Origin of the sequence: Phytoactinopolyspora halotolerans (assembly GCF_010550675.1) — a bacterium.
GTDB classification, from domain to species: domain Bacteria; phylum Actinomycetota; class Actinomycetes; order Jiangellales; family Jiangellaceae; genus Phytoactinopolyspora; species Phytoactinopolyspora halotolerans.
The window spans coordinates 1-50,778 of record NZ_JAAGOA010000033.1; the positions used below are offsets into that span (position 1 = coordinate 1).

The window sequence follows — 50,778 nt, forward strand, 5'->3', positions numbered from 1 at the left end:
GGGTGCAGCGTTTCACCAGCCCCACCGGACGCCAACACACCGTCAAACTACCCGGACTCGCACCCCCAGCACCCGAACCCGACCCACCACCCACCGACACACCACCCGAACCCGACGACCCGCCGTTCTAGGGTACGGAGTTGGAGGTTGGCTAGCCGGCGATCGTGACGTCGCCGAACATGACCGCGCGCGTCATCGGCCGGGCGAGGAAGTCGTGCGGGAAACCGAGTTCGATCGCACTGGCCTTCTCCAGCCGTACCCGCTGGTCGTGGTTGAAGTGCACGTCCAGCGCACCTAGGTTGTCCTCGAACTGGGCCAACGTGCGTGCCCCGATGATCGGCGCGGTCACGGCGGGGTGCAGCATGGTCCACGCCAGCGCGACCTGAGACGGTGTGTGGCCCATCTCGCCCGCGACGTCCTTGACCACGTCGGCGATCGAGAGGCCGCGCTCAGTCAGTGCTCCGTTGGCGGCCGCGACGTTCTTACGGGTTCCTTCGGCACCGGCCGAACCCGATCCGGTATCCAGATCGGTCCGGGTGTACTTGCCGGTCAGCACGCCACTTGCCAGCGGCGACCACGGGATGACGCCGAGCCCCATCTCCCGCGCCATCGGGATCAGGTCGCGCTCGACCGTCCGTTCGATCAGGCTGTACTCGATCTGCAAGGCCACCAGGGGCGACCAGCCGCGAAGGTCCGCGATGGTCTGCATCCGCGACACCTGCCAGGCCGGAGCATCCGAGATCCCGGCGTACACCACCTTTCCTGCCGCGACCAGATCGTCCATGGCGCGCAGGATCTCCTCGACCGGGGTCATACCGTCCCAGGCGTGCAGGTACAGCAGATCGATGTAGTCGGTGCCGAGGCGACGCAGGCTCGCCTCCACCGAGCGGACCATGTTCTTGCGATGGTTGCCGCCGGCGTTCGGGTCCCGTTCCCGCATGGCACAGGTGTACTTGGTCGCGATCACCAAACGCTCGCGCTTGTCGGCGGCGAACTCACCCAGCAGTTGCTCGGACGTGCCGTTCGTGTAGACGTTGGCCGTATCGATGAAGTTGCCGCCGCGATCGACGTAGGCGTCGAAGATCCGGCGCGATTCGTCCTTGTCGGCTCCCCACCCCCAGTCGGTGCCGAACGTCATGGTCCCCAGTGCCAACGGCGACACACGCAGGCCGGAACGGCCCAGCAGCCGATAGGTATCCAGGGAAACGGATTGCGTCACGGTGTTCTCCTCATCGTCTGCAGCGGCGTCCGCTACTCCCGGCGGGTCCGCCGCCGCTGCCGGACGACCCGCTCGACTCGAGGATCGCCAGTCGGCCACCCGCCGATAAGGGAAGGCTCTTCCTGGGATTGGCAGTCCCACGACGTGGCCGCCGTAGAATCCGGACGTGAGCACCACCGTCGACCTGAGTCGGGAACTGGCGGCGTTCCTGCGAAGCCGTCGAGAGCGGTTGACGCCGGCGGACACCGTCCTCCCCCGTCACCGGCGCGCCCGTCGTACGCCCGGGCTGCGCCGCGAGGAAGTGGCCGAGCTGGCCGGGGTCAGCGTGGACTACGTGGTCCGCCTGGAGCAGGCTCGCGGCCTGCGGCCCTCACCCGAGGTGTTGGATGCGCTCGCCGACGCTCTGCAGCTCGACGACGACGAGCGCACGTACCTGTTCGACCTGGCACAGCAGCGTCCCGGTCCCCGCCGCCGGCAGCCGCGCCCGCCGGAGCCCGCCGCCGGGCCGTTGGCGCGGATGGCACATGACCTGTCGCCGCTGCCGGCCATGGTGCTCAACCACCGGCTGGACATCGTCGCCTGGAATCCACAGATGCCGCGGCTGATGGGGCTGGACTTCGACGCGATACCCGGGCCGCAGCGGAACGCGATCTGGCTATGCATCCACCACCCCACCATGCGGGACTTCTACGTCGATCGGGAACAGATCATCCGCGAGGGCATCGCGGACCTGCGCGCCGCTTGGGCGTCCCGGCCCGATGACACCGGGCTTGCCGCGCTGATCGAGGAGCTGAGTGCGGACCACCCCGACTTCGCCCGGTTCTGGGACGAGCGTGACGTCCGCGTGAACGCGCACGGCCGCAAACGCGTGCGGCATCCGGTCGCCGGTCTGATCGAGATCGAGTTCGACGTGTTGACGCCCCTGCACGACCACGATCAGCGCCTCGTCGTCTACCGCGCCGCCGACACCGCCTCGCAGGCCGCACTCGCCACCGCCATCAGCAGTCCGGACGGCCAGAACGGCTAAGGCCCGGATCCTCCGCCGCCGCCACCGCCGTCTCCGCCGCCTGCGTCCCCTCCCCCGAGGCCGCCCGCGCCGCCATGGCCGCCGGCATCTCCGAAGCCTCCGAAGCCTCCGACTCCGCCGTCACAGCCGAACGCTCCCCCGGCACCGCCATCGCCGTGCTCGCCGGACATCTGCCCCCCCTGTAAGACCACATGCGGCAGCGAATGCGCCCAGCTCAGCCACATCGGGATGGTCGGCGCCGAGAGCGGGTTCACCGGCGGAGCGGCGGCCGCCTCCCACCGAGACGTGAAGCATGCTCAGCCCGTACAGGGCTACCAGCAACAACGCGTCTCTGCGGCCGGCGCCCGTCCGCTCACCTATGTGCGAGCGCGTGGCGGCCAGCAACGCGTCACCGGCCGGGCTGCGTGCGCCGAGCGACCGACGGGTCGCCCGATGAATGCTGTAGGTGCCGAGCCACACGGCGCCGAAGATCAACCCGGCGACACTCACCCACACGGGCACGTCAGGAACCACCAAGTACGCGGCGGCGACAGCCGATACCGCGATGACGACAGCGGGCACGCCGGACCAGCGCAGCGCCAGGATCAACACCGGCATGGTGAGGAGGAAGAGCGGCACCCCGATGTACAAGGGCAGGCCCGCTTCGACGAGGTCGGCCGTCACCAGCATCACGGAGAACAGCGTCATTGCCGCCAGTGGGAACACTGTGACGCTCTGGACTCCGGCGGCGCCGGTGCGCCAGCGTTCTAGCCGGCGAAGCTGCTTGGCCGGAAGCAGTAGGCCTGCGCCACGCAGCCGAGCCAGGGTGGACCTCGTCCACGTTTCCTCTCTGGCCGTCGCCGCCATCACATCGGCGGGATACCGGAACCCCCGCGAGCCCACCGCCTTGATCGCGGCGGCCACGGCCGCGTTGTCCGCATCGGCGTGGCCACGCGGGTCCGAACCGGCGGTCGCCTCGAGCCGTGCCTGTGTGAGATAGCGTCGGCCGCGTCGTCGTACCCGAAACAGTCCATCCAGGTAGAGCTTGGCCAGAACCACCTCGCCGAGCCGGCGCTTGCCGCCGGCCAGCAGGGCCATCTCGTACGGATCCCATACGTCAGGGTCTGCGACGCGGGAGACGTCCTGCGTGGCGGGGGCGGCTGAACGCAGGCGTCGCGCCTTGTGCCCTGTGACGACGTAGACCGCCGCGAACAAGGCGAACAGGACACCAAGGATTGCAGACACGACGACAACCATCGACGTGCTCACATCCGTCTACGCATGGTGAAGATCAACAACAACGGCAACCCTAACCTGCCATCTGCAGTCACTTCGAGAGCCTCGCCCCAGACGCCCACGCTCAATGGCCCGGCGAACGGTGCGCGCCGGACCGAATCATTGACACTACTATGCCATTTGTGTCATGGTCTCGGCATTCCACAAGTGGCATAGGCGAGGCGGTGCGGCTGTGGCGGCGAAGCTCGAGATGATCCTGCTGGGCGTGCTCCTGCGCAAACCCAGCACCGGCTACGACCTGAAGAAGTTCATGGACTCGCATGGCCGGTTCATGCGGTCGAACACGCAGATGAGCCAGGTCTACGCATCGCTCGGGAAGATGGAGGACCGCGGCTGGGTCGACCACGCCGTCGAACCCCGCGCCGGCGCCCAGGATGCCAAGCTGTACAGCGTGACGCCCGAAGGTGAGACAGTCTTCCTTGATTGGCTCACCGGCCCCTACGCCATCACCAGCCGCTTTCAAGACTCCGACCTGTTCACCCGGCTCAGCTTCGCCGGCTTCATGAGCACCGACGACGTGCTCCGGCTCCTGGACGCCGAGATCGAGGCTCGCCAGGCGCAGGTCGCCCGGTACCGCAACCGGGATCGCAGCACACCCGTCGCTACGTCGTTGCCGTTCGACGCCGAGCTGTCGGACCTGGTCGCCGAGTGGTCGCACCGCACCGGTGCCGCCGCCGTCGATGCGCACATCGCCGCCTGTATCGAACTGCGCCGCGAGCTCGCGGCGCGCACCGCACACACTCAGGGAGCGACCCGATGAGAGCGATCGTGTTGATGTTCGACAGCCTCAACCGGCACATGCTGCCGCCGTACGGGGAGACGTTCGTCGACGCGCCGAACTTCGCCCGCCTGGCGGAACGGGCGGTCACATTCGACAACTTCTACGCCGGGTCGATGCCGTGCATTCCGGCGCGCCGGGAGATGCACACCGGGAGGTACAACTTCCTGCACCGCAGCTGGGGCCCGTTGGAGCCGTTCGACGACTCGGCACCGCAACTGCTGGGCGAGGCGGGCGTGCACACCCACCTGGTGTCGGACCACCCGCATTACTGGGAGGACGGCGGCGCGACGTATCACACGCGGTTCACCACCTGGGAGTTCATGCGCGGGCAGGAAGGCGACCCGTGGAAGGGCGTCGTCGAACCCGGGACCAGCGCACCCGGCATCCACCGGATGCGCCGGCAGGACCAGATCAACCGCCGCTACATGCGCACCGAAGCGGAACACTCGCAGACCCGCACGGTGGACGCGGGCATGGAATTCCTTCAGACCAACGTCGGCGCGGACCGCTGGATGCTGCAGATCGAGCTGTTCGACCCGCACGAGCCGTTCTTCAGCCACCAGACATACAAAGACCGCTACCCGCACAGCTACGACGGACCGGAGTTCGACTGGCCGGCGTATCGGAAAGTGTACGAGCCGGACGATCAGGTCAAGCATGCGCAGATGGAGTACGCCGCCCTGGTGTCGATGTGCGACCACTCGCTGGGCCGGGTCCTGGACTTCATGGATGCCCATGACATGTGGGACGACACCATGTTGATCGTCAACACCGACCACGGTTTCCTGCTCGGTGAGCACGGGTGGTGGGCCAAGGGTGTGCAGCCGTGGTTCAACGAGCTGGTTCATCTGCCGTTCTTCGCCTGGGACCCGCGCTGCGGTGAGCGCGGCACCCGGCGTGCGGCGTTGACCCAGACCATCGACATCGCCCCGACGATCCTCGCCTTCTTCGGTGTCGATCCGGCGCCGGACATGCAGGGGCAGGATCTGGCCCGGGTGCTCGCCGACGACGGGCCGGTGCGCGACGGCGCCCTGTTCGGAGTCCACGGCGGGCACGTGAACGTCACCGACGGCCGGTACGTGTACATGCGCGCCTCGGACGACGAGCGCAACCTCCCGCTGGAGGAGTACACCCTGATGCCGACCCATATGCGCACGCGGTTCGGAATCGACGAACTCACCGCCTGGGAGCCGGCCGAGCCGTTCGGTTTCACCAAGGGCGTGCGGACCATGCGCATGCCGGCGACGTCGCGCTGGATGAACCCGTGGCGGCACGGCACCCTGCTGTTCGACCTGGAGTCCGACCCGGGACAGGAACGGCCGATCGCCGACGACGACGTCGAGCTGCGCATGTTACGGCTGCTCACCGGCCTGATGCGGGAGAACGACGCCCCGGCCAGCCAATTCCGGCGGCTCGGTATCCCCGCCGACGGCGAGGCGGGACCCGATCATCTGCACGTGCGTTCCCACCGTGCCCGCGCTGACGCCCTGGCGGAGCCGCTCCCCGTACTCAGCGGCCTGGCCGCCCGGGACCTGCTCGAGCGCCCGTTGGCCGAGCTGCTGCAGGATCCGGCCGCGCGGCACGCCGTCGAACGGCATGCCCCGGAGCTGGTGCAGACCGAGTTGATTGCCGTCCCGGCGTCGGCCAGTCTGCTCGACCTCGCCGCACGGGCGGCTATCCCCGCCGGCATGTTGCGCCGGCTGGACTCCGATCTCGCCACGCTGCCGGTTTCCTGACCAAGCTGCGCTACACGGCCGCCCCGAGCCACGTTGCATAGCCATGCAGACTCGTGCATACTTTTGTCTGTGTCTAAGGTGATCACCTCGGTGCCCGTCGGCGAACGGGTCGGCATCGCGTTCTCCGGAGGTCTCGATACGTCTGTGGCAGTCGCGTGGATGCGCGACAAGGGCGCCGTGCCGTGCACGTACACCGCCGACCTCGGACAGTACGACGAAGACGACATCGAGTCGATCCCTGGGCGCGCCAAGCTGTACGGCGCCGAGATCTCCCGGCTGGTGGACTGCCGTGCCGCCTTGGTAGAGGAAGGGCTGGCGGCGCTCACCTGCGGAGCTTTCCACATCCGCTCCGGCGGCCGAGCGTACTTCAACACCACGCCGCTGGGCCGCGCGGTCACCGGCACCCTGCTGGTGCGCGCGATGCTCGCCGACGACGTTCAGATCTGGGGCGACGGCTCGACGTTCAAGGGCAACGACATCGAGCGCTTCTACCGCTACGGCCTGCTGGCCAACCCGAACCTGCGCATCTACAAGCCGTGGCTCGACCCGGCGTTCGTCAGCGAGCTCGGTGGCCGTAAAGAGATGAGCGCGTGGCTGCTCGAACATGGCCTGCCGTACCGGGACAGCGAAGAGAAGGCGTATTCGACCGACGCCAACATCTGGGGCGCCACGCACGAGGCGAAGACCCTGGAGCATCTCGACACCGGCGTCGAAACGGTCCAGCCGATCATGGGCGTGCGATTCTGGGACCCTGCAGTCGAGATCGCGCCGGAAGACGTCACCGTCGGTTTCGAGCGCGGACGCCCGGTGACGATCAACGGGACGGAGTTCGCATCGCCGGTCGACCTGGTCAAGCAGGCCAACGCGATCGGCGGCCGGCACGGCCTGGGTATGTCCGATCAGATCGAGAACCGGATCATCGAGGCCAAGAGCCGAGGTATCTACGAGGCGCCCGGCATGGCCCTGCTGCACGCGGCCTACGAGCGCCTCGTCAACGCGATCCACAACGAGGACACCATCGCGACGTACCACGCCGAAGGCCGGCGTCTGGGCCGGTTGATGTATGAAGGACGCTGGCTCGACCCGCAGGCGCTGATGCTGCGCGAATCGCTACAGCGCTGGGTGGGCACCGCCGTCACCGGTGAGGTCACCCTGCGACTACGCCGCGGCGAGGACTACTCCATCCTGAACACCACCGGCCCGGCGCTCAGCTACCACCCGGACAAGCTGTCGATGGAACGCACCGAGGACTCGGCGTTCGGCCCGTTGGACCGGATCGGCCAGCTGACGATGCGCAATCTCGACATCGCCGACTCGCGTGCCCGCCTCGAACAATACGCCGGGCTCGGCATGGTCGGGCCGACACACGCCGAGCTGATCGGGACTGCGGCAGCCCGGACCGAGCTGTTCGGTGAGCTTCCCCGGGGAGGCGCGGAGGCGATCGCCTCCCGCGGCGAAGTGGACGCGGACCAAGAAGCCCTGGATCGGGCCGCGATGGAGTCCGGCACCGACTAAGCCCGCGGCCTCATCCCCATGATCATGAACACTTACCGTTCACATAGCACGGTGAGTGTTCATGATCATGGGCGGAGCATCTGGTCGAGGCTCGGGACGTCGTCGTAGAGATCGGCCGGCCCGGTGCGGTCGGTCCGCATGATGCGCTCCGCCAGCTCACGGCCGGCGCGCTCGATCCGTTCGGGGAGCGGGTTCTCGGTGTCGCCGTCGCCGGCCCAGTCGTCCGTGGCGGCGAAGACCGTCGTGCTGACGGCGTCCGCATGCAGGTAGGCGAACAGCGGCCGCATCGCGTAGTCCAGCGCCAGCGAGTGCCGCGGCGTCCCACCGGTGGCCCCCAGCAGGACCGGCATGCCGGTCAGCGAGTCCGGCTCCAGCACGTCCATGAAGGACTTGAACAGCCCCGAGTACGACGTGCCGAACACCGGCGTCACCGCGATCAGCCCGCTAGCGTGCGTGACCTTCTCAAGTGCTTCCGGGAGCCCTCCGGCCGGGAAGCCGGTGAGCATCGCGTTCACGACGTCATGCGCGATCTCCCGCACCTCGACCGTCTCCGCCGTCGCGGTGACGCCGTGTGCGTCGAGGGCCGAGAGCGTCGCCTGCCCCAGCCGGTCGGCAAGCATCCGCGTCGACGACGGCTGCCGCAGGCCGGCGGACAGCGCCACGACCGAGACGTCACCGTCACGCATGGATCTCATCCCTCGCTTCGTTCTCGTTTCGGGTCTGCGCGTCCTCGAGCCGTGCCGCCGCCCGCTCAGCATGGCTGGGCGGGTTCGCCGGAACGTGCGCCGGGCGCTTGGTCTCCATCTCCTTGCGCAGCACCGGGACGACCTCCTCGGCGAGCATGTCGATCTGCTCCAGCACGGTCTTCAGGGGCAGCCCGGCGTGGTCGATCAGGAACAGTTGCCGCTGGTAGTCACCGACGTCGTCACGCATCGACGCGTACCGCTCGATCACTTGCTGCGGGCTGCCGACCGTCAGCGGCGTCGTCGCGGTGAACTCCTCCATCGACGGGCCGTGGCCGTAGACCGGGGCATTGTCGAAGTACGGGCGGAACTCGTTCCAGGCGTCTTGCGAGTTCTTCCGCATGAAGACCTGACCGCCCAGCCCGACGATGGCCTGATCCGCCCGCCCGTGGCCATAGTGCTCGAATCGCTGCCGGTAGAAGTTCACCATCTTCTTCGTGTGCGACATCGGCCAGAAGATGTTGTTGTGGAAGAACCCGTCGCCGTAATAGCCGGCCTGCTCCGCGATCTCCGGGCTGCGGATCGACCCGTGCCATACGTACGGCGGAACCCCGTCCAGCGGGCGCGGCGTCGCGGTGAAGCCCTGCAAGGGCGTGCGGAACCGGCCCTCCCAGTCGACGACGTCCTCCTCCCAGAGCCGACGCAGCAGCGCGTAGTTCTCGATGGCCAGCGGGATGCCCTGGCGGATGTCCTGACCGAACCACGGATAGACCGGGCCGGTGTTGCCGCGGCCGAGCATCAGGTCCATCCGCCCGTCGGAGATCACCTGGAGCATGGCGTAGTCCTCGGCGATCTTCACCGGGTCGTTCGTGGTGATCAGCGTGGTCGAGGTGGACAGCACGATATTCTCGGTGGCCGCGGCCAAGTAGCCCAGCAGAGTGGTGGGCGACGACGCGACGAACGGCGGGTTGTGGTGCTCCCCCGTCGCGAACACGTCCAACCCCGCCGCGTCCGCGTGCCGCGCGATCGTGAGCATCGACCGGACCCGCTCCGTGTCGTCGGGTGTTCTCCCGGTGGTCGGGTCGGTGGTCACATCGCTCACCGAAAAGATTCCGAACTGCATCCCTGTTGCCTCCTTGTCGGCTGCCGTCGCCATGGTAAACATCTTCTGCGCAAGAATATTCCTGAGAAGATGTTTACCCGTTGGCCGCCCGCAGCACCCGCATGGTCTCAGCCAGGTACGACAGCCGATCCGGGCCCAGTGGCGCCAGCACACGTTCACGCAGAATCGCCGCACAAGCCTTCCGGCCGGCCTCGGCCAGCTCCAGACCTCGCTCGGTCAAGGCCGCGTATGTGACGCGACGGTCGGTCTCGCACGGAACCCGCTCGATCAGTCCGGATGCCACCAGCCGATCGGCGACCTTGGTGAACCCACCGCTGCTCAGCGCCGCTTCCTTGGCCAGCTTGGTCATCGGCAGCCGGTGATCCGGCGATCGAAGCAGCCGGATGAGGATGTCGAAGGAACTCGGCGCCAGCCCGACCGCGTCGGCGATCTCTCCCATGACCCGATCATGCGTGGCGTGGTAGCCCTCGATCACCAGGCCCCACCAGGTCACCAGCTCATCGTCGTCGCATAGCTCCGCCACCGCCCGCGAGAGCCCGGCGGTGGCGGCCTCGACACGCTCGCTTCCTAGCGCAGTTTTCATGCCGTCCAGCATACGACAAACATTCGCGAGAGAATATCTTCGCCGGAAACAATCTGGTTCGATGGCGGGTCGCGTTCGACGTACTGGTCCGACATGGGGTACCCATCCATCGATAAGCGCTACGACCCATGCCGATCAGGCGGAGCACGTTTCCGGCGTAGATCCGTCGCCGCTCGTCGTCGCTGACATCGAGTTCGTCGATGACGCGGATCACCTCCCGCACGTACAGCGGCCCGCCGTCCGGGTCGAACGGGCAGTCACTGGCGAACAGGACCCGTTTGCGGATGTAGATCGGAGAGGTGCTCGGCGATAGTCGACGACGAGGTTGAACGACGCGTCAGCGGGTGTACTCCAGCGTGACCACGTCGGCGATCTCCAGTGCCGTCGCGCTGATCTCGCCGGCCAGCAGCGCCTGTGCGCGAACGTTCGGACCCGCCGATCACCAGGTATTCCAGTTCTCCGCCCGAACACTCGTCCGCCCCCAGGCCTTCACCATGGCGGTGGCGACGGCGCCTTCGCTGAATTCGACGACGTCGATCTCGTAGCCTTCCTCCCGGATGGCCTCCTCCGTGGATCGATGCGACTGAGAACACCCTATGCGGGATCGATCCCTTCGGTCGCATCACCGGGCAGGACTAGGGCGCCGGTACAGCCTCGCGGTCGGTCGTGAGCACCTCGCGCAACGTGGCGGCGAAGGCCTCCGGCTCACCGGTCATGCCGTACTCACCGCCGAGGAACCCGGCGTGGTTGCTGGGAAAGGTCACCGGTGCGATCCCCAGCCGCTCGGCCACCGCGACCCCGGCGCGGCAGGCCAGCTCGGCGCTGGACTCCGCGCCGGCACCGATGACGATCCGGGTCGACGCGGCGCGCAGCGCGTCGAAGTCGTGCTGGTAGTGCGTGCACGAGACGATGTTCTGACCGAGCAGCGGATCGTCGCGGGAGCCGTCATCCTCTGCCGGCAGCCCGAAGGTAGCCGGATCCGGGAACTCCTGAGCGCAGAAGTCGGCCGGAATCGGGCCCTGGTGGCCGACCAGCACGATGAACTTCGTCATCGCCGGGCCGAGGCCGCTTCGCAGATACGTCTCGTGGATGTCCACGGATGCGGCCAGCGCCTCCTCTCGATCCGGGAGCACCTGGGCGGCCGGCGGCTCATGCGCGACGAGAATGCGTACCTGCTCGGGATGGCGAGCGACCAGAGCCAACGCGTTGACCGCTCCCCCGCTGCTCGCGAAGACGTCGACCGGCCCGACGTCGAGTGCGGAGATCAGCCGGTGCAGGTCGTCGGCGTGCTCGTCGGGGGTGACCTCGGCCGCGTCGTCGGTTCGCCGGCTGCGCGCCGTGCCACGAGGGTCGTAGGTGACCACGGTCCGGTCGGTGAAGTGGCCGGCGAGCGTCCCGAATCCGGAGGCGTCCATCGGCGACCCGACGAGCAGCAGCGCGGGCGCGTCGCCGGCGTCGTTGTGGTTGCCGGCGTCGTTGGCGCGGATGTCGTAGTGCAGCACGGCGCCAGGAACGTCGAGGGTGTGGGTGGTCGGTTCGGTCATGATCGCTCCCAGCCAGTCGTCGTCGGTGGTGTCGTTCGTGTAGACCACGGTCACGCCGGGAACTCATCGGTGACGTCACGGTGAAGGCGCGCACGGCGGTTTCAACGACGCCGATTTCGGATATCCAGACGTGTACCTGTGCATGAGGAGGTCACGTGGACGCTGGTATCGGACTACCCAACGCCTTGCTCGACGTACGAGGGCCGGAGCTGGTCGACTGGGCCCGGAGAGCGGAAAACGCCGGATTCTCCGTGCTCGGCACCATCGGCCGGGTCGTGTATCCCAATCACGAGGAACTGGTCGCGTTGGCCGCCGCAGCCGGGGCGACAACGCGAATCAACCTGATGACGTCCGTGCTGGTCGCACCGCCACGCCAGGCTGTCCTGCTCGCCAAGCAGGCGGCGACGCTCGATGCCGTCTCCGGAGGGCGCTTCCGGCTGGGCCTGGGCATCGGCGGCCGCGACGACGACTGGCAGGTGCTGGGTGTCGAGCCGCGCAACCGCGGTGGCCGATTGGAGACGCTGATCACCGCCTGCCGCTCGGTCTGGGCCGGGGATACACCCGACGGAGCTGAGAGCCCGGTCGGCCCGCCGCCGACCGACCTCCCGATCGTCCTCGGCGGATACTCGGAACCGGCGTGGGAGCGGGCCGGTCGTCTGGCCGATGCTTTCATCGCCGGGCCGATGCCACCGGACGCCGTGGCCCACGCCTACCAGATCGTCAAGGAGAGCGCCGCCACCGCCGGCCGCGCGACGCCGAGGCTCTACGCCGCCCGGTACGTCGCACTCGGGGACGACGCGGCGGCCGAGGCGGACCGCAATGTCGAGAGCTACTACGGCTTCGGCGGGCAGGAATTGGTCGGCACGGTGCGCAATAGTGTGCTGAGCTCGGCGTCGCAACTCCGGGAGACCGCGGACGCCCTTGCCGAGGCCGGCACCGAGGAGGTCTGCTTCTGGCCGGCGTCGGCGCAACCCGACCAGGTGGACCGCGTCGCCGAGGCGGCACTCGGTTGAACTGAAGGCATTGTCACGCCAGCGGCCCCTGGGATAATACGCCGGTGGCTCGTGACAACGACCTCGCCGGTGGATGCCCGCCGAAGCCGCCGAGCGCAATGCGCGGCGGCGCACCATGACGGCAGGGCGTGCCGAGCGGACGGAGGCGCCGCTGCACGGGCGACGCCCGGAGCTCGACGCGCTGCGCGCCCTGGTCGTCCTCGGCCTGGTCTTCTTCCACGCGGCGCTGGTGTTCGACGCCGAGGACGACTTCTACGTGAAGAACGCCGACACCACCGAGGCCGTGACGATCATCGCCGGCTTCGCCGTCGTGTGGGCGATGCCGATGCTGTTCCTCATCTCAGGCCTGGGGGCGTGGTACTCGATCAGCCATCGTGGACCCGGCGGGTTCGTGAAGGAGCGTCTGCTCCGGCTTGGCGTCCCGCTGGCCTTCGCGTTCGTCGCGCTGCTCCCCATCGCGCCGTGGGTCCGGCAACGCGACGAGCCGGGCGGCGTCGACGGCTACCTGGCGTTCTGGCCGCGGTTCTTCGACGTCCACGTGGACCTGGGCGAATTGCCGTTCGTCCTGCAGGGCGACCACTTCGAGTCGGGCCACCTCTGGTTCGTCGTGCTGCTGCTGGTGTTCTCCCTCATGCTGACCGTGTCGGTGAGGTGGCTCCCCCTCGACGTCACCCGACGGATCGGCGATTCGGCCGCCGCATCCGCGGCCCGGCGCACGGGTGTGGTGTTGCTACCCGCGCTCGCGTTCGCTCTGCTCAGCGGCTGGGCTGGAATGGAGGACGACTACGCGGGCTGGAACCGCTGGGCGTACTTGCTGTTCTTCCTCTTCGGCTTTGCGCTCGCCGGTGACGAGCGGTTCCGTGCGGCGATGCGGCGCGACGCCGGGTTGGCTGCCGCGCTGGGCGGCGTGCTGTTCGTCGCCGTGCTGCCCGGAATGCTCCTCGCCGACGAGCCGTTCACCGACATGACGCCGCTGGCCATCAGCACCCGTGCCGCCTTCGGCGCCGCGGGGTGGTGCTGGGTCGTCGCCATCCTCGGCCTGCTCGACCGCCGTCGCACCCGGTCCGTGGCCGCTGCCCCGGACGGGCGACTCGGCGCGCCTCCGTCCGCCACCGGCCTGGGACGCCGTACGTATGCCTACCTCGCCACCGCATTGCTGCCGCTGTACATCCTGCATCAACCGATCGTCGTGGGGGTTGCCTCCGGGCTGGTCCGGATCGAGGCCCCTATCGTCGTCAAGTACATCGTGATCGTCGTGGCCTCTTACACGATCATGCTCGCGGTCTACGAGTTGTTCGTCCGCCGCTGGTGGGTCGCCCGTATCCTGTTCGGGATGCGGCCATGAGCCGCAAAGAGGCACCCGTCGGCCGGTCGGGATGCGGAGCGCCTCGGACAGATGCCCCATCACAGCGATGGTGAACTTTGCGGCCGCTGGACCGCCACTATGCCCTCTGTCTCGCGGCTCCGTCGCCTTGTCGGCGGGTGCCTGATACACAGCCTGCCGCACGGCACAACCGCACCACAGGGTCGACTGGCCTACCGTCGGGGACCGAAAGACCTCAGCCGATCGAACCCGTGAACCGGCCCGCCCGGGCCTTTCACCGGCCGAGGATGTCGCCTAGCGGTAAGTCATTGAATGTCATCAGGACCTCGAGGAACACCTTCCGCTGCGCAGGCGTCAGTTCGGCCAGGAGATCCTCCTCGGCCGCCTGGATGTCTGCCTGGGCCGCACGTCCCTTCTGCCGCCCGGCCTCGGTGATGGACAGCAGATGGACGCGGCGGTCGGCCGGGTCAGGCTCGCGCACGATATAGCCCACGTCCTGCAGCTCGTCCAAGGTGCTGATGATCCGCGTCTTGTCGGCACCGATGCTCTGGGCCAGCGCCGCCTGGCTGCGCGCCGGCTGACCGTCCAAGGCGCACAGGACCGAGTATCCCCACATCGAGATGTCATGCCGCGCGAGGATGGCCCGTTCCGCCGCGATCAGCGCCTGAAGCAGCGGATGCACCAATGCGGCCAGATCGGGGCGGCGTCCTGGCTGGTCCGGCATAGGTGCAAGATACCGCTGGCGCATCCGTACGCTTGCGCATATGATACGCATATGCTTACTAATTCTCGCGACAACGACGCAACGACCAGCCCAGATCTGGTCGAACTCGACGCGCAAGCGGTGCGACTCAGCCTCGCGCTTGCCGAGACGATCAGCCCCGGCGACCTCGACAAGCCCACGCCGTGTGTCGGGTGGACAGTGCACGGGCTCCTGGCACACATGGCAGCGGAGAACGACGGCTTCGCCGCCGCCTATGACGGCGACGCCGATCCGGCGCCCTGGAAGTGGGCGCCACAGGCCGCCGACCCGGTCGCCACCTATCAGCGTTCGGCGGAGCGGGTGCTGACGGCCTTCGCGACCCGCGACCTGCAGCGCATGATGCCGATGGTCACGTTCGGACCGGACGTCACCATCCCGGCCGAGCAGGCGATCAGCATGCACCTGATCGACTACGTGGTGCACTCCTGGGACCTCGCCCGCAGCCTGGAGCAGCCCTTGACGGTCGACGGGCCGCTGCTGGACAAGGCGTGGGAGGTCGCCCGGATGGTGCCGGAGGACGGCGCGGCGCGTACGGATCCCGGCGCACCCTTCGGGCCGCGGGTGTCGTGGCCGGACGAGCCGACCCTCGACGGCCTCGTCGCCTACCTGGGCCGCTCCCCCAGCTGGCCGGCCGCCACAGGCTGAACGGCCGGCCGACATCGCGGCGACCAAAAGTATCGGAAGGTTCTTATCGCTATGGCGACAAAACTGTTCCGACGTTAGGCGCCCGTCCCGCCCCGCGAGCTGGCTTTCGCGCGCAGAACCCACGGCACAGTGATCAGTGCCCACACGGAGGCGACGATGACCGTCTCGACCAGCAGGTACCACGGCCACGGGCCGAACCAGTCAAGAAGCGACGCCGTGTCCGGCTTGGCGTTGAGGAAGCCGTAGTTGGTGTCGACGATCGAGTTGAAGGTGAACACACTGACCGCCCACAACGCCGTCGCGGCGAGCGTCACCCGGTAGCGGCGCCAGTCCGGGGTGATGCCCAGCCCCCAGGTCAGATAGATCGCGGCCACCACGGTCAGCCCGTGCATCGCCCAGAACAGGAAGAACGGCAGCGCAGGGAAGTCTCGGTCCAGGCTGGGTGTGAAGATCGCCTGAGTGGTGAGGGTGAGTCCCCAGTAATACGTCAGGGCGCTCGCCCAGCGGGCGCGGGTCATCAGCGCGTACACCGCCGTCAACCAGGCTAGATCCGACAGCTGGATCGGCAGCGCCCCTTCGATGTTGAACCGTGGCGGCGTCAGGAACCAGATCTGCAGCGGCAAGGTGAGCGCCAGGAAGACGACCGCGAAGGTCATGCTCAGCCGGTCCGCGGCCGAGGTGCCGCGCAGCGCCCGGCCACGACGCAACAGCCACCATCCGACGACCACCAGCACCGCCAGTACAACCAGATGCGAGGCACCGTACGGTGTGAAAACGCCGGACGCTGCCCGTGTCGCTGCGTCGTGCATCGGCGCTCACCCGCCTCAGGTCGGCCGCGCCAGTGTCCTGACAGGGCATTAGACGTCGCGGTCCAGCCGCTCCTCTTAGGGCTCGGTCCGACGCTCCGACTCTTCGTACGGTTCGGAACCCAGCACCGTGTCGTCCGCCTCGTCCATGGGCAACTCGCTGCTGTACTCGCGGCCGGGGAGCCCACCGGTCTTCCCGGCGCGGGTGCCGGCTCTGGAACCAGGCCCCTGTGGACCGGGTTCCACGTCGACCTCGTCGCTGTGCGCCTGTTCGTGGCCGGTCTCGGCACCGTGGGCGTCGTCCGGTCCTGATTGGTTCGTCGGGCGTTCGTTCATGCCTGACGCACTACCCACCACCGCCGGCGGCAAGCGGCTGTGCCGAACGTCGGCGACGCACCAGCACGTACCCACCGACGGTCCCGGCCGCCAGCAGTGCGCCGATGCTCACCAGGATCCACGGTGCGCTGTTCGCCCCGCCGCCGGCCTCCTCGTTCTCGGCGGACGCCGGTGCCGGGTCCTGGTGGATCCGGGGCAGCACCGAGACCTGATGGCCGTGGGAGAAGTACAGGTTGCCGTGGCCGTCCAATGCGACCGCGGCAGCGTGGGTGTCGCTCAGTGTCGTGATGATTCCATCCGGTCCGATCTGCCGGATCGATCCGCCCGCCCCGAGGTACACCGTTCCGGCCTCGTCGACGACGAGATCGCGGACGTGAAGGAACACCTCGGTCGCCGGAACGTCCTCGGTCGGGTCGTCGTAAGCCGAGCTTCCCGATCCAGCGATCGTCGTGATCACGCCGTCGGTCGTGACGGCACGGATCCGGCGCTCGCGACTGTCGAGGATGTAGAGGGTGCCATCGGCTCCGACGTCGATCCTGGACGGCATGTCCAGCTCGGCTTCAGTGGCGGGCCCACCATCGCCGGAGTACCCCTCGGTCCCGGTGCCCGCGACCACCCGCACCATCCCGTCAAGACCGATGTGGAAGACCTGATTGAGCCGCGAATCGGAGACGTACAGACTTCCGTCCGGTGCGACGGCCACATCCTCGGGGCTGCCGAAAGCCATGTACGTGGCGTCGATTCCTGTCTCGGCGTCGTCCTCCTCGTCCGGCGCGATCCCGATGCCTGCGACCGTGGTGATCAGGCCCGCGGGACTCACCTTTCGGACCCTGCCGTCACTGTAGCCCGCCATGAACAGCGTCCCGTCGGGTGCGACGTCGATACCGTGGACCATGCTCAGCTGGGCTTCGGTCGCCGACCGGCCGTCACCCGCCATCGGTCCTGGTCCCCTAGGCGAGCCGCCATGGTCACCGCCGCCGGCGATCGTCACCATGGTGCCGTCCGGTTCGATCGCCCGCACGCTTCTACTGTCGTCATCGAGCACGTAGACCGTTCCGTCCGGCCCGACCGCGAGGTCGTCCGCACGAGACAACCGCGCGTCGGTCGCCGGTCCGCCGTCTCCGGAAGAGCCGTCCGTGCCGGTCCCCGCGACCGGTGTGACGGCATGCGGAGCCGAGTCGGCCCACAGGTCGGGCGCCTCGGCCGAGGTGTCCGGCGCGTCGGAGCCGGCCGCACTCCCGACCAGCGGAATGCGGTGCACTTGGGCCCGGTCACCGTCGCCGACATACAACGCGCCGTCCGGCCCTACCGCCATCCCGGTGGGCTCGTCGACGTACGTGGGCAGGCTGTCGATGGTGCCGTCCGGCGAGATCACCCGGATCACGTGGTGTTCGGTGTCGGACAGATAGATGGTTCCGTCGGCGGTGGTGGTCATGTTGTACGGGAAGCACAGTTCGGCGTCCGCTGCAGGTCCGCCGTCGCCGGTGTAGCCGCACTCCTCGCCACCGGCGATCGTGGTGATCACACCGTCGGTGTCGATCCGACGGATCCGGTGACTGGGGATGTCGTCCTCGCTGGCGTTCAGCCTGGTGAGGTCTGCCACGTAGATGTTGCCCTCGGCGTCGACCTCGACGTCCATCGGACGGGTGAACGACGCCTCCACCGCCGGTCCACCGTCCCCGCTGGACGCCTCCGCCTCACCGGTGCCGGCGATCGTGGTGATGATGCCCTCGGAGTCGACCCGCCGGATATACCCACCGGCGTCCGCGATGTAGATCTCGCCGGCGTCGCCGACGGCGACATCGACGGGGCTCTCAAGCTGAGCGCTCGTGGCCGGACCACCATCCCCGCCGTACTCATACTCGCCCGTTCCGGCAACCACAGCCGGTCCTCCCCCAGGTTCGACGCGCAGAACCTGGCCGACATAGGCGTCGGCGATGTACAGCTCGCCCTCCGGACCGGTGGCGATACCGCTGACAGCAGCCAGCCCGTCCGGTGTGATCTCCACGTCGTTGCTCTCGGCATCCTCGCGCAGCCCGCCGGCCACGGTACTGATCGTGCCGTGCGGGTCCACCCTGCGGATGTACGTGCCTTTCTCGTTGGAAGTCGTGCGAGTGGCGATGTAGAGATTGCCGGCGTCGTCCAGCGCGACGTCGCGCACCTCGCCGAGCTTCGCATCGACAGCCGGGCCGCCGTCACCGGAGTGACCCTCCTCGCGGGTACCCGCTACCGTCTCCAGCGGGCCTGGTTCGGCCGGCGGCTGCGCCGCGACGGGAGAACTGGCAGGAACGGCCGCGACGGCGCCTTGCGTGGCGGTTCCGAAGAGGAGGGCAGCAACCGATGACAAGGTGAAGAGAATGGCTCGTGTCACGGGAGGCGAGTATCGCACCCCGCGGTATCTTCCCGCTTGCGTCCTCGTTCGAAGCGTCCCCGGTCGAAGCGTCCCTGTCGAAGCGTCCCTGTCGAAGCGTCCCCCGGCGAGGAGGGCCCGCCGGAGGGCTCGTTGCGGTACTCCTTCTCATACCCGGTCCGACCCGATGGTGTTCGCGTTTCCAGACGGCCATCACGCATCGAGGGGCGCTGAGAACGACGTCTGGCGGTCATTCGCGGCTCGGGTCGTGATGGGCCACCTTCTTGGCGATACGGCGTCGGCTCATGTCGTCCCGGGCGTCGCTCCGGAGCGATGAATGGCCCTGCTGTCGTGCCCGAGATAGGCGTCGGCGACCGCGGGATCGGCGCTCACCTCATCTGGCGTGCCGGCCGCGAGCTGACCTCCGTGTACCATCGCCACCAACCGATCGCTGATCCCCATGATGAGCGGCATGTCATGCTCGATCACCACCAACGTCAGGTCGAGCTGCGCTTTCAGACTCATCAGCGTTTCGCCCAGCGCCTCGGTCTCCCGCTGTGCGATGCCGCTGGACGGCTCGTCGAGCAGTAGCAATCTCGGCTCGAGCGCCACCATGCAGGCCAGCTCGGCGATGCGGCGGGTACCGGTGGACAGCTGCCGGACCGGCACATCCCGGAAACTCTGCAGCCCCATCAGATGGATCACTTCGTCAGCGCGTGCCGTCTTCCGTCGGTCCGCGCCGGACAGCCCGGCGATCGCCGCCATCGACCGGGTGGGATGCGTCCGTTCCAGCGCCACCATCACACACTCGGCGACGGTCATGGTCGGGAACAGCGCGGCGTCCTGGAACGAGCGGACCAGCCCGAGCTGCGCTCGTCGTTCGGGCCCATCACCGGTCACGTCGTGTCCGCCGAACCGGACGCTCCCCGAATCGGGCCGCACGAACCCGCCGATCAGCTCGAACAGGGTGGTCTTGCCGGCACCGTTCGGCCCGATCAAGCCCACCGTCTCGCCCGGTTGGACGGTCAACGACATCCCGGCCACCGCTTGCACACCGCCGTAGCTCTTGTGGAGATCGCGGACCACCAGCAGCGGCTCCCTTACGGTCGCGACGTCCCGGTCAGCCCGCACGGCGCTCGTCGCGACCCGGAACGTCGCCCGGCCCGGCGGCGTCTCAGGCTCGCCATGGGTGGCACCCACAGTGTCCACAGCTGGCACGCCGTATACCCGCGCGAGCCCAGCGACCACTCGGTCCCGCAACGCAGTGGCCAGCTGCGCCAGGCCACCCGGAACGTAGAGAATGAGGATCAGCAGACCGAGCTGAGTGGCTGCCAGGCCTGCTGCATCCAACGGGACGAAGGCCGGCAGCCCCAATACCAGCAGCGCGCCGAGAATCGGACCGTAAAGCACGGCGACCCCGCCCACCACCACCATGACCACCAGGTCGATGCTGGCTGTCACCGGGAATGTGCCCCCATCGATGCGCATCAGGGAATGGCCGTAGGCGGCGCCACCCAAGCCCGCGATGAACCCGCTCAGCAGGTACCCCCGCAACTTGACCAGCGACGAGCGGACCGAGAACGCTCGTGCGCATTCCTCGTTGTCCCGGACCGCTCGCAGGAGTCGTCCGAAGCCGGACCGCCGCGCGTTATGCGCCAGCCACAGTGCGACGAGGAGCAGGCCTAACGTGAACCAGTAGTACTCGGTCCCAGTACGCAGCGCGTCGCCACCCGGCAGGACCGGCCGCCCGGGATCGCGACCGGATCCCAGCATGCCGTCGAACACGGTGGGAGCGGCCACCGCGAACGCGAGCGTGGTCACGGCGAGCATCAGCCCGCGCACCCGCAGCGACGGCAGGCCCAGCAACACCGATACGCCGCCCGCCGTCGCTCCGGCAGCGAGCAGGCCTGTCGGAAAACTCCCAGTCGCGCCGGCGACGACCGCCGACGCAAGCCCACCCGCGCCCGCCACGGCGAACTGACCCAGGGTGAGCTGCCCAGCCAGACCGGTCAACAGTCCGACGGCCAAGCCGACAATCATGAAGGCGATGATCCCGTTGATGCGATCGGCGTCCGACTCCGACGCGACGAACGGGATCGTCGCCGCCAGCACGACCGCCCCTGCGGCGACGACGTGGCCAAGGTGGCGAACCAGCCACCGATCCTGCAACGCAGGCGGCAACGGGCGCACTGCCTGCACCGCCGCCCACGAGCCTTTCTCCTCCTCGCGGCCGCCTCGCCGGCGCTGCAGCAGCAACGCGACCAGGATGATCACCAGTAACGCCACGTCAGTCACACCGGCTCGGGGATGGTTCCACAGCAGCACCTGCTCCACCACCCCCAACCCCACCCCGGCACACAAGGCCGCTGGGAGGCTGCTCATGCGCGCGAGCACCGCACAGGCCAGCGCCCGGAGCAGGAGATTCGGCCCGAACGAGTCGCCGGTTGTGAAATCCCGGGCGGCCTGGGTCAGGATCGCGGACAGCGCGCTCAGCACACCCGCGATCCCCCAGGTGAGAGCCGACATGCGAGCCGCCGGGATGCCGGCCATCCGGGCAGCGTCCGGGTTCGACGACGCGGCGCGCACGGCGAGCCCGAAGCGAGAGCGGCGGAGGAAGACGGCGATCCCGATCACCGCAGCGGGCGCGAGGACGATCATTCCGGTATACGCGGAGTCGATATGCAGCGCGCCCAGGTCGAACGTGGGCAGCCCGGGCGGACTCGGGAAGTACGAATCCGACGCGAGACCGAGCGCGTCCGGATTCAGCGCCGCCCCGAGCATGACCAGGAACTGCCCGACACCCAGGGTGGCGACCACGATCATCAGCCGCGGCGCGTGCCGCAGCCGACGCACCACCACCGCCTCGACCGCGGCGCCGATCACGCCGGCGAGAAACAGCGCCAGCGGCAACATGACCCAGTACGGGAGACCGAACCGGACGACGGCGAGGCCGAACAGGATCGCCGCGAACGCCCCGACCTGGCCGTGCGCGAAGTTGATCACTCGGCTCGTGCGATAGATCAAGACCAGTCCCACGCCGAGCAGCCCATACATCAGGCCCATGATCAGCCCGAGGACGACGGGAGCCGCGCTCACGCCTGGCTCACCTCACCCGCGGCCGCACCTTTCAGGAACACCGCGCGCAGCAGGTCCTCCCGTGCCAGCAGGTCAGCGCTCGGGCCGTCGAACCGGATCTCTCCCCGCTCCATGAAATACGCATGACCGGCCAAGCTGAGCGCGATGTTGACGCTCTGCTCGACGAGCACCACGGCGGCCCCGTCGGCATTGATGCGCCGCACCATGTCCAGCAGCTCCCCCACCACGACGGGAGCGAGTCCGAGCGAGAGCTCGTCGATCAGCAGCAGCCGCGGTCGCAAGATCAACGCCTTGGACAACGCCAGCATCTGCTGCTCGCCCCCGGATAAGGTGCCGGCGTGCTGCGTTCGCCGCTGGGCCAGCTGCGGGAAGCGGTCGAAACACTCGTCGACGATGCGTGCCAGCTGGCGTCGGCCGCGCGCCGCCGTGTACCCGAACGCCAGGATGTTCTCCTCCACGGTCATCCGATCGAATACACCATGACCACCGGAGATCTGGGTCATCCCGAGCGAGACACGACGCTCGGCGTCGATGTAGGTCACGTCGTGACCGCGGAACCGGACCGATCCACGGCTGGGGAGACCGACCCCGGAGATGACGCGCAGGAGCGTCGACTTGCCGGCACCGTTCACGCCGAGCAGCGCCACCATCTCCCCTTCGGCGACCGTGAAGTCGACACCGTGCAGGACCTGGACCTGCCCGTACGCGAAATCGACGCTCCGGCAGGCCAGCAGCGGCAGACCGGACCCTTCCGCGGTCATCTCCTTCAGCTTCTCGTCCTCGACGACCTCATCGATCATGCGCTCCAGGTCTTCGCGGATGAACCGTCCCGCACTGCTGATCACCAGGGCTCCGAGGACGCCCGGTACCGCCATGCCGACCATCGCACCGGCGATGCCGAAGCGTTCCTCCATACCACCGAGGAACAGCGCGCCGACGAGACCGCCGGACGCCACTGCCATTCCGGTCAGCGCACCGAGATGTGGACGCATCACCGCCGGCGTGATCGACATCATCGCGATGCCGAGCGCGGGACCGAGAACACTGACGATCGCGGATGACACGCAGAACAGTGCGGCCATCACCGGAAAGCTCGGGGCCAGGGCTCCGACGACGATGCAGCACAGCGCCACTGCGAGTAACAGGCCGGTATTGCGCAGTAGCACGGCTGGATTCTTCCGGAACTGTTTCTCTCCCCGGCTGCCGTAGACGGCCAGGGCCACGATCGACACGCACGCCTGCGCGCCGGCGAACAGAGCGCGCTGGGTGGGGTCGAGGTCCCACTGGCGGTCGAGGAAGAACGCGAAGAAGACCGCCATCGGCACGGTCAGGACACCGAAGATGGAGAAGCCGATCAGCAGTCGCCTCGTGGTGCGGATCATCAGCAAGCGACGGCAGACCTCCCAGAACCGCAGAGACACATCCGGCTCGTGGATGCCGTGGGTGTCGGGACGCAAATCGGTTCCGGCCTGGTGATCGCGGTCACGGACGGCGGCACGGACCCGTTGGGTGTCCCACGCCCCGAACCCCGGATCTCGCAGCCTTAGCGCAGCGATCGACACGGCCAGCGAGATCAGGCCGAGGACGACGAAGACGCCACGCCAGGTCAGGTTGAACCAGCCCGTGCACGCGACGACCAGCAACGGAGCAGCGATCGCTCCAGCCGAGCCCACGGCGGCGTACGCGGACAGCACCCGCACACGCGCCTGCGGGTGGTACGAGTCCATCAGCAACGGCGTGTGCAAGGTGGTCACGCTGCCCGTGGTCAACCCGTTGACGACCAGGACGAGCACCAGCCCGGCCAGGGACACCACGAACCCGGTGGCAAGAGTGAACACACTCCAGATGAAGGCCGTGACCAGGCATAACAGCGCCCGGCGGGCCTTATTCTGACATAGCGCTGCGATCGGCAACGGGGATACCGCGGCGGCGAACCCGGAGACCGCCACCACGGCGGCGATCGTTCCCACGTTCAGCCCGAGCGTGGCGCTGATCTCCGGTGTCAGAACGCTGAACACGAATCCGTGGAACGTGTCCACCACGGATAACAAACCGAGCGCCACCAGTGGATACAGGCGCAGGTCTCGCTCGCGGAGCACATCGAGGAACCGGCCGGTCTCACGGTCGCCGGCCACGCCGAGCTGAACCAGAGCCCGGTCACGGACACGCTGCCGGGTGTGGTCGATCTCGCTGATCGGATCGACTGATCTGCCGTCGGATTCACTCATCGGCCGTCCTCATTCGGGAGGGTGAACTCCGCATACCATGCGCTTTCCCCGATCCGGCGCCCCTCGGAGTCCAATAGCACGATGGTCACCGTGTGCACATCGGAACCGTGGTCGGTGCCGATCCGCGGGATCGAGTCGAGCGTGAAGCTGGTGTCGGTTGTGGTGTAGGCGCCGCGAATCGCGAAGTACTCGCTGTCCGGGCAGGACCGGATCCGCACGCACTCCGGGTCGTCAGCGGCCAGCTCCTCTAGGGTCTCGCCCGGCGGGATCGGCGCGCGGTCCACGAACACGCCGAAGAACCCGGCATCCGGCGAAGCGGGAGCCGATCCCGGAGACACGACCCGAAAGTCGTCGATCCGCCATCGCACGGAGACCGGCAGCTCCGCCGAGGCCCGGTTCTCTGGTGCGAGCACGGTGAGCCGGTCGTCCTGAACGAAGAGCAGGTCGCGCCCGCCGCATGCCGGGACGGCCAGCGCGAGCAGCGCCAGCGCCGCGCAGCCCGCCCGCCGCGAGCCCCTCGCCCCCGTTCTGCGTGCGCGTCCGGTCGATACCGGACCCGCCGCCTCACTCGACGCTGATCGCATCGCCGGCATACCGGAAGCACTCGCACGCGTCCGCGAACTCCAGGTACATCACGCTGGCCACGCCGTCCCGATGGGCTTCGTCGTAGCGGGTATCCCAGGTCGACGCGGATGAGAACGAGTCACCCAGGCCGGAGATCCCCTCCATGAAGGCATGTCCGCTTGCCGGTTCCTCCGCCGCCTCGAGCGCCGCCTTGATCAGGAACAGCTGGTCACAGCGGGACAGCATGTCGGCCTCGTCGGCCGCGGTTTCCGGGTGGAGGTTCTGTGCAGCCAGGATGTCCAGGCATTCCTGCCGCGCAGGAGGTTGCATGGCTGCTTCCCGGTCGGCGACATCCCGCGCCGGGCTGTAGCCGGCGCCCGCCGCACCGGAGAGCTGCTCGACAGGGACGCCCGACTCATGCAGGCTGGCTGGATAATCCCAGCTGGAGATCGCGTATCGGGGGCGGTAGCCCTGCTTCTGCGCGTCGATCATGAACTGCGGGGAACCGCCGAGAAAGATCACATGGTCCACGCCGGCGTCGCGGAACTTGAGGACGGCGCCGGCCACCTGCGCCAGCGTGTCAGCCACGTCCTCCGGCTTCTCCGGACGCGTGATCAGTGCCTCCTCCGCGATCGTCAGCCCTGCTTCCTCGAGAGCGGGTTCCAGTCCGTGGTCTCGCGCGTCGACGTACTCCGGCGCGTCGAAGCTGAAGAACCCGATCGTGGCGTCCGGTTGGAAGAAGCCATGACCGGCCAGCACCTCCACCTGCGTGCGCATCAACCTGGTCAGGTTGAGCGTGGGTGCGCTCACCAGGTACGAATCGTCGTCGAACGTGGACGCCGGTGCGGACGCCGTGGTCACCACGTGTGGCACGCCCTCAGCCGCAAAGCACCTGCGGGTGATGTCGGTATCTCCCGCCGCCGCGAGGAACACCGGACGGTCCTGGGTGAAGTCGGTGCACAGCGCCTGTTCCTCTACGTCGGCCGAGGTAGCGTCGCGCTGGATCCGGTGCCAGACCGGCACGATCTCCCGCCCGCCGATTCCGCCGTCGTCGTTGATGTGCGCCACCAGAGCCTCCACGTACGCTGCCGTGGGGTTGGATGCCAGGTCAGGTTCATCCGTCGCCCGCCCGTTGCCTTCCCCGAAGTACTCGAACCCGATCCGAACCTCGGAATCGGTGATGCCCGACGTCCAGGCATCGACGGGATCGCCGGTCGCCTCCGGCGTAGACGACGTGGTGGTGCCGCAAGCCGCGGCTACCAGCACCACCGTGCCGGCCAGCGCCGCCGTGGCGCCCGTGGTCAGAAGCCTGGGGTGCGCAACTCGCTGCTCGGTGCTCATCGCCGTGGGTCCTTCCGTGTGGTGGTGTGCACGGGCTCATCAAGCGCCTGGGCGGCGGCCCTGGCGCGCATGGATCGTTTCCATTCGTCGTAGCGCTGCTGCTTCACCCGATCGGTGAGCGGGACGTCGCGGAGCCAATAGTCGAACCAGGTGACATCGCGCCGGTAGTCGTCCGCGATGAGCGCCACCTCGTCGGTGACGTGTCCGGTGCGGGGGTATACGACGTACTCCATCGGGACGCCCCGATCGTGCAGAGCGTTGGCGAAGATCGCCGCCTCCATCGCCGCCGGCGACAGCTCACCGCTTTCGATCAGCACCGGGGTGTGGATGCGATGCACGTGGTGCAACGGGGACTCCGCGAGAATGGCATCGCGCTCCGCAGGTTCGAACGGCGAGCCGCGGCCCGTGTTCTCCCGGCACCGCGCGATGTTATCCGGGCTATCCCACTGGAAGGCCATGGTGCGCAAGGTGTCCACCGCGCCCTCGTGGAAGGCCGCGGCCTGAAACCTGTCGCTTCGGGTCAGCCCGTACGCCAGCAGCAGCGCACCGTAGCTGTGCCCCATGACGCCCATCCGCTGTGGATCCGCCCAGCCCTGCTGGATCACCAGGTCGACGCCGCCCATGGCGTCGCGCCAGGGCTCAGCGAACTCCGCGTCTCCGGCGGCGATCGCCCGGCCGAACGTCTCCCCGAAGCCCGGGCGGCCACGCGTGTTGGGCACCAACACCGCGTAGCCGCGAGCGGCCATGGCCAGGACGGGAAAGGCGTAGCTGCCGAATGCGGCCGGCACCATGGTCGGTCCGCCGACGAGTTCGACGAGCAAGGGGTACCGACGGCCGTCCGCATGGTCCGGCGGAAGCATCAGCAGCCCGTGGATGTCGAATCGGTCGTCGGCGCTGCGCCAGCTCAGATGCCGCACGCTCGGCCGGATACGGTCGGCGAGATGTCCGTTGAGCCGTGTCACGGGCCGTGGCGAGGTCGAGTCGAGGTCTGCGACGCACACCTCCTGCGGATCCACCGGACTCTCCCGCACGAACGCCACCCGCCCGGTGGACGATGCTGAGAACGACGAGTGCCAGTGATCCCCGGGTGGCGTGACCTGCACCGGGTCGCCTTCTCGCAGCGGAACGCGAAAGAGGTGCCGTCCCAGCCGGTACGGGTATTCGACGAACATCGCGGACGAGTCAGCGGACCAGAAGATGTTCCCGGCGTCGAAGAGCCGCTCCTCGAACCCCCGCGCCGGATAGGTCAACGCGCTTCCGTCCGGCCGGATCACCGCGGGCACTCCGCCCACGGTCCACGTGTGCTCACCCCGATGTGAGACGAACGCGATCCACTCGCCGTCGGGCGACCACACCGGATGCTCGTCCGCGCCAGGCTGATCGAGGCACGGTTCCAGCTCTCCGGACGCCACGTCGACGATCATCAGGTCGGACCGAGAGTCGGCAGCCGGCCCCGTGTGCTGGGTCGAACCCGCGACCACCAGCCTGCGCCCGTCCGGCGACCAGTCGAATCCGGTGACGTTCAGCGTCCGCGGCCCGAGCTGACTGACCCGCCCCGTTTGGACATCGAGCACGCACAGCGACTGAACGGGTGGCGGCACCTGCCATCCCAGCGTGGATCCACGGGCCAGGTCGATCTCGATACCGTGCCGCACGTCGTCGTCGAGATACGAACCCTCAGGTGCCAGCAGCGGGTGTGACGGCACGTTGCCCTCATCGGCGCCCCGCACGAACGCGATCAGTCTGCCGTCCGGTGACCATCGCAGCACCGAAGAGCCCACTCCGGTCACGACCGCGCCTGAGCCGATGGCGAAGTCCTGCTGACCGCCGTCCACGTGGAGAAGCCGGATACGACGCGCCGGCGCACCCGGCAGGACGTAGGCCACGCACGTCGAGTCCGGACTCCAGCACGGGCCGAGCACGGCATGCGGATGCACGCTGAACTCGTGCGACGTCAATGCGCGAGCCTTGCCGACGGCGATGTCGACGGTCCACAGGTCGACACGGTACCGGTTCTCCGCTGGGAAGCCCTCCCGGCGACGGAACACCACCCGGCGCCCGTCCGGCGAGATCGCCACTTCCGGTGAACCGTTCGACGATTCCGCGATCGTGACCGCCCGGAGCAGGTCCTCCGTCTGGATCGGCCTGGCGCCCACTCCGAGCTCCTCTCACCGTCGCCCGTGCTCAGGACTCGCTGGACGGGCCGCGGGTGGCGCCGTCCGCGGTCGCGCTCGCCGGATCCAGCAGCACGGCCCCGTCTGGGTCCGTCGCCTGATGGGGAAGAGAGGACCGCAGCACGCCTGTCCCGTCGCCGCCGAGCAGCTCCTCGAGCAGCCGACCGGCCACGCCCACGTGTTCCCGCGCGGCCCGTGACGCCTCTTCCGGATCCCGAGCCACGATGGCGTCCAAAAGCCTGCGATGCTCGACTTGCGACGCCTGCACCCGGTTCTCCGGCCACTCCACGAACTCGAAGGCCTCCGCCGTCCGCGCCCGCGCCGTGCGCAGTGTGTCCGCCACGATCGGCAGATCGACGCTGCGCGCCAAGAGATCATGGAATTCCTTGTCGAGCGGCCGGCAGGCTTCCCGGGTGCGCTCGAGCAGCATCTGTTCGATCAGCCACCGTGCCTTCGCCGCGCCCTCCTCGGCCAGCCCGACGGTCGCCAGCCGGTGTGCCACACCGACCTCCAGCATCTCGCGCATGGCGGACATCTGCAGGATCTCCGCGCGATCTCGCCACACTCGGGCACGGCGGACGTCCGCGTTGCTCACCGACAGCGGTGCGACCCACGCACCACTGCCGCGACGGACGTGCACGCGGCCCCATCCTTCTAGTACGCGCAGCGTTTGGAGCGCAATCGGCCGACTCACGCCGAGCAGCTTGGCGATGGCGTCGGCCGAAGGGAGCCGCTCGCCGGGCTGGAACTCGCCCAGGTCCAGCATCTGCACCATCGCCGCGCACGCCCGTTCCACGGCGGTCAGCGGACGCTGCCCGGACGCGGACTGGCCGGATGCACTACTCATGCTCCAGAGCATGGACGAGCGCTACGCCACAAGTCAATAGTGTTTACTTGTTGACTTCTCATGCCGGTCAGCGGCAACCGTCGTGTCAGCTGATCGACGCTGTTGCGGCCATGCGTCCGCGACACACCGCGCGTTCAGACGTCGTTGGCCGAGACATGGCACAGACGTTACCGGGGCGTCGGACTCGCCGTCGTATCGTCAGGCCACCCACTGACGACTGGAGCTGGTATGCAGGCACATCTGACCCGCCGCGGCGTTCTGAGCCTGGCCGGAGCAGGCGTCGTGGCAGCCGCGACGACGGCGTCGTTGCCCGCATTGGTCCGGATGGCCGGCACTGGCGCGCCGACCGGTGCGGATCCGTTCACGCTCGGTGTCGCGTCGGGCGAGCCGATTCCCGGCGGTGTGGTGCTGTGGACCCGGCTCGCGCCCGACCCGTTGGCCGCCGACGGGAGCGGCGGCATGCCCGCGCGCCCGTTTGAGGTGCAATGGCAGGTGGCGCGGGATGAACAGTTCCGCAGTGTCGAACAACAAGGAACGTACGTGGCCCGACCCGAGCTCGGGCACTCCGTACACGTCGAGATCGACGGGCTGCGCCCCGGCCGCGACTACTACTACCGGTTCCGGGCCGGCGACGCCATCAGCCCGGTCGGCCGGACGCAGACCGCTCCCCCAGACCGTTCCAGCGTGGCGCTGAACTTCGCGGTGGCGTCGTGCGCCATGTACGAGCACGGATACTTCACCGCGTATCGCCACATGGCCGAAGAGAACCCCGATTTCGTGGTGTTCCTGGGCGACTACATCTATGAGCACGGGCCGCACGAGTACCAGTCCCCCACCGGCAATGTCCGCACCTTCGCCAACGGCCACACCTACACCCTGGCCGACTACCGGATCAGGTATGCGCAGTACAAGAGCGACCCCGATCTGCAGGCCGCGCACGCCGTCGCCCCGTGGATCGTGACCTGGGACGACCATGAGATCGACAACAACTGGGCGGACCAGGTGCCGGAGAACGACGGACAGACGCCCGAGCAGTTCCTCCGCCGCCGGGCGGCAGCGGCACAGGCCTACTGGGAGAACATGCCGCTGCGCCACTCGTCGGCGCCGTCCGGCATCCACATGCAGCTGTATCGCCGCCTCAGCTGGGGCCGGTTAGCGACGTTCCACGTGCTCGACACCCGGCAGTACCGGTCCGATCAGCCCTGTGGCGACGGCACCAAGGTCGGCTGCGAGGAACGTTTCGACCCCGAGCGCACCCTCACCGGGGCCGAGCAGGAAGCGTGGCTGCTGGACGGCCTCGCCCGCTCGGACGCGGCGTGGAACGTACTGGCGCAGCAGATCTTCTTCGCCCAACGCGACTCCGCCGCCGGGCCGCCGGAGCGCAACTACCTGGACTCCTGGGACGGCTATGCGGCGTCGCGCGACCGCATCGTGCACGGCATCATCGAGCGCCGACCGTCTCAGCCCGTCGTACTCACCGGCGACGCTCACCGTAACTACGCCGCCGACCTGAAGACCGACTTCTACGATCAGTCGTCGGAGACCTTCGGCGTCGAATTCGTCGGGACCTCGATCACCTCCACGGGCGACGGCTCGGACTCGAACTCCGGTGGCAGGACGATCATGAGCGAGAGCCCGCACATCAAGTTCTTCAACAACCATCGTGGCTACTTCCGCTGCCACGTGACCAGGGACATCTGGCAGACCGACTTCCGGGTGCTCCCCTACGTCAGCGAACCCGGCGCACCCGTGGCGACCCGCGCGAGTTTCATCACCGAACGAGAGCACCCGGGGCTACAGTCGGCCTGACCCGTGCCCGAGGTGCGGCGACGGAGAGCTGACGACATCAGCGGTGTTGACGCTCCTCCCGCTGCCGGATCAGCTCTTCGACCGCGCTCGGCAGCGTCGTTTCGAAGTCGATGAGCTTCGCCCACGTCGGGGTCACGACGATCCGGACCATGCCGTCGCGGTACAGCGAACGCACCTCCGCCTCCCATTCGACCCGTTGCTCGGGCGTCATCGTGTAGCTGCTGTTCGGCTGGAGGTACTCGTCGGGGATGCCATCGACGAAGTCCAGCTCCGCCCGACCCCGGATGAGCAGAATCTTGGGCGGGTGCACCTCGGTGTCGATCGTCAGGGCCACCATCGGGTTCTCAACCAGACTGCGGAGCTTCGGAGCGTTCTTCGACGTGCACATGACGATCTCCGAGCCGTTCCAGGCGAACCCGATCGGGACATTCCGCGGTGTACCGTCCGTGGCGACGTAGGCCAATCGGGTCACGTCGCGAGCCAACAGTTCTCTACTGAGCGGTCGGTTCAACACCTCGGTGATCTGGTTCGGTTGCACGGCGATTCCTCCCATTGTCGTTCTCGGCCTGGGGTGGCCGCTGATGTATCCAGGACGGAGCCCGCGCCGCATTGTCGACACTCGGAAGGCCGCGGAAACGCGTCCGACTCAGACATGCAGAGTGGGCCGGTAGATGAGCTCCTGGATGTGACCATCGAGCGTCCGGCTCTCGATCAGCTCCAGGTCGAAGTCGGCCGCACCCTGAAAGATCGGATCCGCCCCGGTCTGACCGGTGATCACCGGGAAGAGTGTCACCTGGACGCGGTCGACCAGACCGGCGGCCATCAGGCCCCGGTTCATCGACAGGCTCCCGTGCGAGCGCAGCGGCACCTCGGACTCCTTCTTGAGCCGGGCGACCACGTCGACGGCGTCACCGCTCGCGACGGTCGCGTCCGGCCAGTCGAGCGGTCCTTCAAGTGTGGTCGACACCACCGTCGCCGGGAGCTCCGTCATCCGGGTGACCCATGGGTCACGCACGTCTGAACCCTCGGTGCTCGAGGCCAGCATCCGCGCGAAAGCCCGATACGTATTGGCCCCGAAGACCATGCGCTGCTCCTCGGTGTACAGGGCAAGGCGGTGGTCGAGCAGTTCGGGACCCTGTTTACCCCAGTAGCCGGTCCAGTTGCCGCCGGCGGCGCCGAAGCCGTCGAGGCTGGAAAAGACGTCGAAGGTGTAGGTAGCGGTCATGATGCTCTCCAATCGTGTTTCTGTCGCGGTACCTGCGTCCCGCGCTTCGGGAGGGCACGCGATTCAACACCCGTCGCGGGCGACCTCTCACCCCTACGACGAACACCGCTGCCCCGATCCGACACCGCCTCGAAGAAATTCGCCTATCTCACGACAGCACGCGGTGAGTACCCGTCGGCCGAGATCGTGATGGCGCTGATCACCGTGCCCACGGATACACCGCGATCGCCGTCGTCTCAGGATTCATGGCTGGAGCATCGCACCATCCACGCCCGCCCACCAGATCGCCGCATCCGCGTGGCGCGAATCCTGGGATACGTGTCCTACCGGCGACGTTCGTCAGCGCACCGGCCGATGCGCCACGAACACGTCTCGGGGCTGCCGCTCGTCTGTGGTCACCTCCACCGCCGCCTGGGCATCGAACCCGGCGTCGCCGAGCACCCGTAGCCAGGTCTGCCGGTCGAACAGGCCGGTCCGGTGCGTCTCATGCACGGCGTGGACGGTGCCGTCGGCCTCCCGCAACAGGAACGCGTACTCGGTGCACACCGAGGTCTCGCCGGGCTCGGGCGGCCCGGTCCACGCAAGGTAGCGGGCGCCGCGCCCGGACTCGTCGTCGCCCCCGCCATGCTCCGTACCCGCCTGGAACGTCTCCACCGTGTGGTCGGGGACGAACACGGCGACGCCGCCGGGGCGGCAGTGGCCGTGTGCCGTCTCGATGACCCGGGCCAGGTCGGCGGTGTCGGTGGCGTAGTCGATGGCGTCATGAACGAACACCGCGTCGAACTCCCGCCCCAGACGAATCTCGCGCATATCGCCGCGGATGTGCTCACAGCCGGGATTGAGCCGTTGCGATACCGCCAGCATCTGCTCGGAGATATCCACCAGCGTCATCGTGAACCGCTCGCTCAGGTGGACCGCATTATTACCGCCGCCGCTGCCCAGCTCCAGGACGTCATGAACGGGCACCGAGGCGGACGAGAGCAACGTACCGAGGTACGCGGCCTCCTCGGCGTACTCGTCGGGCGGGGAGAGCAGCGGCCACCAGTCGGCCAGCTCGCCGTAGAGGCGGTGTTCGCTGGTCATTGCCTCATCCTCCCCCGCACCACCACGAACGACGATGCTCCGCGCATCGCCAACGGGCATCACAAGTTAGTCGGTCGGAGGCGTCCGCGTCGAACGCCGCCGCCGGACCGCGTAACGGGCGACCAGACCCGCCGCCAGCAGAACGCCGATGACCATCGCCCACCACGGCGTGCCGGCCCCGTCCTGGTCGTCATCGGAGGATGCCGGCTCCGGTGCAGAGCGTTCACTGACCTTGTGCAGTACGGAAACCTGAGAATCGTCGATCTGCGTGAAATACACGTTGTCCGAGCCGTCCACCGTGATGCCGAAGGCATTGGCGTCGTCCCCGGCCAGCGTCGTCATGATTCCATCGGGTCCGATCGCCCGGATTGCGCCATGACTGGTGAAGTAGACCGTCCCGGCGTCGTCAACGACGAGATCGCTGGCAGTGAAGTAGACATCTGTGGCCGGTACGCCACGAGGATCGTCGTCGTAGTTGCTGGCCTCATACGTCTCGTTTCCACCGATGGTGGTGATCACGCCGTCGGTCGTAACAGCACGGATCCGGAGCCTGCGGCTGTCGAGGATGTAGAGGGTGCCATCGGCGCCGACGTCGACGCCGGTCGGCTCGTCGAGCTCGGCCTCGGTGGCGGGCCCTCCATCGCCGGAGAAGCCGGCGGACCCGGTCCCAGCCGCGATCTGCACCGTCCCATCCTGGCCGATGTGAAAGACCTGGTGATCGAAAGAACTCACGACGTACAGGCTTCCGTCCGGGGCGACCGCCACGTCACTGATGTGGCGTAACGCCGCGTCCGCGGCTACGCCGCCCGCAGCCGCAGCGCTGCTCTCATCCGGTGGTTGCACGGTGACACTACTGATCACGCCCGTAGTACTGACCTTCCCGGACCCGGCCGTCGTCGAGGCCGACCAAGAAGAGCGTGCCGTCGGAGGCCACGTCGATGCCGGTAACGAAGCGCAGTAGGACCTCCGTCGCCATGCGACCGTCACCCTCCATAAGCCCTGGTCCTCTTACCGAGCCCACCGCGTCACCGCCTCCGGCGACGGTCGTGATCGTACCGTCCGGTTCGATCACGCGTATGCGTTCATTGCCCGCGTCGACAACGTAGAGCGTGCCGTCAGGCCCGGCGGCGACGGCCTTCGGACGGAGAAACTGCGCATCCGGAGCCGGTCCGCCGTCGCCGGAGAACCCTTCGATCCCGCTGCCCGCAACCACAGTGACGAAGCCAGGGACCGCGTCGGCCAATAAGCCGGGCGCGCCGGGCGCGGTCTCCGGCCGGTCTGGGTCGGGACCCGCGTCGAGCGGGATCCGATGGACCTGAGCCTGCTTGCCGTCGCCGACATACAACGCCCCATCCGGGCCGATGGCCAGCGCGGACGGATCGTCGATATACGCGGGCAGACTGTCGATGCTGCCGTCCGGCGAGATTATCCGGATCTGGTGGTGCTTCTCGTCGGTCAGGTAAACGGTTCCGTCGGCGTCCACCGTCAGCGCGGTGGGGCGACACAGCCCGGCGTCGGCCGCAGGTCCGCCGTCGACGATGTAGCCGCACGCCTCACCACCGGCGACCGTGGTGATCACCCCATCGGCGTCGATCCTGCGGATCCGGTGGCCGGGGGCATCGTCGCTGTCGTCGGCGATCCCGAACCTGGTCAAGTCAGCGATGTAGATGTCGCCGTCGGGACCGACCTCGACATCCATCGGAAGGGTGAGCGACACTTCCGTGGCCGGCCCTCCGTCGCCGGACGCCTCCGCCTCACCCGTGCCGGCGATCGTGGTAATGATACCGGCGGCGTCGATTCGCCGGATGTATCCGCTGACGTCGGCCACGTAGAGCTCCCCCTCCTCGCCGACAGCGACAGCGACCGGCACGTCGAGCTGGGCGCTCGTCGCAGGGCCTCCGTCCCCGCCGTGTCCGTGCTCGCCGGTCCCGGCGACCACGGTCGGTTCTCCGCCGGGGTCGAGCCGCAGGACCTGGCCGAAGTCCGCGTCGGCGATGTACACCTCGCCCTCCGGGCCGGTGGCGATGCCTCGGACAGCCGCCAACCCGCCGGACCTGACGTGGGGGGTGTGGTCCTCGTTCTCGACGTGTGGCGCGCCGGCCACGGTGCTAATCGTTCCGTCAGGGTCGACCTTTCGGATGTAGGCATTCTCGTTGTCGGAAGTAACGCTGTCGGCGATGTACAGGTTGCCGGCGTCGTCGAACGCCACATCGCGCACCTGGCCGAGTTTCGCGTCGACGGCCGGCCCACCGTCACCGGCGTGACCGAGCTCACCCGTTCCCGCCACCGTCTCCAGGGGACCGGGCTCGGCCACCGGCTGCGCCGCGGCTGGCGCACGGGCTGAGGCAGCCCGGACGGCGCCCGGCGCGACGGTGCCCATGACGAAGACGGTGCATAGCGACAGGGTGAGGAGGAGTGCTCGTATCACGGGAGGCGATCGTCGCACCCTGCGGTACTTTCCCGCTTGCGCATGCGCTCAGTAGCCGCCACCGCCGCCGTTGCCCGCGCCACCACCGAAGATGATCGCCAACACCAGCAGAACGGCCACGATCGCGATGGCGACCCAGATGGCGGTACGCCTGGTTTTCGTCGAAGCCATCTTTCTCACCTCGACACTCGTATTTCCCATATCGACGGCATTCACGCATGCCGCCGAGACGGTCACGTTCCCATGTCCGCGCCACGGCCGTCCGCTCGACGTCACGCAGCAGTCGTCGCCTTGTCGCGGTTCGCGATCGCCCGGACCACCCACGCCGTGATCATCCCGATGACGGACACCACAGAGAACAGCGTCAGAGTCACGGTCGTGGGATTGACCCAGCCGGGGACGAACTCAACCACCCTCCCGCCGCCCGTACAGGTGGCGCTCAGCCGGAACGGTGCATCCGTCACCTCGTAACGGTTGCCGAGCGCACAATAGTCGTCGATGTCGAACCACGGAATGTACGCGGCGTGTGCGTAGCAGAACACCAGCGTCGCGGAGCCGAGCGACGCGGCACCGACGAGACCGAACGAGGCCGGCGCCGGCCTGCCCCGCCGATGGCCTGACCTCACAACCCGCCATAGCCGACGCACGAGGGCGACGCCGGTGCTGAGGACGGTGATCAGTGCCACCAGCGGGACGAGCAGGATCAGAGCCAGCGTCAACTCACGAGACACGGAACACCATCACCCGTCGCAGCTTAGCGTCAACTCATCTGGTCCAGGACATCCACTCCGACTGTGAGAGTACGTAGAACACCCGCGCGACGACCGCCATCGCGACGACGACGCCGAGCAGCCCTGCGACGACCATGCCGGCGAGGACTATGCCGGTGAGGACCGGTCAGCCGGCGCAGACCAGGCCGCGGGCGAGCGCGTCCAGATTGCTACGCATCACCGCCATGTAGTCGGCCTCGCTGGGACGCTCCATCGGGTCGAGCACGTCGGTGCCCACACCGAGCTCGTCGGCTAGTCGTTCGGCCACTCGCCGGCTGGCGTTGACCTCGAAGAAGACCGTCCGGACGCCGGTGTCCTCCACCACGGACGTCACCTCGCGCAGCCGCGCCGGCGACGGCTCGACCTCCGGGTCGACGCCGGAGATGCCGACCTGGTTCAGGTTGTACCGGGCAGCGAGATAGCCGAACGCCTCGTGCGAGGTCACCACCGTGTCGCCCGTGCATGGGGCGAGCGCCTCGGCGTACTCGCGGTCCAGTTCGACCAGCTCCTCATCGAGCTCCTCAGCACGGGCGCGATACTCCTCCGCCCGGTCGGGATCGACCTCGGCCAGCGCATCGGCGACATCGTGGCCGGCCCACGCCAGCCGCAGCGGATCGAGCCAGAAGTGCGGGTCGAGGCCGGGGTCGGGCCATTCACCCGTTTCCCGCTCGCCCGCGATCTCCACCTCGGTCGCCTCCGCCGTGTCCAGCACCGGCACATCGTCGAGCAGCGACACGGCGTCGTCGGTCGCGGCTTGCAGCCCCGAGAGGTAGACGACCAGATCGGCCTCATGAAGCTCGGCGATCCTCGCCCCCGACAGTTCCAGGGCGTGCGGGTCGGCACCGGGCGGCGTCAAATTGGTGACCTGCGCGTCCTCACCGGCCACCCGTTCGGCGACGAACTCGATGGCGGAGAACGAGGCGATGATCCGTAGCCCATCCCCGCCTCCGCCGTCACGGTCACCCGGCGTCGAACAACCGGCGACGAGAAGGGCGAGGGTTGCGCCCATGCCGAGCACTCCCGCCGTGCTGTGTTGCCTTGTCAATGTGTCTCCCACAGCACGGCGACGGGACCAATCGTGCGCGATCCCGCCGCCTGCCGTCGTCAGTGCCTATTCGTCGTCGTGGTCGTGGTCGCCGTGGTCTTCGTCGTGTTCGTGATCCTCGTGTTCGTGGTCCTCGTCGTCGTGGTCCTCGTCATCGTGGTCCTCGTCGTCGCCGCCGTACTCGGCCGAGACGCCGTCGACGGCATCACCGGTGACGCCGTTGATCTCATTCGGCGTGACCTCCAGTTCGACGCTGTTCCACACCTCACCGGTCGGGATGTCCACCGCATGGATCGTGTCGGCCATCGGGTCGGTCACGTAGGCGGTGCCGTCGAGCATGTGAATGGCCGGACGCGGCTCCTGCCATTCCATCGGCTCCTCCCACTCCTGGATGACCGGGATCGACTCGACCAGTTCCGCACTCTCGGGATCGATCACGTGAATCTGGCCGTCGGTGCCCAGAACGAGCGCTTCGCCGTCATCACCGCGGGCCAGCGAGCGGAAGGTGTAGCTGGCGGGCAGGTCGACCAGCGTGAGCTCCGCAGTACGGGTGTCGACGAGCGACACCCGGGTCGGCCGTTCCAGCTCGGCGTCGGGGTCGCTCTTGTAGTCCCCGAGCACGATCGGCGACGCCTCGGAGCCGGCCTGATTGCCGATCCGTCCGTACTCATCAGGACTCTCGACCTTGGTGATCTCGCCGTCCGAATACACCAGGACGCCGTCCTCGCACCCGATCACGACCGTCTCGTCGGCCGCCATCGCTTCTCCGTGCACCCCTGGACAGTCGTCCGACGCCGCGATCTCCTCGCCGTCGCCGTCCAGCACCCGGATGCCGGTACGGGCCTCTTCGTCGCCCTCGGAGACCACCAGGCTGCCGTCGGTGAGCTCGACGGCCACCCCGTGGTGGGCCGACGGCGTCGTGTACTCGCGGACCTCTGCGTCGGACTCCGCGACATCCCCGGAGTCGAACACCGTGACCTGGCCGGTTCCGTCGTCGAACAGGGCGGTCCGCCCGTGGTGCACGACCACATGGCCCGGCTTCTCGGCGGACACCGATACATCCGTCAGCTCCGGGTCGGCCGTGTAGTAGTGCGAGTGATCGCCGTGCGGTTCCGCCCACGCGCCGACGTCCAGCAGCTGGAACCCGCCGGTGGTGGAGACGTACAAGTGCCGCTCGTCGCCGGCAGGGTTGAGGCGGTTGAAGCCGGCAAGCTCGATGTCGCCGACGACGTCGAGGGTCGCGGCGTCCAGGACCTGGATGCCGCCGTCGTAGGTGATCGCCAGCCGTGGCGAGCGGGCTGCCGCCTCGGTGGCCTCATTCTCATCCGCACCGTCTGCCTCGGGCTCGTCCGTGGCGTCGGTGCCTGCCTCCTCTTCGACGGCTTCGTCGCCCGCCCCGGTCGCGTCGTCGTCGCTGCCACAACCGGCGAGCAACACGGCGGGCAGGGCCAGGCCGGCCAGAGCGGCGGCTCGGTGGCGACGGCCGACCGACAGATGTCTCACCCTGGATAGGACATTCGCATGCGTCGTCATGAGTGATGTCGAGCGCCGACGGCGCCCCACTCCCTTCTCTGTGCCGTTACGGTTCGTCACACACCCTAGCAGAGAATGAGACCGATTCTCATTTCTGTGTGACGGCTCACGCATCCGGCGCGTCAGCGGTACGCCGGATCAGCGCGACGTGTGAGCCGGACGGCTCGATGGACAGGCTCGCGGCGAGGTCCGTCGAGATCACTTCCGTGGTGACGATCCGCCATGCGCTGGTGAATGTGTACCGCCGGAGCATGACCTCGCCGCGCCACACCTCGTAACTGCTGCGTGACTCGTCCGGGCGATCGGGCGCATGATGGCGTGCGCGGTACTCGTATTCACCCAGCGTCCGCACCTCGACGACGTCGCCGCCGGAGCCATCGGCGTCGTTGCCACCGCCAGCGTCGTTCGCACCGTTGGTTTCGTCCGGCGAACCGCCGACCTCGCGCCGGGGCCAATGCACGGTGACCAGCCCCGTCCCGTCGTCGCTCAGGTGAGTCGCGAGCCAGGCGAAGAGCGCGCGCCGGTCCGACTCAGCGAGGTGCCCGAGCATGTGCGCACAGACGAATCCGTCCACTCGTTCCGGCAGTCGCCCCAGGTCAGCGGGGACCGCTCCGGCGACGACGGTCACCCGGGAGGCAAGCTCGGGATCGTCGGCGACGCGGGCGGTCAGGATGGCGCGCATCACCAGGTCGGGCTCGAGAGCGAAGACGCGTGCGCGCGTCTCTTGCGCGATCACGCGCGTACCGATGCCGCTTCCCGCCCCGATCTCCACGATGATCGCCTCGGCGGGAAGTCCGCCGAATGCTGCACGCACGTGTGACCGCAACTCGTCCCAAGGCTCCACCATGAAGAGGTCGTGAAATTCGGCCATCGCGCCGTACGAATCCTGCAGGACGGCCTCACCGCCACGCCAGACGCCGTGCGGGCCGCTCATCGTTCCTCCTTCGCCACGCACCGGCGGCACAGGCCGAGGACTTCGAGCGTGGGATCGACCTCGACGAAGTCGTGTTCCCGCGCCAGCGTGGCGGCCCAGGCGTCCAGCGCGGCGTCGTCGACCTCGACAGCCCGGTGGCACAGCCGGCAGACGAGGTGGTAATGCCGTTCGCGTCCACAGCGCCGGTACAGCGACTCCTGACCGCGACCGTGAACGACGCTGACCTCGCCGGCGTCGACGAGCCGCTGCATGATCCGATAGACGGTGGCCAGGCCGACCGACATGCCTCGCTCGCGCAGCATCGCGTGGAATTCCTGCGCGCTGTGGAACCCGTCGACTTCATCCAGCAGCCGCAGCACCGCCGCGCTCTGCCGCGTCGACCGCAGCCTCGACGTCGTCTCCGTCACAATCGCCTCTCTCGACGACCCATCACTCTCAGGTCGGCAAGCCTATGTAAGAACGATTGTCACTTTCAACTGGAACGAGCGGGTCGAGGCGTCCGTCATTCCGGGCCGTCGAGGATCATTTCGCGTCCGCGTAGCAGTCCGCCACGGCGACGCTCAACGGGAACTGCACCGGGAAGTCGCCGAACAGGAGCCGGCCCGCTTCGGCCGCCGCCGCCCGGACCTCGTCGGCAACAGCCTCGGCCATGGAGACCGGAGTGTGCACCACCACCTCGTCGTGCAGGAAGAGCACGAGGTGCGGCCGCGCGGCGAACGGATCCGGCACCGGCCCCTGCGGCGCCTCGGGCGCCTCTCCCAACGCCCATAGCCGCCGCCGGATCGATGCCATCCAGCACATCGCCCATTCCGCGGCCGTCCCCTGCACCACGAAGTTGCGGGTGAAGCGGCCCCACGAGCGCGAGTAGGATCGCGCTTTCGCGGCCTCACCGTCGCCGTTCTCCTCCAGATAGGCACCTGACTGCGCCTCGTGCCAGGCCTCGCCCGGCGGCGGTGAACTGCGACCCAGGTGCGTCGTGACGATCTCGCCGCGCTCCCCCGCCCGGGCGGCTTCGTCGACGAACGCCAGCGAACGAGGAAACGCCCTCGCGAGCCGTGGCAGCACCTGGCCGCTGGACCCGGTGGTCCCGCCGTACAACGCACCGAGCATCCCGACCTTGGCCAGCTCCCGCGTCTCCACCGCGCCGGACGCCACAATGCCCGCGTACATGTCCGCGCCGCGGCCGTCCGCTCCGCGTCCGGCGGCGGCCATCGCCTCATCGCCCGCCATCCCGGCCAGCACCCGCGGCTCGAGCTGGGCAGCATCGGCGACGACGAAGGTCCACCCGGGGTCGGCGACCACCGCCCGGCGCACATTCTTCGGCAGCTGCAGCGCTCCCCCGCCGCTGGATGCCCACCGGCCGGTGACCACGCCGCCGACCACGTACTCGCTGCGGAAACGGCCGCCTCGGACCCATGCGTCCAGCCAGGTCCACCCGCTGGCGGTCAGCATCCGATACAGCGACTTGTACTCCAGCAGCGGTTCGATGACCGGGTGGTCGAGCCGCTCCAGCTCCCACTTGCGCAGGCTACGCGCGCCGACGCCGGCCAGGTCCATCGCCTTGAGCAGGTCCCGGGGCGAATCGGGGTTCAGGCTCGGCGGAGCTTCCAACGCGTCCCGGATCCGTTCGGCGAGCCGTTCCAAGCGCGCCGGCCGCTCCCCGGCTCGCGGCCGCGGGCCGAGGATCTCGGTGAGGATCGCGTCGTGGATGTCGGCCCGCCACGGCAGCCCTGCGTGGTGCATCTCCACCGCCACCAGAGCGCCGGCGGACTCCGCCGCCAGCAGCAGCCGCAACCGCCCCGCCGCGGACGAACCCTCCACCGCCGCGTTCTGGATGTGAAGCTCCGCGACGGGATCCGGCCCGGGTGTCTGCGTCGCCGGCTCCACACCGGCGAACAGCGCCGCCGGCGCATCAGCCGCCGGCGTCGTCGTGGCTGCCGCCAGCGGTGCCGGCATCATCTGACCCCACGGACCGGCGGGTGTCCCGGCGGGTTCCGGCCACGTCGCCAGCGCCGAGCGCCGCAGAATACGATGCGCCAATCGCAGGTCGTGGGCCCGCTCGATACGCACGCCCGCCGTCAGCAGCGCCGGGTACCACCGGTTCGTGTCATCCCACGTCCATCGCGGCTTCACCGCTGACGCGGCTTCCGCCTCGCGCACCACGCAGGCCAAGACCGCCGCTCTCACCTGCTGTTCGTCGCCGAAGGCACGCACATCGACGACCCGCACGGTGTCTCCGGGCTCAGGGACGACGACGGGCTGCACGCACTCATCATGCCTCCGACCACTGACAGAGATGCGCCGAACGCGCGCGACCCGATCCGGCCCTCGGCACGACGACGAACCACGTAACGCGGGCGATCGCCCTGATCACCAGCTGGTTGTTCCGCCCGAAGCGGCGGTAGGCGAGACGTGAGCTGCGTACTGCGCATCCGTCGCCACCAGGAATACACTCCGCTGCCGCCCGGTTGTCACTGCACATGACACCGCTGCGGTATGCCGGACCTGCGACGATGTGAGGAGATTTCGCCGTGCTTCCCAGCCTTGACGACACCACGAACGCGGCCGCCGACCACCGGCTCCGCGACGAGAGAGAAATCTGGATCACGACGGTCCGATCTGACGGGCAGCCGCAATCGTCCCTGGTCGGATTCCTGTGGGACGGAACCAGCTTCCTCATCTTGACCAGCCCCGAAAGCCAGAAGATCCGCAACCTGCGAGCAAACCCGCGGGTTTCACTGCATCTCGACGTCGGCGGAGAATCGTCCGAGGATGTGGGCATCCTGACCCTCGAGGGGACCGCCGCCGTCGACTCCGTCCCACTCAGCGACGATGAGGCGACCACCTACGTGAACCGGCACCAGGAAGCCATCCGTCAGGCCGGACTCACGCCCGAAGAGGCCCTTGCCGAGCTCTCCGCGGTGATCCGGGTGACACCGTCTCGCACTCGCGCGTACTGATTCCGGTCAACCACGCCGAGCGCCACATCGACCGCCGTCGGCGGTGTGTGATCTGACTGCGCGGAATCCTGCGACCGTCTCGGCGCGGCTACTACCGGCTATGACGCAGGCTGACTCCACGTTTCACGTACTGTGCGACGGATCGCGCCGGCCTGACGAAGTTGAACGAAGATCCCGACGGCCGCGAGCACAATACCGCCCGCGTACCACAGCGAGTGTTCACCGGCGGTCGCCTCGGCGTCGATGATGTTGTCGGCGTCGATGACGTCGAATATCAGCATCAACCCGGCGATGGTCACGCTGGCGCCCGCGAACGCGCTGATGACGATCAACAGCAACTGGGGAAGATTCGCGGCGATCGCGAAGCCCGCAAGGGCCACTCCGCCCAGTGCTCCGATCAACAGCAAGCTCCATGGTTCGTCGACACCCAAAGCCGACGCCAGAGCGCCACCGAGCACGAAGCCCATCGAGGCCATTCCCAGGATGATGCTGACGGCGAAGAAGAGGTAGGCCAAGGAAGCAAACAGCGCGCCCACGAGAATGGCAACGATCCACCCCAGCGCCGACGCAAGGTAGCCCTGGTCCGTGAGTGAGTCGACCAGTCCTGCCCCCGTTGCGAATCCGACGAACGCTCCCCAGATCGCCAGCAGGATGCGCATCGCCCATTGTCCGCGCAGGCACAAGAACACGCCCACGGCGACCGCCAGCAGGCCCAGGATGATCTCTGTCATCGCTCTCGCACTCCATTCCCTGCCGGAACCCCGGCAGAGGCCCCCGGCAGATGTCTTTCCGGCCGGGAAGTTACAGGCCATGATCACACCGCCGATACGATCTCAGCGATGGTCGGAGCGAGGTCACCTGTGTAGTAGATGACCTCGTCGACGACCGTGCCTGTGCCCAGGTGGCCGGGCTAACGCATGATGAGCGGTACCCAGAAGACGTCGTCGATCACGTAGTGCTTGTCCGTCATGCCCTATGTGCCGCCGGATTCACAGGTCGCGGCGTTGGAAGGCGATGCTCGCGAGCCCGAGTATGAGGGCGACCCACAGGCCGGCCCAGGCGACATAGGCGGCGGTGAGCGGGGCCATGCTCAAGAACGGGGACTCTCCGATTCCGGAGCCGATCTGGCGGAGCAACGCCGGGTCCTGGAACGAGTTCATGGCCCCGCGCCACAGACCGTCGGTCGGCAGCAACATCCGTGAGACGGTGCCGACCCGGGCCACGCTGTCATTGCCGAAGGCTTCACCCACCGAACCCACGACGCCGGCGATCCAGGTAGCTCCGAACAGGCCGACCGCTACGATGCCCGATGCCATCGGCGAGATCGCGGTGGACAGCAACAGGCCCAGGGTGAACAGCGCCGTCGTTTCCGCCGCGAGCAGGGCCAGGCCGGTCGCCGGTGCCGGTGGCCAGTAGTCCACGGTGGCCCGGACGACAAGAAGCTGAGAGAGGCCGGCCACGGCAACGAAAACGCTGCCGAACGTCGCCAAACCCAGCCACTTCCCCACCAACACCGCGGACCGGCGGATCGGCCGCGCCAGGATCGCCAGCGACGTCCCCGACTCGACCTCCCCGGCCAGGGTGGGGCCGGCGAGGAAGGCTGTACCGAGCGCGGCGATCAGGCTCAGGCCGAACATCACCAGGTTCAGCACGGTGGAGCCGGCCACCTTGGCCTCACCGGAGGTGAGGCCGCCGAACTCCGCGTCGAGCCGGGAGAACCCCCAGGCACTCAGCGCCAGCAGCACGACCGTCATCCCGATGAGCGAACGCAGGACCCGTCGGCGTGCTGCCTCCCGCAGCGTCAGTGCGGCCACGGTGAGAACGGTGCGCACGATCATCGGCGCTCCTCATCGGGACGGGCCCGCAAGATGGCCAGCAGCCGCTCCTCCAGGCTGGTCCGAGCGGGCTCGACCGCGTGCACACGCACGCCCAGGTCGACCAGGTCGGCAATGAGATCGGGCACAGTCGCGGCTCCTGGGTCGGCGGGCAGCGCGATGGTGAACACGTTGCCGCTGCGGGTGAGCCGTCCGGTGGCGGCCAGTCTGGCCTCCGCCTGCGCGTCCACGCCGTCGAGCCGCATCCGCAGTTCGTGACCGCCGAGCAGTTCCTCCAGGGTGCCGGACGCAGCGACCTGCCCCTTGTCCAGAATGACCACACGGTCGCAGACCCGCTCGACTTCACCGATGAGGTGCGAGTTGAGCAGTACGGCGACCTGACGGTCCTTCAGGGAGAGCAGCAGATCGCGGACGTCGGCCCGGCCGATCGGGTCCAGAGCGCTCGTCGGTTCGTCGAGCACCACCAGGTCCGGGCGGGCCACCAGGGCGACAGCCAGCCCGAGACGCTGCTGCATGCCCTTGGAGAAGCCGCCGACCCGGTCGCCGGCGCGGTCGGCCAGGCCGACAGTGGCCAGGCATTCCCGCTGTTCCTCCGTCGACACGGCAATCCCCGAGAGCCGGACGTGCAGGGCCAGCACTTCAGTGGCGGTGAGCCACGGCTGGTACCGGAAGAGTTCGGGCAGATAGCCGACTCGTGTCCGGGAGCGTGGGTCGCCCGCTGGTTGGCCGAGCAGCGACACGTCGCCGGCGTCCGGCCGGACCAGACCGAGCAGGATCTTGATGACGCTGGTCTTGCCCGCGCCGTTGGGGCCGAGCAGTCCCACCACCTCACCGCGGCCGACGGTGAAGGACACGCCGTCGACCGCGACCTGTCGCCGATACCGTTTGCGCAGGCCCCAGCACCACACCGCCGGGGCCGGTGGCAGGTCGGCGAGGACCCGTCCGACGGTGTCGAGGGAGCGCGCGTCGCCCTGCGCAGCAGTCGGGCCGCTCACCTGTCCCACCGCAGTCCGTGGGCCACCGACAACACCTCGTCGGCGCTCACCGAGCCGGCCACCGCGGTGACCACACCGTCGTCCACCCAGACCACACCCGCGAGCGCGCCGTCGCGCGAGGTGAAGACCGTGGCCGGCATGCCGTCGACCTCGGTGGCGGAGCTCGTCAGCTCCTCGGCCGCCATGAACAGCGGTAGCGTCGTCCCGTCGCCGGAGAAGCCTCGCAGCTGCGAAGCGACGTTCTCCGGCACGATCGGCAGGGACAACAGGTAATCGCGGGCCGTCTCGAACGGCACACCCGACGAGTAGGCGGTGGGCGCGACAGCTCGGGCCACGATCAATGCGGGTACCGGTCGTCCCTCCGACCAGACAGCGGCCACTCCCGGTCCGGCGGTCAGCCGGAATCGGCTGCCGTCGAGCTCGGGTGGCGCCGGCGGCAGGGTCTCGCCCGCAGCCGCGGCCGTCTGCTCGGTCTTCTCGGCCGAGAAGGTGAACAGTGCGTTCGCCTCTTCGCCGACGTGGTACGTCGGGTCACCCGTCACACCGCGGGGCAGCTCGCTCACCATCGGAACGGCAAGGCCAGTGGCTTCCTCGGCGGCGTCGACGCCGGAGACCGGGCGGATGTCCACTTCCTCGCTCACCTCGAGCTCGCCGAAGTCGGACAGGTCGGGCAGCGTGACCAGGTCGGCTTCGGGAGCGGTGACGGGTGTGATCTGCTCGGTACGGAAGATCGGTAGCCAGTCCATGGCGGCCGCCACACCGGCCCCGGCCACCAGGACGGCGACGCCGAGCCCGGCGACGGCTGGGCGGCGCAGCGCCGTACGCCAACGGCGCACGGGGGCGACCGTGGTCGCTCGGCGCGGCTCGTCGACGGCGATGGCGTCCGACAGCCGGCTCCAGGCCATCTCCGCGTCGACGTCGATGGTGGGTACGCCGCCCAGCGCCGCGTCCGCGAACGCCGCGTCCTGTTGCGCGGCCGCCAGCTCGCACTGGCAGACCGGACACGCCGCGATGTGTTCCCGGTCGGTGTCGGCGACGCCGGCCGGCTCGTCCAGGAGCCGGCGAAGCGTGCCGTCAGTCGGATGACGCATGACGATTCAACTCCTTGCGCAGGGCAGACTCGGCGCGCCGCACGGTGGTACCGACGCTGCCGGTGGACATGTCAAGGGCGGCCGCGACCTCGGCATAGCTGAGCCCGCTGTGCCGCAGGACGAGCGCGACGGCCTGCCGGCGGGGAAGCCGGGCCAACGCCGCCCGTACGCGGCGACGCTCGTCGAGGGTCACGACCGTATCGGCGACGTCCGGACAGACCTCAGCCGTCTTGCCGGCGGCTTCCTCACGAGTGGCGCGACGACGGCCGGAGCGGAGGTGGTTGAGCGCTGTGTGCGCTGCCGCGACGGACAACCATCCCGCCGCCTCCCCAGTCGGCACCGCGGAACGCGCGAACGACAAGAACACCTCTTGAGCCACATCCTCGGCCTCGTCCCGGGAACCGAGCACCCGAGCAGCGACGGCCACCACCCGCGGATAGTTGGCGCGGAAGATCCGTTCCAGGTCGGCTCGGAGGCTCCCCCGTCCCGAACTCGACATCTCCACGCCGCCCTTCCGCCCGGCTCGCCTGACCACCGCGTTGTGTCCTGCACCAGACCGCGCGGCCACCACCCGGCGGCCAGTGCGCTCCCACTATGCTCGACAACCTTCACATCTATACAGCACCGCCGGCGGCCCACATGTGACACTCCGCGATCGCAGCGTCCTCACGGGCCGGTTCGGGACGCCCGAGGAGATCGCCGCCGCATTCCTGTGGCTATGCAGCGACTCCACCAGCTACGTCACCGGCGTCGCTCTCCCGGTCGACGGCGGCTACACCGCCCAATAGACCGGGTGAGAGGTCGAGGCTGAGCCGAGCTTCGATAGCCTTGATCGGACGCGCCCAGCCAGCTGCGCGCAATCAGGTCCAGTGCATCGGTGATCGCCGGTTGGCGTTCAATCCTTCTTCGCAGCGGACACGTCGACGCATACGATTCCCTCGTTGCCGTCCTGGTCGGCGATCACGGTGAGCGAGGGCGCGTCGCTGTTATCGACGACGGTCCCGCCCGCGGCGAGGGCGGCGGCGATCCGTTGCTCGGCCACCTCGGGCGCCACATAGACCTCGATGTGGAACCGCTGACGCGGCGTCTCGTGCTCGTCGGCGTCTCCGAACCACAGGTTCGGTACCCGTCCCGTGGCATCCCGGATCTCGGCGCTGGCCTCGGCGCTCCCGGTCAGCAGGGCGGCCCACACGGGGGCGACGGTCGCTGAGCGCGCCGTGTCGAGGCCGAGCTCGATGTCGCTGACCGAGGCCGGGTCGGGGTCGAGCCTGTGCTCTGCGGCGATCTCGGTGATCCGTCGAGCGAGGTCGACGTCCTGCTGGGTCACCCATTCGACGACGTGTTCGGTGCCCTCGTCGTCTCGGTAGATGGCGTCGTCGCTGACCAACTTGAGGTCGACGTACCCATTGCCGATCGAAACGCGCGGGTGGTGTCCGAGGTCGTCGCCTGCCTCACCCACCGCGGCGACGAACCGTGCGCCGGTGCCGAAGGCGTCGACCAGATAGCGGGCATGCAGACCCTGGGCCAGCTTGCGCCAGTCGGTCAGGTTGGCCGCGGCGATCTGTTCGCCCGTCAGCATGTCCATAGAAAGGAACCTATCCCATCCCAGATTCAGCCTGCAGCGCTGGCGCCCTGCCACGGACGTGGCTACGCAAACCTCGCTGCATCTCGACAGCGGCGCGCCGATGTGAGCGTGGCCGCGGGGTGAGAGGGGCGAGGCGGCGGGTGCGGTTGATCTGGCGCAAGCGGACCTGGCGCTCAGTGATCGTGTGTGCGTTGCTGTGCCGGCAGCAACGCACACACGATCGCCGCTGGTGAAGACCGCGTCACCGTCCGATGCCGGACTGTGCCGCGGCCCGCATGATGCGGCTCTTCTCCCTGGCGGAGATGACGCCGTCCGCGGTCCGGGCGCGCGTGACCTGTCCGACGTGCCGGACGAACTGACCGTGGTTCGCGTAGTCGCCGTCCTGGTCGATCAGGTCGCTGATCGTGCAGCCGTCCTCCACCTCGACGTTGGGCACGGTCGTATCGATCGTGCCGATGATCACCGTGTCACGGTTGTCCGAACCCGGGCAGGCGTCCGAGTCGGATTCGACGACGGTGAAGTGCACCATCCCGGCCTCGGAGGTGTTGCCGGCGTTGTCCGTGGCGCGGAAGTGCAGCATGTGCTCGCCGGCATCGGCGACGGTCACCGGGCCGGTGTAGGGCTGCCATCCGGCACCGTCCAGGTCGTACTCGACCGTGTCGACACCGGAGTCCGCATCCGTCGCACTGATCGACACCGTGGCCGAACCGACATAGTCGCCGTCGCCGTTCTGATCGCCGGCGACCTCCGCCGCCACCTGCGGCGGCGTGGTGTCGTCCGGGTCCGGCGCTACCACGGTGAAGGCCACGGAATCGATCTCGGAGGTATTGCCCGCGTTGTCCGTCGCCCGGTAGCGCAAAGTGTGCTCGCCGGGCTCGGTGACCGTCACCGGGCCGGTGTAAGGCTGCCAACCGGCACCGTCCAGGTCATACTCGACCGTGTCGACACCGGAGTCCGCATCCGTCGCCGTGACCGTGACCGTGGCCGACCCGACATAGTCGCCATCGCCGTTCTGATCGCCGGCGACCTCCGCCGCCACCTGCGGCGGCGTGGTGTCGCCCGGGTCCGGCTCCACCACGGTGAAGATGACCGTATGGACGTCGGAGGTGTTCCCCGCATTGTCGGTCGCCCGGTATTCGAGCACATGCTCGCCGGCCTCGTCGACCGTGACGGGTTCGGTGTAGGGCTGCCACCCGGCACCGTCCAGGTCATACTCGACCGTGTCGACACCGGAGTCCGCATCCGTCGCCGTGACCGTGACCGTGGCCGACCCGACGTAGTCGCCGTCGTCGTTCTGGTCGCCGCTGACCTCGGCCGACACCTGTGGCGGTGTGGTGTCACCGGGATCCGGCTCCACGACCGTGAACATGAGCATGCCGATATCGGAGGTGTTGCCGGCGTTGTCCGTCGCGCGGTAGTGGATCATGTAGTCGCCCGGCTCCTCGACCGTCACGGGGCCGGTGTAGGTCTGGTAACCCGAACCGTTGATCTCGTATTCGACCGTGTCAACCCCGGAGTCGGCGTCCGTGGCCGTCACCGACACCGTGGCCGACCCGACGTAGTCGCCGTCGTCGTTCTGGTCGCCGCTGACCTCCGCCGACACCTGCGGCGGCGTGGTGTCACCGGGATCCGCCTCGACGACGGTGAAGCTGACCGTGCCGGTGTCCGACGTGTTGCCGGCGTTGTCCGTCGCCCGGTACTGGACCGAGTGGTCTCCGGGCTGGTCGATGTCCACAGGGCCGGTGTACTCCTGGAACCCGGTGTCGTCGATCTCGAACTCGATGGTGTCGACGCCGGAGTCCGCATCCGTCGCACTGATCGACACCGTGGCCGAGCCGACATAGTTGCCGTCGTCGTCCCGGTCGCCGGTGACCTCCACGGACACCGACGGCGGCGTGGTGTCCTCACCGCCGCCGTCGTCGGTGACGACCAGCACCCCGGACATCTGACCGTGACCGGGGATGTCGCAGAAGTAGCGGTACTGGCCGGCGGTGAGCACGACCTGGGCCTCGTGCCGTCCGCCGTTCGAGTCGAACGGATTGGCCAGGATGTCCAAGTTCACATCCTGGTTGTAATCGGGGTTCGACCTGTCGAATGTCAGGGTGTGCGGCATGCCGGTGGTGTTGCCGGTCTCCGCACTGTTCTCGAAGACGATCGTCGCCGGTCCCGCCGTCGCCGTGGCGGGCGCGGAGGTGTACTCCGTCGTGCTGTCGCTCGCCGTCCATACCAGCACCTGCTCCTGTGCGATCTCGGGCGCGTCCGCCTCGGACGCCGACACCGACGGGGGCACCAGCCACAACGCGGCGAGCAACGCGCCGGTTACCGCGATGGCAAGCCCGCGAAGCGACCCTCGTCGCTCCGCCAGTGACGTGTTCAATAATCGTCGAAACATGAGCCGTGATACCTCTCCTCAGCTGGAAGGCGCTCATGGCGCCGCCGGTGGCCAGGGCCGGGGGGGGGGGGGGGGGGGCGCCCCCCCCCACCCCCCCGCGCCAACAGGGTACGACAACCG

45 protein-coding genes and 1 pseudogene are annotated in these 50,778 nt (G+C 68.4%); 11 read left to right on the forward strand and 35 right to left on the reverse strand.

All coding sequences use genetic code 11. The features are described from left to right. Positions 1-151 precede the first annotated feature (151 nt). Entirely contained in the window at positions 152-1,219 is a 1,068-nt protein-coding gene (locus tag G1H10_RS29650; protein WP_163744798.1) for an aldo/keto reductase, read from the reverse strand. A gap of 166 nt (positions 1,220-1,385) precedes the next feature. Between G1H10_RS29650 and G1H10_RS29655 the strand changes: the two genes are divergently transcribed. Further along, entirely contained in the window at positions 1,386-2,246 is an 861-nt protein-coding gene (locus G1H10_RS29655) for a helix-turn-helix transcriptional regulator (RefSeq protein ID WP_163744800.1), read from the forward strand. 120 nt (positions 2,247-2,366) lie between these two features. Here G1H10_RS29655 and G1H10_RS29660 read toward each other — a convergent pair whose 3' ends face one another. Further along, entirely contained in the window at positions 2,367-3,470 is a 1,104-nt protein-coding gene (locus G1H10_RS29660) for a TIGR04222 domain-containing membrane protein (protein ID WP_163744801.1), read from the reverse strand. 223 nt (positions 3,471-3,693) lie between these two features. On the opposite strand from G1H10_RS29660, the gene G1H10_RS29665 reads away from it, so the two are divergent. From G1H10_RS29665 to argG, 3 genes are all read left to right on the forward strand, one after another. Further along, positions 3,694-4,281, forward strand: a complete 588-nt coding sequence (locus G1H10_RS29665) for a PadR family transcriptional regulator (RefSeq protein ID WP_216853795.1) — start codon at positions 3,694-3,696, stop codon at positions 4,279-4,281. Then, positions 4,278-6,038, forward strand: a complete 1,761-nt coding sequence (locus tag G1H10_RS29670; RefSeq protein ID WP_163744805.1) for a sulfatase — start codon at positions 4,278-4,280, stop codon at positions 6,036-6,038. Before G1H10_RS29665 ends, G1H10_RS29670 begins: the two co-directional genes overlap by 4 nt. A gap of 69 nt (positions 6,039-6,107) precedes the next feature. Next, positions 6,108-7,553, forward strand: coding sequence for an argininosuccinate synthase (gene argG, locus G1H10_RS29675; RefSeq protein WP_163744807.1), 1,446 nt, complete (start codon positions 6,108-6,110; stop codon positions 7,551-7,553). A gap of 65 nt (positions 7,554-7,618) precedes the next feature. Here argG and G1H10_RS29680 read toward each other — a convergent pair whose 3' ends face one another. The 3 genes from G1H10_RS29680 to G1H10_RS29690 all read right to left on the reverse strand — a co-directional run bounded on the left by G1H10_RS29680 (position 7,619) and on the right by G1H10_RS29690 (position 9,942). Beyond that, the gene (locus G1H10_RS29680; RefSeq protein WP_163744809.1) at positions 7,619-8,239 is read right to left on the reverse strand and encodes an FMN reductase; all 621 of its coding nucleotides are present in this window, start codon (positions 8,237-8,239) and stop codon (positions 7,619-7,621) included. Further along, entirely contained in the window at positions 8,232-9,359 is a 1,128-nt protein-coding gene (locus tag G1H10_RS29685) for an LLM class flavin-dependent oxidoreductase (protein ID WP_163744811.1), read from the reverse strand. The genes G1H10_RS29680 and G1H10_RS29685 overlap by 8 nt, the downstream gene beginning before the upstream one ends. Positions 9,360-9,432: 73 nt before the next feature. After that, positions 9,433-9,942, reverse strand: coding sequence for a MarR family winged helix-turn-helix transcriptional regulator (locus tag G1H10_RS29690; RefSeq protein ID WP_163744813.1), 510 nt, complete (start codon positions 9,940-9,942; stop codon positions 9,433-9,435). Positions 9,943-10,298: 356 nt separating this feature from the next. Between G1H10_RS29690 and G1H10_RS29695 the strand changes: the two genes are divergently transcribed. After that, complete coding sequence (locus G1H10_RS29695; RefSeq protein ID WP_163744815.1) at positions 10,299-10,487, forward strand: hypothetical protein; 189 nt, start codon at positions 10,299-10,301, stop codon at positions 10,485-10,487. Positions 10,488-10,577: 90 nt separating this feature from the next. Here the strand turns inward: G1H10_RS29695 and G1H10_RS29700 are convergent, their stop codons facing one another. After that, positions 10,578-11,486: an alpha/beta fold hydrolase gene (locus G1H10_RS29700; protein WP_163744899.1), complete on the reverse strand. Its 909-nt coding sequence runs from the start codon at positions 11,484-11,486 to the stop codon at positions 10,578-10,580. 155 nt (positions 11,487-11,641) lie between these two features. Here G1H10_RS29700 and G1H10_RS29705 point away from each other — a divergent pair, with 155 nt between their 5' ends. Continuing rightward, positions 11,642-12,499: an LLM class flavin-dependent oxidoreductase gene (locus G1H10_RS29705; RefSeq protein ID WP_163744817.1), complete on the forward strand. Its 858-nt coding sequence runs from the start codon at positions 11,642-11,644 to the stop codon at positions 12,497-12,499. Positions 12,500-12,572: 73 nt separating this feature from the next. Further along, the gene (locus G1H10_RS29710) at positions 12,573-13,844 is read left to right on the forward strand and encodes an acyltransferase family protein (RefSeq protein ID WP_216853797.1); all 1,272 of its coding nucleotides are present in this window, start codon (positions 12,573-12,575) and stop codon (positions 13,842-13,844) included. Between the two features lie 253 nt (positions 13,845-14,097). Here G1H10_RS29710 and G1H10_RS29715 read toward each other — a convergent pair whose 3' ends face one another. Further along, positions 14,098-14,547, reverse strand: a complete 450-nt coding sequence (locus G1H10_RS29715) for a MarR family winged helix-turn-helix transcriptional regulator (RefSeq protein ID WP_163744819.1) — start codon at positions 14,545-14,547, stop codon at positions 14,098-14,100. Between the two features lie 51 nt (positions 14,548-14,598). On the opposite strand from G1H10_RS29715, the gene G1H10_RS29720 reads away from it, so the two are divergent. After that, entirely contained in the window at positions 14,599-15,231 is a 633-nt protein-coding gene (locus G1H10_RS29720) for a TIGR03086 family metal-binding protein (protein WP_163744821.1), read from the forward strand. A 74-nt stretch (positions 15,232-15,305) separates the two neighbouring features. On the opposite strand, the gene G1H10_RS29725 is transcribed toward G1H10_RS29720, so the two are convergent. From G1H10_RS29725 to G1H10_RS29765, 9 genes are all read right to left on the reverse strand, one after another. Continuing rightward, complete coding sequence (locus G1H10_RS29725; protein WP_163744823.1) at positions 15,306-16,040, reverse strand: YwaF family protein; 735 nt, start codon at positions 16,038-16,040, stop codon at positions 15,306-15,308. A 75-nt stretch (positions 16,041-16,115) separates the two neighbouring features. After that, positions 16,116-16,373 carry a hypothetical protein gene (locus G1H10_RS29730; RefSeq protein WP_163744825.1) on the reverse strand — a complete coding sequence of 86 codons (258 nt, stop codon included), beginning with the start codon at positions 16,371-16,373 and terminating at the stop codon, positions 16,116-16,118. Between the two features lie 10 nt (positions 16,374-16,383). Further along, positions 16,384-18,744 carry an NHL repeat-containing protein gene (locus G1H10_RS29735; RefSeq protein WP_163744827.1) on the reverse strand — a complete coding sequence of 787 codons (2,361 nt, stop codon included), beginning with the start codon at positions 18,742-18,744 and terminating at the stop codon, positions 16,384-16,386. A 282-nt stretch (positions 18,745-19,026) separates the two neighbouring features. Further along, positions 19,027-21,819 (reverse strand): branched-chain amino acid ABC transporter permease/ATP-binding protein, encoded by a 2,793-nt coding sequence (locus tag G1H10_RS29740; RefSeq protein WP_163744829.1) that lies wholly within the window; start codon positions 21,817-21,819, stop codon positions 19,027-19,029. Further along, complete coding sequence (locus tag G1H10_RS29745) at positions 21,816-24,047, reverse strand: MFS transporter (protein WP_163744831.1); 2,232 nt, start codon at positions 24,045-24,047, stop codon at positions 21,816-21,818. Before G1H10_RS29745 ends, G1H10_RS29740 begins: the two co-directional genes overlap by 4 nt. Continuing rightward, positions 24,044-24,631, reverse strand: coding sequence for a hypothetical protein (locus G1H10_RS29750; protein ID WP_163744833.1), 588 nt, complete (start codon positions 24,629-24,631; stop codon positions 24,044-24,046). Before G1H10_RS29750 ends, G1H10_RS29745 begins: the two co-directional genes overlap by 4 nt. Then, the gene (locus G1H10_RS29755) at positions 24,612-25,952 is read right to left on the reverse strand and encodes an ABC transporter substrate-binding protein (protein ID WP_163744834.1); all 1,341 of its coding nucleotides are present in this window, start codon (positions 25,950-25,952) and stop codon (positions 24,612-24,614) included. Before G1H10_RS29755 ends, G1H10_RS29750 begins: the two co-directional genes overlap by 20 nt. Next, positions 25,949-28,108, reverse strand: coding sequence for a prolyl oligopeptidase family serine peptidase (locus tag G1H10_RS34835; RefSeq protein ID WP_163744836.1), 2,160 nt, complete (start codon positions 28,106-28,108; stop codon positions 25,949-25,951). The genes G1H10_RS29755 and G1H10_RS34835 overlap by 4 nt, the downstream gene beginning before the upstream one ends. A gap of 28 nt (positions 28,109-28,136) precedes the next feature. Further along, positions 28,137-28,973, reverse strand: a complete 837-nt coding sequence (locus G1H10_RS29765; protein ID WP_163744838.1) for a FadR/GntR family transcriptional regulator — start codon at positions 28,971-28,973, stop codon at positions 28,137-28,139. 228 nt (positions 28,974-29,201) lie between these two features. On the opposite strand from G1H10_RS29765, the gene G1H10_RS29770 reads away from it, so the two are divergent. Beyond that, a complete protein-coding gene (locus G1H10_RS29770) occupies positions 29,202-30,782 on the forward strand; it encodes an alkaline phosphatase D family protein (RefSeq protein ID WP_163744840.1) in 1,581 nt (526 codons plus the stop codon). A 37-nt stretch (positions 30,783-30,819) separates the two neighbouring features. Here the strand turns inward: G1H10_RS29770 and G1H10_RS29775 are convergent, their stop codons facing one another. The 12 genes from G1H10_RS29775 to G1H10_RS29825 all read right to left on the reverse strand — a co-directional run bounded on the left by G1H10_RS29775 (position 30,820) and on the right by G1H10_RS29825 (position 42,065). Then, entirely contained in the window at positions 30,820-31,320 is a 501-nt protein-coding gene (locus G1H10_RS29775; RefSeq protein ID WP_163744842.1) for a pyridoxamine 5'-phosphate oxidase family protein, read from the reverse strand. A gap of 108 nt (positions 31,321-31,428) precedes the next feature. Then, complete coding sequence (locus tag G1H10_RS29780) at positions 31,429-32,007, reverse strand: dihydrofolate reductase family protein (protein WP_163744844.1); 579 nt, start codon at positions 32,005-32,007, stop codon at positions 31,429-31,431. Positions 32,008-32,346: 339 nt separating this feature from the next. Then, complete coding sequence (locus G1H10_RS29785) at positions 32,347-33,090, reverse strand: class I SAM-dependent methyltransferase (RefSeq protein WP_163744846.1); 744 nt, start codon at positions 33,088-33,090, stop codon at positions 32,347-32,349. A gap of 66 nt (positions 33,091-33,156) precedes the next feature. Next, complete coding sequence (locus G1H10_RS29790; protein ID WP_163744848.1) at positions 33,157-33,951, reverse strand: NHL domain-containing protein; 795 nt, start codon at positions 33,949-33,951, stop codon at positions 33,157-33,159. Then, positions 33,941-35,518, reverse strand: a complete 1,578-nt coding sequence (locus G1H10_RS34840; RefSeq protein WP_163744850.1) for an NHL domain-containing protein — start codon at positions 35,516-35,518, stop codon at positions 33,941-33,943. Before G1H10_RS34840 ends, G1H10_RS29790 begins: the two co-directional genes overlap by 11 nt. Positions 35,519-35,566: 48 nt before the next feature. Beyond that, on the reverse strand, positions 35,567-35,689 hold the full coding sequence (locus G1H10_RS34225; protein WP_281354470.1) for a hypothetical protein: 123 nt from the start codon (positions 35,687-35,689) through the stop codon (positions 35,567-35,569). 101 nt (positions 35,690-35,790) lie between these two features. Beyond that, the gene (locus G1H10_RS29800) at positions 35,791-36,249 is read right to left on the reverse strand and encodes a hypothetical protein (protein ID WP_163744852.1); all 459 of its coding nucleotides are present in this window, start codon (positions 36,247-36,249) and stop codon (positions 35,791-35,793) included. Positions 36,250-36,415: 166 nt separating this feature from the next. After that, the gene (locus G1H10_RS29805; protein ID WP_163744853.1) at positions 36,416-37,297 is read right to left on the reverse strand and encodes a metal ABC transporter substrate-binding protein; all 882 of its coding nucleotides are present in this window, start codon (positions 37,295-37,297) and stop codon (positions 36,416-36,418) included. Positions 37,298-37,399: 102 nt separating this feature from the next. Continuing rightward, complete coding sequence (aztD, locus tag G1H10_RS29810; RefSeq protein WP_216853798.1) at positions 37,400-38,836, reverse strand: zinc metallochaperone AztD; 1,437 nt, start codon at positions 38,834-38,836, stop codon at positions 37,400-37,402. Positions 38,837-38,972: 136 nt separating this feature from the next. Next, positions 38,973-39,800, reverse strand: a complete 828-nt coding sequence (locus tag G1H10_RS29815; RefSeq protein WP_163744857.1) for a class I SAM-dependent methyltransferase — start codon at positions 39,798-39,800, stop codon at positions 38,973-38,975. Continuing rightward, on the reverse strand, positions 39,797-40,207 hold the full coding sequence (locus G1H10_RS29820) for a Fur family transcriptional regulator (RefSeq protein WP_163744859.1): 411 nt from the start codon (positions 40,205-40,207) through the stop codon (positions 39,797-39,799). The genes G1H10_RS29815 and G1H10_RS29820 overlap by 4 nt, the downstream gene beginning before the upstream one ends. Positions 40,208-40,322: 115 nt before the next feature. Then, entirely contained in the window at positions 40,323-42,065 is a 1,743-nt protein-coding gene (locus G1H10_RS29825; RefSeq protein WP_163744861.1) for a bifunctional 3'-5' exonuclease/DNA polymerase, read from the reverse strand. A gap of 266 nt (positions 42,066-42,331) precedes the next feature. On the opposite strand from G1H10_RS29825, the gene G1H10_RS29830 reads away from it, so the two are divergent. Beyond that, the gene (locus tag G1H10_RS29830) at positions 42,332-42,760 is read left to right on the forward strand and encodes a pyridoxamine 5'-phosphate oxidase family protein (protein ID WP_163744862.1); all 429 of its coding nucleotides are present in this window, start codon (positions 42,332-42,334) and stop codon (positions 42,758-42,760) included. Between the two features lie 98 nt (positions 42,761-42,858). Here the strand turns inward: G1H10_RS29830 and G1H10_RS29835 are convergent, their stop codons facing one another. The 5 genes from G1H10_RS29835 to G1H10_RS29855 all read right to left on the reverse strand — a co-directional run bounded on the left by G1H10_RS29835 (position 42,859) and on the right by G1H10_RS29855 (position 47,216). Further along, entirely contained in the window at positions 42,859-43,491 is a 633-nt protein-coding gene (locus G1H10_RS29835) for a TM7S3/TM198-like domain-containing protein (protein WP_163744865.1), read from the reverse strand. A gap of 258 nt (positions 43,492-43,749) precedes the next feature. Continuing rightward, entirely contained in the window at positions 43,750-44,598 is an 849-nt protein-coding gene (locus tag G1H10_RS29840; protein WP_163744867.1) for an ABC transporter permease, read from the reverse strand. Beyond that, on the reverse strand, positions 44,595-45,590 hold the full coding sequence (locus tag G1H10_RS29845) for an ABC transporter ATP-binding protein (protein ID WP_163744869.1): 996 nt from the start codon (positions 45,588-45,590) through the stop codon (positions 44,595-44,597). The genes G1H10_RS29840 and G1H10_RS29845 overlap by 4 nt, the downstream gene beginning before the upstream one ends. After that, positions 45,587-46,681, reverse strand: coding sequence for a DUF4367 domain-containing protein (locus tag G1H10_RS29850; RefSeq protein ID WP_163744872.1), 1,095 nt, complete (start codon positions 46,679-46,681; stop codon positions 45,587-45,589). Before G1H10_RS29850 ends, G1H10_RS29845 begins: the two co-directional genes overlap by 4 nt. Continuing rightward, entirely contained in the window at positions 46,665-47,216 is a 552-nt protein-coding gene (locus G1H10_RS29855) for a sigma-70 family RNA polymerase sigma factor (protein ID WP_312856664.1), read from the reverse strand. The genes G1H10_RS29850 and G1H10_RS29855 overlap by 17 nt, the downstream gene beginning before the upstream one ends. Positions 47,217-47,352: 136 nt before the next feature. Between G1H10_RS29855 and G1H10_RS34845 the strand changes: the two are divergent. Continuing rightward, a pseudogene (locus G1H10_RS34845) lies at positions 47,353-47,469 on the forward strand (SDR family oxidoreductase); the annotation flags it as partial. Positions 47,470-47,576: 107 nt separating this feature from the next. Here the strand turns inward: G1H10_RS34845 and G1H10_RS29865 are convergent. Both G1H10_RS29865 and G1H10_RS29870 read right to left on the reverse strand, forming a co-directional pair. Then, positions 47,577-48,266, reverse strand: coding sequence for a 4a-hydroxytetrahydrobiopterin dehydratase (locus G1H10_RS29865; protein ID WP_163744874.1), 690 nt, complete (start codon positions 48,264-48,266; stop codon positions 47,577-47,579). 241 nt (positions 48,267-48,507) lie between these two features. Next, positions 48,508-50,658, reverse strand: coding sequence for an OmpL47-type beta-barrel domain-containing protein (locus G1H10_RS29870; RefSeq protein ID WP_216853801.1), 2,151 nt, complete (start codon positions 50,656-50,658; stop codon positions 48,508-48,510). Positions 50,659-50,778 lie beyond the last annotated feature (120 nt).

Excerpts from the sequence above, each read along its gene's own strand:
- G1H10_RS29780 (WP_163744844.1), bottom strand. The coding sequence starts at position 32,007 with ATGACCGCTACCTACACCTTCGACGTCTTTTCCAGCCTCGACGGCTTC.
- G1H10_RS29745 (WP_163744831.1), bottom strand. The coding sequence starts at position 24,047 with ATGAGTGAATCCGACGGCAGATCAGTCGATCCGATCAGCGAGATCGAC.
- G1H10_RS29815 (WP_163744857.1), bottom strand. The coding sequence starts at position 39,800 with ATGAGCGGCCCGCACGGCGTCTGGCGTGGCGGTGAGGCCGTCCTGCAG.
- G1H10_RS29865 (WP_163744874.1), bottom strand. The coding sequence starts at position 48,266 with ATGGACATGCTGACGGGCGAACAGATCGCCGCGGCCAACCTGACCGAC.
- G1H10_RS34225 (WP_281354470.1), bottom strand. The coding sequence starts at position 35,689 with ATGGCTTCGACGAAAACCAGGCGTACCGCCATCTGGGTCGCCATCGCG.
- G1H10_RS29700 (WP_163744899.1), bottom strand. The coding sequence starts at position 11,486 with ATGACCGAACCGACCACCCACACCCTCGACGTTCCTGGCGCCGTGCTG.
- G1H10_RS29785 (WP_163744846.1), bottom strand. The coding sequence starts at position 33,090 with ATGACCAGCGAACACCGCCTCTACGGCGAGCTGGCCGACTGGTGGCCG.
- G1H10_RS29765 (WP_163744838.1), bottom strand. The coding sequence starts at position 28,973 with ATGAGTAGTGCATCCGGCCAGTCCGCGTCCGGGCAGCGTCCGCTGACC.
- G1H10_RS29850 (WP_163744872.1), bottom strand. The coding sequence starts at position 46,681 with ATGCGTCATCCGACTGACGGCACGCTTCGCCGGCTCCTGGACGAGCCG.
- G1H10_RS29670 (WP_163744805.1), top strand. The coding sequence starts at position 4,278 with ATGAGAGCGATCGTGTTGATGTTCGACAGCCTCAACCGGCACATGCTG.
- G1H10_RS29870 (WP_216853801.1), bottom strand. The coding sequence starts at position 50,658 with ATGTTTCGACGATTATTGAACACGTCACTGGCGGAGCGACGAGGGTCG.
- G1H10_RS29750 (WP_163744833.1), bottom strand. The coding sequence starts at position 24,631 with ATGCGATCAGCGTCGAGTGAGGCGGCGGGTCCGGTATCGACCGGACGC.
- G1H10_RS29730 (WP_163744825.1), bottom strand. The coding sequence starts at position 16,373 with ATGAACGAACGCCCGACGAACCAATCAGGACCGGACGACGCCCACGGT.
- G1H10_RS29715 (WP_163744819.1), bottom strand. The coding sequence starts at position 14,547 with ATGCCGGACCAGCCAGGACGCCGCCCCGATCTGGCCGCATTGGTGCAT.
- G1H10_RS29720 (WP_163744821.1), top strand. The coding sequence starts at position 14,599 with ATGCTTACTAATTCTCGCGACAACGACGCAACGACCAGCCCAGATCTG.
- G1H10_RS29755 (WP_163744834.1), bottom strand. The coding sequence starts at position 25,952 with ATGAGCACCGAGCAGCGAGTTGCGCACCCCAGGCTTCTGACCACGGGC.
- G1H10_RS29770 (WP_163744840.1), top strand. The coding sequence starts at position 29,202 with ATGCAGGCACATCTGACCCGCCGCGGCGTTCTGAGCCTGGCCGGAGCA.
- G1H10_RS29680 (WP_163744809.1), bottom strand. The coding sequence starts at position 8,239 with ATGCGTGACGGTGACGTCTCGGTCGTGGCGCTGTCCGCCGGCCTGCGG.
- G1H10_RS29690 (WP_163744813.1), bottom strand. The coding sequence starts at position 9,942 with ATGAAAACTGCGCTAGGAAGCGAGCGTGTCGAGGCCGCCACCGCCGGG.
- G1H10_RS29805 (WP_163744853.1), bottom strand. The coding sequence starts at position 37,297 with ATGGGCGCAACCCTCGCCCTTCTCGTCGCCGGTTGTTCGACGCCGGGT.
- G1H10_RS29710 (WP_216853797.1), top strand. The coding sequence starts at position 12,573 with ATGCCCGCCGAAGCCGCCGAGCGCAATGCGCGGCGGCGCACCATGACG.
- G1H10_RS29685 (WP_163744811.1), bottom strand. The coding sequence starts at position 9,359 with ATGCAGTTCGGAATCTTTTCGGTGAGCGATGTGACCACCGACCCGACC.
- G1H10_RS29725 (WP_163744823.1), bottom strand. The coding sequence starts at position 16,040 with ATGCACGACGCAGCGACACGGGCAGCGTCCGGCGTTTTCACACCGTAC.
- G1H10_RS29835 (WP_163744865.1), bottom strand. The coding sequence starts at position 43,491 with ATGACAGAGATCATCCTGGGCCTGCTGGCGGTCGCCGTGGGCGTGTTC.
- G1H10_RS29840 (WP_163744867.1), bottom strand. The coding sequence starts at position 44,598 with ATGATCGTGCGCACCGTTCTCACCGTGGCCGCACTGACGCTGCGGGAG.